Raw genomic sequence first — 57,671 nt, forward strand, 5'->3', positions numbered from 1 at the left:
GGAGCCTTACGATTCAGCAATTTTATATTAAATTTGGAGACCGGATACCACTGGACATAAACGCCAATTCCTCTGGGGCTAGCCCCAGAGGAATTGAAACATCAGACAGAGTTTAATTTACAGACCCGCACTTGATGCTTCTGAAGTAAGCGCTTCCAGAGGTAATTATAACTATTGCGTACAATACAATTTCAATAATACATAAGCTATATTAGAAGAATCTTCAAATCATTTAATTTAGCTAAAAAATTGGAAAATATTTTCTCCTTAAGGTACCTATAACACCCAAATCTGGAGTTGAAAATTTAATATTTCAATAAATTATCTATTAAACAGTTATTTATAAGATTACATTTCTCTTAACTTTTAAGTACCAAATAATTGGAAGAAATTGAGTGATAGATCAGCGAAAAGACTCTAAAACTCTGGCTTTTTTCACTAACTTTCTCCCTCAGAAAAACCTTCTATTAGTAAATTATGAAGAGATTCTTCATTTTGGTATTCATTGTGTGGAGTGTTTGCACTTTTGGACAGGACAAACACCCTGAGTCTTTGGGGCTTTTAAAAACTGGTAGTTCTAATCCATTATCCGATTTACAGAAAGGATACAATACATTTTACTTTGAAGCTGTCTCGGAATTAAAAAATAATGAAGATGGTTTTAATGAACTCTTGAGCACCCAGCGCCAGGTTCTTTTACTGTATAATCGCGACAGAGAGAAAGTACAGGATTTTTTAGAAGATTCTCTCAAAATTTCTACTAAACCGCCAGGTTCCTCTAAAGAAAATGAAATTATTGGAATTGAAACAAATCAACTAAATTATATTCCTTTTGTAAGCGATACATTATTCGAGATTGAGGTTTGCAAAGAATTTAATCTAATTTCCGTTGATAGTTTAAAAAGTAAAAAAGAAATTGATTTTTTTCTTGAAGAACTACTTTACAGGAAAGGAGTGGTTCCCGATATTATTTCTTCACCTTTTATCAAAGATATTAAGTATTTAAAAAAAGAATTTTATAAGAAGCCAATATATAAAGCCAGGATTACTTATAATAATGAAGAATTAAACAAAGTTGGTTGGAAAGAATTCCCCCATCTGGAAACTTGTGGTGTTTTTAGGACCAGTGCCTCTACCTTATCACCCCAAAAAAGAGGATTTATGTTCTCTCCTGATATCTATAATTTTACCGATGAAAACAGAAGAATTTCAGGGCCAAAAACATTTCGCGCCATAAAATATGAGATAGAGGAAAAGTTAAGGTATTCCCTGCCCCTGGATGGACAAGTGGCTAATTTAGCCAATAAAGATGATAAAAGCACCGCTACTGATGTCGAGTTTGAAAAAGATATATTTAGAGATAAACGCGTAAGTATTTTTAATGGTACCTCGAGTTATATAGACATTAGGAGTAGACCGGAGGGTAGGCTGGAGGAAATAAGTATTAGCGCCTGGATTAAACCAGATGAGGTAGATGGAAGTTTTAGTTTAATTGGAAAAGGGGAAGCCTTCTCGGCAAAAATTTATGATGGCAGGTTACAATTTACTACTACTGGAATTAAAGATCATACTACCTCAAAAGCTGTAATCAAAAAAGGAGAGTGGAGTCATGTGGCCTTCGTTTATGTGCCCACACAAAAACTCCATGTATATGTAAATGGTAGCTTGATAGAGGAAATTGCTGCCTCGGATATTCGGCAGACCGATCATGCCTTACTCATAGGAACCAATCTCTGGGGTCAATACTATTCAGGGCTAATGAGTGATTTGAAAATATGGGATAGGGCATTAAGTGATGATGAAATCAAAAATGTTTATTTGAAGAAAACGGGTAGCGATCAGCATTCTTTTTTTACCGATAATTGGATGTATTTAACTGGTCTTTTTTTGATTTTAATAATCCCGGCATTCTTTATTTTCCGAAGAAAGCCAACAGCAAAACCAGAAATCCAGCTCCCGGAGGAAAAACCCCTGGCTCCAGTTCAGCAAAGTATCCAACTAAACAGCATTAATTTATTAAATGGGTTTAAGGTGTGGAATAAAAAGGGAGAAGATATTACATCAAAATTACCTCCAAAACGAAGGGAATTATTGATCTTGATTTTACTATTTACTCTGCGCGATGGTGGGATCACTTCAAAAAAGCTAAGCGATATCTTGTGGCCGGGTTTTCCATCTGAAAACAAAAAAAATAATAGAAGTACTCAAATAAAAGAATTGAGAAAAACCCTGGAAAAGCAGCTTGGTGCTGAAATTTTATTTGAAGATAAAAAATGGAAATTTCAATTTTCAGAAATAGGTAAAGTAGACGTTTTTATCTTAAATAATGTACTACCTGATTTTTGGTCATCAGAAAAGAAAATTCATTCTGAGATTCAGGCTATTGAATTTGCCAGAATTGTTTCTAAAGGACCTTTACTTCCCCAGGTAGAGGTAGAATGGTTGGATGCTATTAAAGCCGAATACAATTCCAGGGTATTAGACTTGTTAACTCCGTTCCTGGAAAACGAGGCTTTAGATAATTCGAAAAAGATTGAAATTATTGAAGCTATTCTGGTGGTAGATCCTTTATTTGAACCTGCAGTTAGGAAAAAAGTTTCCTGTTTATTACAACAGGAAAAATATGGTTCCGCAAAGAAAACCGTTGAAAACTATAAAAAACTTTACGAAAGTTATTATAGTGAGACTATTGACCCGGAATTTATGAAATTAGTTAAATAAATCAGAAATTTTCGGGCTTATTACCCCTTTTATTACCCTTAATATTACGTCTTCCCCGGTTAGATTTACGCAGTTAAAAAATTAAATCTATCTAATAACTATGGAGAATAATAGACGTTCTTTTATAAAAAAATTGGGAGTAGCAGGAGCCACTGCTGCCATTATCCCTTCAAGCTTTGCTTCCGAAACGAAACCGGTAAATTTACTTAACCGGCAAACTAAATTTACTGGTAACAAAACCTTAAATATCGCCTTAATAGGTGCCGGGGGAATGGGAGTGGCAGATACTACTACTGCTTTAAGCCATGACAATATTAATTTACTTGCCGTTTGTGATTTATATGATGGTAGATTGGAGGAATCAAAACAGCGCTGGGGAAACAGTTTGTTTGTTACCAAAGACTACAAGGAGATTTTAAAACGTAGTGATATTGACGCAGTTATTATTGGTACTCCAGATTTCTGGCATAAAAAAATGAGTATTGACGCCTTAAATGCAGGTAAACATGTGTACTGTGAGAAACCTATGGTACACAGCGTAGAAGAAGGTAACGATATTATAAAAGCCTGGAAGAAATCAGGTAAAATTTATATGGTAGGTAGCCAGGGAATGTCTTCACTTGGTAATGAAAAGGCTAAAGAATTATTGGCGGCAGGCGCAATAGGAACTTTAAATTATGCCGAAGGTTTCTGGGCTCGTAATTCGGCATTTGGGGCCTGGCAATATCCTATTCCAGATGATGCTTCTATTCAAACCGTAGATTGGGAGAAATATATCTCCATCAGTGAAGATCGGCCTTTCGACCCTTTACGTTTTTTTAGATGGCGTAATTATCTTGACTACGGGACAGGAATGGCGGGTGATTTATTTGTGCATTTATTTTCCAGCCTGCATTTTATCACGAACTCTTATGGACCTAACAAAATTGCAGCCACCGGAGGTTTACGACATTGGGATGATGGACGGGAAGTTCCCGACGTACTTTTAGGAATGTTTGATTATCCTGATACTAAACAACATCCGGCTTTTAACCTTTCCCTGCGTTGTAATTTCGTAGACGGCACCAGTGGTAGTACGTTCTTAAAACTGGTAGGAGATAAAGGATCTATGGATATAGCCTGGGATAGTCTAACCTTAAAACGCAATGCTGGTGGTGAAAGTGATGATCCATTTTTAGCAGAAAAAGCTAAAGAAAAATCTGGAAGACCGGACCGTAAAAAATTGGTTCCGCCATTGGAGACCGTTTACAAAGCGCAAAACGGTTATAAAGGAGCGCATTACGATCATTTTGCTAATTTCTTTACCGCAATTCGTGAGAATGGTTCCGTAGCTGAAGACCCTGTATTCGGATTTCGCGCGGCAGCTCCGGCTTTGCTTTGTAATGAAAGTTATAAAAAGAACGAATTTATAAATTGGGATCCTGAAAATATGAAACTAGGCTAATCCTTAAGTTTATATAACACTTCAATCTAAAATATTTCAGATGAAAAAGATAATAGTATACACACTTTTGGCAGTTTCCACCATTGCTTGTAAAAATTCAGATAAAAAACAGGAAGCAATTGAAACCAATAACCAAAATCAGGAAAATACAGTCCAGACTCAACAAGAAGAGGGAGACTGGCAGTATTTATTTGACGGTAGTAGCCTTGAAGGCTGGCGAGGTTATGGCGAAGAAGAGATGCCACCAGGTTGGGTCATAGAAGATAATGTATTAACCTATAAAACCGATCTCGGAAAAGAAGAAGATTATACCGGAGGCCGGGATATTATCTATGGTGCTGAAGAGTTTGATAATTTTGAACTTTCCCTGGAGTGGAAACTTCCGGAAGGGGGAAATAGCGGGATTTTTTACCACGTAAAAGAGGGCTATGAAAACCCATCAAAAGTAGCTCCTGAATATCAGCTGATTGATGATGAAAATTATGAGAATATTCATGACCTTGTTAGTTACAATAAGAGTCTTGGTCATACTGAAAACCTTTCAGAATTAAAGCCATTAAACAAAACAGCTGCCGATTATGCGATGTACGCACCCGATTCTGAAAAGAAAAAATTGAATCCGGTTGGAGAGTGGAATACGAGTAAGATTGTATATACCCCAGAGAGAGTGGAACATTGGCTTAACGGGGAAATGGTAGTGTCATTCAATCCTAAATCTGAAGACTGGCAAGAGAAAAGAGATTCAGGTAAATGGAAAGGCAGTCCCGATTATGCAAAGTTTAAGTCTGGTTACATCGGTTTGCAGGACCACGCCAGCCCCATCTGGTTTAGAAATATTAAAATTAAAAGATTATAAATTCAATATCCTAAAAATTTGATAAACGGATAATTATTTTAAAAAATATAAAATGAAAAAAATTAGTTTAGTTGCGATCTTATTGAGTATTGCATTTACGGGTTGTCAATCTGGAAAAGATCTTTTTAATGGAAAAGATCTGGAAGGATGGAAAATACATGGTACTGAGAAATGGTATGTAGAAGATGGATTGTTGATCTCAGAGAGCGGTCCCGATAAAGCATATGGATATCTTGCCTCTAAAGAAAATTACAAAGATTTTGAATTGAATTTAGAATTTAAACAAGAAGCTGATGGAAATAGCGGAGTATTTATACGGTCTGAAATTGAAGGTACTAAAATAGCTGGTTGGCAGGTAGAGGTGGCACCACCAAATCTTCATACAGGTGGAATCTATGAATCTTATGGACGCGGATGGTTGATTAAGCCAACCCCAGAAAAAGAAGATGCGCTTAAGTATGGAGAATGGAATAAATTAAAGATAAGAGTTAAAGGCAATCAGGTAACCAGCTGGTTAAATGGCGTGGAAATGGTTGATTTTTCTGATGAAAAAATAGGAGCTGCTACTGGTAAAATAGCCTTGCAAATTCACGATGGGGGAGGGATTAAAGTGTACTGGAGAAATATTAAACTTAAACAAATTTAATTAAGAAGTAATTAAAGATTTCAATTACAGAAATATATAAAGTTAAGTAGTTTTTTCAATAATGTGTTTTAGTTTGAAAGCCGTCTTCAATTTTTGAAAGACGGCTTTTTAATTTTAATATAAACAGTCCCGAAAGATTTTCAGGATTTTTTTATTAGTGATAATCAGATCTTTATCCTTGAGAATATGTGGAAACGAGAGCAAGGCTGCTCGCAGGGATTATTACAAAAATCGTAATACCTCCTGTTTATTTATCTTCGTAAACCTTAATAAATTGCTTATCCAGCTCTTCTGAATCTTTGTATTTTTTACGGGTTTCTTTTAGTTTCTTAACCATCATTTCCCTTACTTCCGCATAATCTGGATCGTAAAATACATTATGCAATTCTTGCGGATCGTTTTTACGGTCGTAAAGTTCCCATTCATTTACATCATAGTAAAAGTGGATGATCTTATAATCTTTAGTAGCAATACCATAATGCCTTTTTACAGCATGCTCGGCAGGATATTCATAATAATGATAGTAAACAGCATCTCTATCCCAGGCCTCTTTTTCTCCCGTTAATAATGGTAATAAACTCTTACCTTGCATCTCATCTGGAGCATTTACACCGGCAGCATCTAAAAAGGTTTGTGCAAAATCCAGGTTTTGCACCATTTGCTCTTCGGTAATACCAGCTTTTATCTTGTTTGGCCATTTTATAAGTAAAGGAGTCCGAAAAGATTCTTCATACATGAATCTTTTATCGAACCAACCGTGCTCTCCCAGGTAAAAGCCCTGGTCTGAGGTATAAACCATAATAGTATTATCAGATAAGTTATTATCATCTAGATAGTCTAATACGCGACCTACGTTTTCATCTACTGAAGCAATAGTTCCCAGGTAATCCTGCATGTAACGTTGGTACTTCCATTTCATTAAATCCTCATCATCCATAGCTGGATATTTCTTTTCAAACTCTTTATTTATTGGATCGTAGACCTTATCCCAGGCAGCTTTTTGCTCTTTATTCATTCTACTGGTAGGATCTCCCAGGTACCGCTCTTTTATTCCCAGTTTTTGGATTGTAGTATCCTTCAATTTATTATCATTAGTTAGAATCATGTGGTCAAGAATGTTCATCTCTGCAGATTGTGCTGCTGTACTTTTACTGTTTTTTCGCCCATCTAAATTGTATGCCTTAGACACATCGGGAGAATTTGATTTAAGATCTTCGGGCTGAATACGAGTATAGTTATCGAATAGGGTTTCTGGTAGTGGGAATTCTTTTTTTGTAAATTCTTTGTAATGTCTTTCTGCTGGTAACCAGGCGCGGTGTGGAGCTTTATGTAAATACATCAATAAGAAAGGTTTTGCTTTATCGCGTTCTTCTTCCAACCAGTTAATGGTGAGATCCGTAATTATATCCGTTACATAACCATCTATTACGGTATCACCGTCCTTGGTTATAAAGCGTGGGTTATAATAACTTCCCTGGCCGGGTAAGATTTTAAATTCATCAAAACCTTTTGGATTGTTTCCAAAGTGTAATTTTCCAAACATTGCAGTCTGGTATCCGGCATCCTGTAAGATTTGCGGAAAAGTTACATTCGTCGTATCAAATTTACTGAGGTTGTCAATTTTCCCATTTAAATGACTGTGCTTTCCGGTTAAAATTACTGCACGCGAAGGCGCACAAATAGAGTTGGTTACCGAAGCATTATTGAAAAGAACACCTCCCTGCGCCAGCCTGTCTATATTTGGAGTATTAATTAGTTTATCGCTATACGCGCTTATGGCCTGATATGCGTGATCGTCAGACATCATAAAGACAATATTAGGACGTTTGTCCTGGCGTAGCTCTTTTTTCTCTGCTTCACTCTTACAAGAAAATAAAGTTGTTGCTAAACCAAGCAAGCAAAATAAAATTCGGTAATTCGGCATAGGTTCTTATTTAGATTTGGAAATTTTTTATTGATCTTCAATTAAAAGAAAATATTTATCAATTCTTTTACTCTGTTATATTCTGCAGCTGAATTATTTGTCCCCTTGTTAATTTTTAGGTTAGAACTTACAGTTTTTCATAAATCCTATCTTAATAGTAAGCTTCAGAAGTACCTCTTTAGGGAGGATTAAGTGCTATAAATAAATTTTTATAAAGATATTATAATTTTAAAAAATTATATAAATAATAAATAATAAGACGAAATTATTTTCAAAACGAAAATAAAAATAGGACTGGTAGAATTAAAATTGAGCTATCACAGCATACCGAAATGGCGGGTAATTGTTTTTTAAATAATGAATCTTACCCTGGTAGGTTTCGGAATATGTGATAATCTTAATTAATAGATAGACTGATTTTTGGAACAGGGTAATTGACCTGGCCAATAGTGTTATAAATTTTGGTAAAAACCGGGAAGAGAAAGTGATTAAATGAATATCGAAAAGAAAATAAAAGCCGAATATCTGGAAAAAAAAGAGGCTGGTTGAATTAACAACCAGCCAGTCTTTGAATTAACACCTATGAAAATTCAAAATAAAACCTATTTCGTGATGGAGTATATTGAATATCCATTCGCCGGAGCTTCAATTATTGCCATTCCGTTTTCATCGGAGGTAGGGGTGTATGTTGTGTTACCACTATAATCTAATAAGGTAACGTTATTCCAATTAGTTTGAACGTTTCTACGCTTGGTAGTACTTTCGGTGCTAATATATAGAATTAATCCGGGGTTTTCAGCATTCCCTTCCCTTTTCATTACATATTCGTTATTATCTACATGAAGTACTTCTACATCACCAAGTGCCAGACTATTATGAATCTCGATTAACTGCTTGATTTCTTCGTTGAAAGCTTCATTTTCGTAATCTGAGTAGAAAATTGTAGGATATCCGTCGTGTGTTAAAATATAGGCATAAGCCTTCATTTTATTTTCTGAAGCGATGCGATTGTCTTCATTTTCGTCTTTTTCGGTGTCGTGATTCGCTACAAAAGTCACAGCTTTGTCGGGATTAACCTTACGAAGTGTATTTCCGTCTAAATAATTTAGGTCGTCAAAACGATCAAAAGCTTCTTCCATTTTATAGAAAGCGGCAAAATCGAAAGCCGAAACTCCGGTGGCATCAACCCAGTCTACCAGAACATCTGCATTTCCATCAAAATTTTCTCCAACGGCAAATCCGCCAACTTCGTTCATCCAATCTTCAATCACCCAGGTTCCAAAACCTTTTACGTAATCAAATCGCCAGCCGTCAAAGCCCATTTCATTTTTGTAATATTTTGCGACAGAATTTTCATTTTTCCAAAACCAGTCCTGTACATAAGGAACATCGTGATCTACATCCTGTTCAGAAAAGAAAAGATCGCCCTCATCACTTTGGCTCACATCGTTTGGGTGAAAATGCTCGTAGTTTCTATTGAACATTCCTGAGGCGTTTCCATATTCTTCGTTGAATAGGGTATAGGTATCCTTTTCGCGATATGGATTGTATTCCAGGCCGCCGCCCGAATTATGGTTTAAAACGATATCTGCAATCACCTCTAAGCCCAGCTCGTGAGATTTAGAGATAAGATTTTCCAGCTCTTCGCGAGTTCCAAAACGTGTAGGAACGGTCCCGTGTTGATCGTATTCTCCAAAATCGAAATAATCTGAAGGATCGTACCCCATAGAGTAACCGCCAGATTGGCCTTTTGTAGCCACGGGAAGCCATATTCTATCTATCCCGGCATCTGCCCAGCCTTCAACTTTATCTGAAAGGTTATTCCACCATTCAAAGCGTGGTTCTACATCCCAGTAAAAAGTTTGCATCATTACTTTTTGCCCGCTGGAATATTGGGAAAGGTCTAAGGCTTCAGGATCATCAGGAATTTCTTCCGGTTCTTCGCCACCGGTAATATCATCTGTTTCATCAACAACTTCGTCATCATCTTTAGAGCAACCTGATATCACTAACAGTAAGCTAAAAAGAAAAGGAAATAAAATTTTAGTTTTTTTCATAATAAATAAGAATTAAAAAGGGCTGTCTGAAAGGTTGCATTTGCGTCAAGCTGAACTGGTTTCAGCTTCTAATATATTTTGATAATCAAAAACTTAGATTCTGAAATTAATTCAGAATGACGATTTAATAACCTTCCAGGCAGCCCTAAAATAAATCCTTTAGTTTAAAGTAAAGGAATAGGTATATTGTCTTGGATTACTAAGATCCATGGTAATTGTATAATCACCTTCTTCAGGAACGCCAATGTTTGCTCCTTGAAACTCTAGAGTTCCATCGGCATCGTTATCACCATATTCGATATCCCACGCATCGTTCGCGCGGAATTTAAATCCGTTATCTGGTGCTTCCTGAGCGGTAAGTGAAAGGTTTAGGCTCCAAGTCATTGTTTCAGGATCATAAGTCATATCTGTATCGGAATCCCATCCAGTTGGAGTAGCATTGCCGATAACCCCAAATTCAACTTTAGTTAAATTATATGTCAAATTTTCAAGATCGACTTCAACAAAATAATAACCTCCTGTACCGTCTGGAGTACCCGCATTTACTTCTCCGTCTTGTAAAAGACTTTCACTAAAATCTCCAGCTTCAGCCCCGCTATCACCATAATCGCCATCAAAATTTTCATTTGTAGGTGTAAATTTAAATTCAGGACTATCGTTATTTATAAAAACAAAACCTTCGTATTTGGTTTCATCTTCAGTAGTTGCCGCTAATGGTGCTCCATCTGCAGGAGTCCAGTCACTTCCATAACCTCCAGCAGCCTGAAAATTACCTACCATATATATTTTAGGCAGCTCTTCTTCACCTTCTTCTTCGGCTTCTGGTAGCTCTACATTAAGGCCAATAGTTTCAGAAAATTCTTCTAAAGCATTTCCTTCACCGTCACCGGCAAAAGCACGTACTTTAAAGTAAACGCTGCCAGTATTTGGCGCTTCGGTTTCAGGATCGTTATCAAGACCTGCATCTTCAGCAAGATCTCTCATTTGGCCAATGCTTACACCAAGATTATTATTATCTGTACTTCCTATTACCATAAAGTCTCCAAAAGCTTCATCTGCAGAGCCCTGAAGCTCATAGGTAATAGTAGTAGGTGCATCAAAATCTACTTCGTTCCAAACAAATCTTTCGGCAAGATTATCTGGATTTCCCGATGGTAACACATAAGTGTTTTGAAATGAATTGCTAAACTGAATTCCTTCCGGGTCTGGTTGCGCAACGAATACAATATCGTCGTCTTGTGTACACGCGCTAAAGCTTAATAGCGCGATAAATGCTAAAAATAAAATTGAAAATTTCTTCATTTTAATTCTTTTATAAAATTAATATCCTGGATTTTGTTCTAAATTGGTGTTAACTCCTAAGTCTGAAGCTGGTATAGGCATTAGGTTTCTGTAACCTTGTGTAGTTGCTCCCTGTGGAACATCTCCTTTCCATGGCCAAATTCCATTTTCAGTAAATTGGTTAAACCTTATAAGATCTGTTCTTCTATGAGCTTCCCAGTATAATTCACGGGCGCGCTCATCTAATATGAAATTTAAGCTTAGATCTGATGCGCCAACCTGGTCGGCATCAACTCGTTCCCTCAATTCGTTTACATAACCTAAAGCAGCCGCCTGGCTACCGCCACCACCTCTAAGGTGTGCTTCAGCATACATTAAATATGCATCTGCAAGTCTAAACATTGGGAAATCGGTATCCGGGAATTCCCCGGTATCATCAGATCCCCATTCGCCATCTACGGTAACATTTTTGAACTTGGTAATTGCAAAGCCATCATTAAAGCTGGAAATTTCATCTATCTCTTTAGTTTGTCCTTCTGTAAAGAAAAGTGCTCTTTCATCTTCAGAATCTGCTCCATTTGGAAACTTATCTACCAGGGCAGCGGTGGTTCTTAAACCGGCCCAGCCACTACTTACTCCAAAGTCTGCAGGATCCATATCGCCACCTACAGCAGCGTGAATAATAAATGCCATCCCGCCATAAGACCTGGTTTGCTGCCCATCAAAAGTAATAGGGAAGATCACTTCAGATTGTGCTCCATTGGAATCATTATCTGCCAGGAATAATTTTTGGTAATCATCTGCTAAACTATAATTTGCGTTAATTACTCTTTCAGAATAATCTAAAGCTTCAGTATAGTGAGCCTCACCGGTATAAACTTCAGCATTTAGATAAAGTTTAGAAAGCAGCATCCAAACTGCAGCCTGATCGGCACGCCCGTATTCATTAGAATTAGCGCTTACAATTTCGCTTTCTATGGCTAAAAGTTCACTTTCTACAAAATCGTATAATTCTGGTCTTTGAATTTGCTGCGGAAGAAAAGCTCCTACAGGGTCTTCTTCTGTTACAAAAGGTACATTACCAAATAAATCTAAAGCGTGATAATAGTGTAAAGCTCTTAAGAACCTTGCTTCAGCACGGTAAATGGCTATATTTTCTCTTTCTTCAGCTGCAATGCCTCTAGATTCTAAAAGTTCTGGAGTGCTTTGTCTTAAAAATTCATTAGTAAGAGAAACCTGGTACAAAATCCTTGAGTACATAGTTCTAATAAACTCGTTTCCTGCCGTCCAGTTTTGGGCGTGCAAGTCCTGGATTGTACCATCGTTCCAGCCAATTACAGCTTCATCTGTAGTAAGTTCCTGCATAGACCAGTATAATCTAAGATACTGAGAGAAACCTTCGTCAAGACCAATAAGGTCTGGATCTCCGGCAGGACCTTCCTGGCCACTAACCGCAAGACCGGCATAAAGTTTAGCCAAGAACTGTTTGTAAGATGCTGGATCTTCAAAAGTAGTTTCGGCCGTGAGCCTGTTATCTTCAGGCTGCAAATCTAAATCGTCTTCACAAGACCAGAAGAAACCGGCACTTATAAATAAGATTAAGAATGGTTTTAGTGTTTTTAACATAACTAATTTATTATATATTTTTTCTTAAAATGAAAGATTTAAACCAAGTACAATGGTGGTAGATCTTGGATAAAAATTATTGTCTATACCGTTAGCAATTTCTGGATCTAAACCTTCATAATCGGTTATGGTCCATACATTGGTTGCGGTTAGTGAAGTTCTAATATCAAGGTCTTCTCCCGGGAATAAATATCCTACAGAAATGTTGTCTAGCTTCACAAAATCAGCCTTTTGAATATAATAGTCTGAAAAGAACTGGTTATTGTTAAAGTTGCTTTCTAATACATTGCTGTTAAAGTTGGAATAGTAAGGCTGTGGGGTAACTGTACCAGCGCCTACAAATCCGTTACTTGACTGAGTGTTGTTGTACATGTAATTTCCGAAGTTACCTCTAAAGGTAAAGCTGAAATCAAGGTTTTTATACCTCATAGTATTTGTTAATCCCATAAAGTAATCTGGTGTGGCTTTTTTATAAGCAACCCTGTCTTCTTCAGTAATTTCGTTATCCCCGTTCACATCTACATAAGCACCTTCTATTGGTTGCCCATTTTCATTATAAACCTGGCGGAAAACATTAAAGGTAGTAGGGTCAAAGCCTTCTTTCCATAGCTGGATGTTGTTACCAACACCACCACTTATTTCTCCCTGTGGAATTTGGAAATTCGGGTTATCACCCAGGGTTAAATTGGTGATTTCTAAATCCTGGAAGGTTAAATTGTAATTTACATCCCAGTTGAAATCTTCCTGCTGAATAATAGCACCGTTAATTCCAAATTCAAGTCCTTTACTCACCGTATTACCTACATTGGTAACTAAAAGGTCGGTAAGGTTAGCACCTGCCGGTACCGGTACTGTTGCTAAAAGATCTTCAGTTTCACGGTAATAAGCTTCTATGGTACCAGAGATCCTGTTATTAAAGAAACTATAATCTATACCAACATTATAAGTTTTTAATTCCTCCCATTTAAGTTCAGAATCGTAAGCTTCAGGACGTAAAGTATTGTAGAACTGGTTACCAAACTGGTATCGCGCTCCACCTACACTTGGGTTATAAGTTCCGAAGTAACCATAATTAGGTCCAATTTCCTGGTTACCGGTTACCCCGTATCCTGCTCGAAGTTTTAATTGGTTCAATACATTAGAATCTGCAAGGAAGTTTTCGTTATGTAATTTCCAACCTACAGATAATGCAGGGAAAATACTCCATTTATTGTCTCCTCCAAATCTTGAAGAACCATCTCTACGCACGCTACCAGAAACCAAATATTTATTGGCAATATCAAAACTGGCACGACCAAAGTAAGATTCCAATGCATTTCGATTAATATCTCTTGGGAAATCCTGAATATCGTTAGAAACTGTTTCAGTTCTTTGGCTGGTAATAAAGAATTCCTGGTAAGAATGTCCTGCAGTTAAATCAATTTCAGTATCTAGGAAATCTATATCATTTTTATAATTGAAATAGAAATCCAGAAGTGTATTTCTATTGAAACCACCATAATCTTCAAAATAAGGAATATCCTGGTTGTTTGCTGCAGAAGTTAATGGTCTTCTATTATAACCATCATTCTCTGAATAATCAAAACCGGCATTTACATTAAATTTCAATTCTGGAAGGAAATGGAATTTATATTCTGCATTCAGGTTGGTGATATTTCTTTTAGTAACTCCACGGCCATCTAATTGCTCTAAAAGTGCTAATGGGTTACGTGTAGCCTGGATTTGTTGTTGTTGAGGTGAAAGTGTGTGCTCATAATATCCATCAAAGTAACTTCCCTCATTATAAACCGGTTGGGTAGGGTCAAAGCCTACGGCTGAGCCAATAGCACCCTGGTCTGCAAAACGGTTTTCATCTACAATTCCTTTAGAAGTTAAGGATAATTTTAGGTGATTATCAAACAAATCCTGGTTAAGCGCAATATTAAGCGCGTTTCTTTCATAAACATCGGTTTTTAAAACTCCTGTTTGTGAAGTGTGGTTGTAATTTATACGGTAGGTGAAATTTTCAAATCCCTGTGTTGCCGTAAAGTTGTGAATAGCTCCTACAGCAGTTTGGTAAATTTGATCCTGCCAATCGGTATTAGCATCTCCCAATAAAGAAGGGTCTGTTCCCGGGGTTTCGTTTATTAAAGTACGAAATTGATCGGCATTCAATACATCTACCTTATCTATAATTCTCCCGGCAGATACTTTAAGATCGTAAGATAAAGCCAACGGAGATTCTTTTTTACCAGTTTTGGTGGTGATTAAAATTACCCCGTTAGAAGCCCTGGAACCATAAATAGAGGTTGCAGCAGCATCTTTTAAAATTACAAAATCTTCAATTTCGTTTGGGTTAATAGAGTTTAACTGGTTTCTAACACCCTGAACTCCTCTTTGGTCTAATGGCACACCATCTACTACAATAAGTGGAGAGTTGTTACCCGATAGGGAAGAACCACCACGAATTCTAATTTCAGAACCACCGCCTGGTTCCCCGCTTCCGGGAGTAATTCTAACCCCGGCCGATTTACCTGAAATTAACTGTTCTGGTGAAACTACTGCTCCCTGGTTAAAGCTTTCAGCAGAAATCTTTTCTACAGATCCTGTTGCATCCTGTTCAGAGGTGCTACCGTAACCAATAAGAACTACCTCTTCTAAAGTAGCCTGATCTTCGTCTAACTGAACATCTAAAGTTGCCTGCCCTTCATAAGGAATTTCCTGACTGGCAAAACCAAGAAAAGAAAAGACAAGAATATCGTCTTCACTTACGTTTTGAATGGTATAATTACCATCAAAATCTGTGACTGCACCATTAGTTGTTCCTTTTACAATAACGTTTGCGCCGGGAATTGGAAGGCCGGTTGCGCTTTCGCTAACAACGCCACTCACAGTCTCCTGCGCAAAAAAGCTCATTGGTAGCATTAAGAGCAACATCAACGTGCTTTTAAATAGTGTTTTCATAAATTATTTTATTGATTTTTACTAAAAATTATGCTTATATTTTTACTTCCTGAGGTTAAAAGTATGTAAACAGAATGTAAAGAAATAGGCATTTCCTTACCAGTATTTTGCGCAAACGTTTGAGTGTTGAAAACTTTTGATTTTTGCGGGTATAGCGTAATTTTTATGGTATTTTTACGACATCTTAAAAATTATCCCTGAGTTATTTTTAAATAATAGATTTTTATGAAGCCAAAATTGACCCTAAAACAAATTGCAAGAGAATTAGACGTATCAATTTCTACTGTTTCAAAAGCTCTAAGAGACAGTTCAGAAATTGGGGAAGAAACCCGTAAAAAAATTAAGGCTTTTGCAAAATTATATAACTACCGGCCTAATAATATCGCACTCAGTCTTAAAAACCGAAAAACAAAAACTATAGGAATTATTATTCCTGAAATTGTTCATTATTTCTTTACTACAGTAATTAGTGGGGTAGAACAGGTTGCCAACGAAATGGGGTACAATGTAATTGTGTGTCTTTCTAACAATTCTTTTGATAAAGAAGTACTAAACCTTGAAATGCTGGCCAATGGCAGTACAGATGGTTTTATCCTTTCTTTGGCAAAAGAAACTATGCAAAAGGAAGATTACCATCACCTTACCGAAGTTACCAACCAGGGAATGCCCGTGGTTTTATTTGATAGGGTAGTAGATGAAATTCATTGCGATAAAGTGATTATTGATGATGTTATTGGTGCTAAAAAAGCAGTACAATATTTACTCGAAAAGGGAGCAAAGAAAATCGGGCTTGTTTCTACGGTAGATTATGTGAGCGTAGGGAAATTAAGAACCCGTGGTTATCTTGAGGTTTTAAGAGAAAATAATGTAGAAATTGATGAAAGCCTTATCCTTAAAATAGAGGATATGGATAATAGCGAAACTGAAATCAAGGACTTTATTGATAAAAATGAAGTCGATGCAGTTTTCGCAGTGAACGAGCATTTTGCCATTTACGCGATAAAAGCCATTCAGGAAAAAGGTTTAAAAGTTCCAGAAGATGTCTCTGTAATTGGTTTTACAGATGGGGAGCTTTCAAAAAGATTTATTCCCAGCCTTACCACTGTAAGTCAACACGGCGAACGTATGGGAGCTGAAGCTGCCAGGCTTTTAATAGATAAACTGGAAAGAAAACCAGAGGAAGAGGAATCTTATAGAACAGTAATTGTAGAAACCAATTTGATAGAAAGAAATTCTACCAAATTGTAAACAACTTCTAATCCAGCCAACGGCCGTGTGTGCTATTTTTTTTCAATTTTAAATACTCCCTGGAGTATTTAATTCTCGATTCTTGAGTAATTTTCGATTACCATCTTTAAAATTTTATATATATTTACCCCAGCTTAGTTAATTTATCAGAACTTATATTTTTACTTCCTACCTAAAATAAGTTTTGATAAGCCTTATGCTTATCGTAAACGTTAATTGTACGATATGCAAAAACGTAGATTAAGTTTCTGGGAGATCTGGAACATGAGTTTTGGTTTTCTTGGAATCCAGATGGGGTTTGCACTCCAAAATGCCAACGCAAGTAGAATTTTACAAATCTTTGGTGCCGATATTCACGAACTTTCGTGGTTTTGGTTGGTTGCGCCGGTTACCGGTTTAATCGTTCAGCCTATTATAGGCTACTATAGCGATAGAACCTGGACCAGCCTTGGCCGTAGGCGACCATTCTTTCTAACTGGAGCAATTTTAGCGGCAATAGGCCTTATTTTAATGCCTAATGCCGATTGGTTTATAGCTATTTTGCCTTCTCTTTGGGTAGGTGCCGGGATGCTCTTTATTATGGATGCTTCGTTTAATGTAGCAATGGAACCCTTTCGCGCTCTGGTGGCCGATAAATTACCATCAGATCAAAGAACCCTAGGCTTTAGTGTACAAACCGTTTTAATAGGAATTGGGGCCGTAATTGGTTCCTGGTTACCTTACGTATTGACCAACTGGTTTGATATTAGCAATAGAGCGGTAGTAGGCGAAGTTCCACTAAACCTGCTGCTTTCTTTTGTAATTGGAGCTGCCATTTTAGTTGGAAGTATTCTGGTAACGGTAATTACTACCAAAGAATATTCTCCCGAGGAACTGGAAAAAATGGATGACCACATTGAAGAACCGGTTGATGAAAATGAGAAATCCAGTTTGCTGGATATCTTTTCAGATTTTGCAAAAATGCCTCATACTATGCGGCAGCTTAGCTGGGTACAATTCTTTTCATGGTTTGGTCTTTTTGGAATGTGGGTTTTCTCAACTCCCGCAATTGCCCATCATATTTACGGATTACCACTTTCAGATAGTAACAGTGAAACCTATCAGGATGCCGGCGACTGGGTTGGTGTGCTGTTCGGGGTTTACAATGCTGTTTCAGCGGTTTTTGCATTTTTTCTTCCGGCTATTGCTTTAAAAATTGGAAGAAAAAGCACGCATATTATGTCGCTATTTATTGGCGCACTGGGAATGCTGTCCATTTATATAATGCCGAATGAATATTGGCTATTGCTTTCTATGTTCGCTATTGGTATTGGCTGGGCCAGTATTCTGGCAATGCCCTACGCAATTCTTGCCGGATCAATTCCACCGAAAAAAATGGGAGTTTATATGGGGATCTTCAACTTTTTTATTGTGATCCCACAAATTGTAAATGCACTTATTGGAGGATTAATGGTGAAATATCTTTACGACGGAAACCCGATCTACGCCTTAGTTACCAGCGGAATTGCTTTTCTAATCGCCGCTATACTTACTTTTAGAATAGACGATGTGGACGAACCCGTTAAAGCATAACAATATCAGTTCGGGTAGATTTGATGAAACATAATGAAATCAAAACGTATCGAGAACTGTGTCGAGAAAGAAATGCTGAAATGATAATTAAAAGAGATAATTTAAGATAATGAAGACAACAAAAGGAGTAATATTCGATTTAGACGGCGTAATTGTAGATACCGCAAAATTTCATTTTTTGGCCTGGAGAAAACTGGCTAACGATTTGGGTTTCGATTTTACCAAAGCCCAAAACGAACAACTTAAAGGTGTTAGCAGGGTAGAATCTCTTAAAAAAATACTGGAATGGGGAGAATTGGAACTTTCTAAAACAGAATTTAAACGCCAAATGGCGCTTAAAAACGAAAATTATCTCTCTTATGTTGCTAAAATGGACGATGACGAAATTCTTCCGGGAGTTCAAAAGGTGATAGATTATTTAATTGAAAATAATATTCCTTTCGCTTTGGGTTCCGCAAGTAAAAACGCACGTAATATCTTAAAAAAGATCAATTTGCTGGAAAAATTTGATGCCATTGTTGATGGCAATGATGTTAGCAAAGCAAAGCCCGATCCTGAGGTATTTCTTATCGCTGCAGAAAAGATAAATATTAATCCAGAAAACAGTATCGTTTTTGAAGATTCTGTAGCCGGAGTACAGGCTGCAAATAATGCAAATATGATGAGCATTGGAATTGGCGAAAAAGAAATATTGGGTGAAGCCGATTATGTATTCAACGATTTCACCGAAATAGATATAGATTTTATAAAGGAATTACTCAGTAATTGAGATAATTTCTTTCAATAATACAACTTAAACCTATGGGTTTGTCCCGGGTTTATCAATTAGAAATTAGACAGAAATAAAGCAATGAACCAAGATTATATACAACCTAACGAGTGGTCCATTCTGGAAGAAGGATTTGATGTAGAACGCGTAAAATCGTCTGAAAGCCTTTTTAGTATAGGTAACGGCGTTATGGGGCAGCGAGCCAATTTTGAAGAAAACTATTCAGGGCCCAGTTTCCAGGGAAGCTACATTGGTGGGGTTTACTATCCTGATAAAACCAAAGTTGGCTGGTGGAAAAACGGCTATCCAGAATATTTTGCAAAAGTACTTAACGCACCCAACTGGATTGGGGTAAACGTGTTTATAAACGATGAGGCCTTAGACCTTTTTACCTGTAAAAAAGTTGAAGATTTTAAGCGTGAACTTAATATGAAAGAAGGTTTTCACCGCCGCAGTTTTATAGCTACGCTTCCAAACGAAATCGAAATTTCGGTAAAAGCCACCCGTTTTCTTTCTATTGTTGAAGATGAACTTGGCGCGATAGATTTTGAAATTGAAGTTTTGAACAGCGATGCTGAGGTTCGTTTTGAGCCGTATCTAGATGGCGGAATCACGAATACCGATGCCAACTGGGAAGAACGTTTTTGGAAGACTTTAGAAGTGAAATCTGAAGGCAACAAAGGTTTTGTGCTTTCTAAAACTTTAAAAACTGAGTTCCACGTAAACACCTATATGCAATCTGAAGTTTTGCTGAATGCTGAAAAACAAGATGTCGATTTTACTGAAACCAAAACTGCAGATTCACTCACTTTTTCCTATTCAGTTAAAGCTGAAAAAGGACAAAAAGTAAGTCTTAGAAAATATGCCGGCTACGTAACCGATATGAACCATAAGCGTTCAGATCTCGTGGAAGCGGCTAGTAAAGTATTAGATTATGCCACTAAAGCCGGATTTTCCAAATTGCTTCAGGATCAAAAAGAAGCCTGGGAGAAAATTTGGGAAATGGCAGATATCACTATTGAAGGTGATGTAAAAGCCCAACAGGGAATTCGCTTTAATATTTTTCAGCTCAATCAAACTTATTTAGGAAAAGACGAGCGTCTAAATATTGGTCCAAAAGGCTTTACCGGCGAGAAATACGGCGGAAGTACTTATTGGGATACCGAAGCCTATTGTATTCCTTTTTATATGGCAACCAAAGATCAGCAGGTAGCCAGGAATTTATTGACCTATCGTTATAATCATTTAGACAAAGCCATAGAGAATGCCGAAAAACTTGGTTTTACCAATGGCGCGGCGCTTTATCCAATGGTTACGATGAATGGCGAAGAAAGCCATAATGAATGGGAAATTACTTTCGAGGAAATTCATAGAAATGGCGCGATGGTTTATGCCATTTATAATTATGTACGCTACACGGGCGATTTCGATTATATTCCGGAAAAAGGCCTGGAAGTAATGATCGCGATTGCAAGATTCTGGCAGCAAAGAGTCAATTTCAGCGAACACAGAAATAAATATGTAATGCTGGGTGTAACCGGGCCAAACGAGTACGAAAATAACGTGCACAATAACTGGTACACTAATTATTTGGCAAAATGGTGTATTGAATATTGCCTGGAAACTATAGAAAAAGTTAAGGATGCTTATGCCGAAGATTATAAGCGTGTAATGGGTAAAACCAGGCTTAACGAAGGCGAAATGGCGAAATGGAGGGAAGTTGCTGAAAATATGTATTTCCCATATTCTGAAAAGCACGAAGTTTTCCTTCAGCAGGACGGATTTTTAGATAAAGAGATCGTTCTAATAGCCGATTTGGACAAATCTCAACGTCCTATTAACCAAAAATGGAGTTGGGACAGGATTTTACGTTCCTGCTATATTAAACAAGCTGATGTTTTGCAAGGCTTCTACTTTTTTGAAGATCATTTTAGCAAAAAAGAACTTGAAAAACATTTTGACTATTACGAACCTATCACCGTTCACGAATCCTCGCTTTCTCCTTGCGTGCATAGCATTCAGGCTGCACTTCTGGGAAGAACAAAGCAGGCTTACGAGTTCTATTTAAGAACTTCAAGGCTGGATTTAGATGATTATAATAAAGAAGTAGAGCAGGGGTGTCATATTACAAGTATGGCCGGAACCTGGATGAGTATTGTAGAAGGTTTTGGAGGAATGCGGGTGAAAGAAGATCAACTTTCTTTTAATCCTACAATTCCGGAAGACTGGAAAACTTATTCTTTTAAAGTGAATTTTAGAGACCAGATCTTAAAAGTGAAAGTATCTGCAGATAAAACGGTTTTCTTCCTGGAAGGCGACAACGCCATTGAAATTAATGTAAATGGAGAAACTGTGGAAGTACAGCCAAACCAGGAATTAGCGGTTTAATTTATTGTGATATAAAATACCTGCAAGGTTTTCAAAACCTTGTAGGTCTAAGTAGAGACAATTTTTCTACACAATAATTTTATCCGTCATTCTGAACTCGTTTCAGAATCTAAGTTGTTGGTAATGTTCGACATCAATAGAATCCCGATAAAAATCGGGATCGCAATGACGATAGATTGAAAATTCAATTATTTAAAACAAAAAATCATGAAAAAAATACTAATCACTTTAATTCTCCTCACTGGTTTAACCGGGTTTGCGCAAATAGAGCGCGTAGAGCCGCCAAACTGGTGGACGGGTTTTGAAGAAACCGAACTCCAGTTAATGGTTTACGGTGAAAATATAGGAAATGCTACTCCGAATATCGATTATCCGGGCGTTAGCATTGAAAATGTTGAAAAAGCTGATAGCCCTAATTACCTGTTTGTCGATTTGGAAATCGGAAACGCAGAAGCCGGAACTTTTGATATTACTTTTAAACTGGAAAACGGCTCAGAAGAAGTATATGAATATGAATTGAAAAGTCGGGAAAAGCCTGCATCAGAATATGTTGGTTTTGATAATACCGATGCGATTTATTTAATCACCCCAGACCGATTTGCAAATGGAGATAAATCTAATGACAGCTTTGATTCTCTAAACGAAAAAAACAAGAACCGCGAAGATGATTATGGTCGCCACGGTGGTGATATCCGCGGAATCATCAATCATTTAGATTATATAGATGAAATGGGTTTTACCGCTATTTGGCCTTCGCCTTTAGTGATTAACGATATGAAATCGGGTTCTTATCACGGGTACGCAATGACTGATTTTTATAATGTAGATCCGCGGTTTGGAACTTTAGAAGAATATAGAGAATTAGCCGATAAAGCTGCCGATCGTGGAATAAAACTGGTTATGGACCAGGTGGCTAATCACGCCGGCGTTGAGCATTGGTGGATGGACGATCTGCCTTTTGACAATTGGATCAACTTCCAGGAGAAATTTGAAAATGAGGAAGAATTGGTGTATTCCAACCACCGTAGAACGACTAACCAGGATTTATACGCTTCAGAAACCGATAAAAAAGGAATGACTGAAGGTTGGTTTGTAGAAACCATGCCAGATCTAAACCAGGAAAATCCGTTTATGGCCAAATATCTTATTCAGAATAGTATTTGGTGGATTGAAACTCTTGGTTTAGGCGGAATTCGCCAGGATACTTATCCTTATCCCGATAAAGCATTTATGAGTGATTGGGCGGGTGCGATTATGGCCGAATATCCAAATTTCAATATTGTAGGCGAGGAGTGGAGTTTAAATCCGTTACTTATTCGTTACTGGCAGGATGGGGTGGATAACGGTTATGATTCTAACCTAAAATCTACTATGGATTTCGCGATGCAGGAAAAAATTGTAACCGGCTTAAAAGCTGAAGAAACCTGGGGCACCGGGCTCGTAGAAATTTACGAGGGTTTAGCTAACGATTTCGCGTATGCCGATCCTGAAAACATTATGATTTTCCCTGATAATCACGATAAAAGCCGAATCTACACCCAACTTGGAGAAGACGTAGCCAAAACCAAAATGACGGTAGCTTATATGGCCGTTTTACCAAGAATCTTCCAAATGTACTACGGAACTGAAATTTTAATGGACGATACCGAAAATCCAGGCGATCACGGTTTAATTAGAACCGAGTTCCCAGGTGGTTGGAACGATAGTGAAGTGAATGCTTTTACCGGTGAAGAACTTTCAGAAGAAAAAGCTGATATGCAGGAATTCGTTAAAAAAGTGATGAATTACCGTAAAAACAGCGAAGCAATTCATTCAGGAGAAACCAAACATTTCGCTCCGGAAGACAGTACTTATTTAATCACCAGAAAAGCTGGAGATGAGGTATTGGTACTTATTCTAAATAAGAATGAAGAAGCAATTACTCTGGATCTGGAACGTTTCAGCGAATTGAATTTAGAAGGAAAAACCTTTAAAAATCTTATTTCAGAAGAAACATTTCAGTGGGAAGACTCATTGGAATTATCTGAAGAAGGAGTTTATTTCTTTACTACAAAAATGGAGTAGTGAATTTCCTACGAGGTTTTCAAAACCTAGAATGTATACAAAAAAGGAAAACCTACAAGGTTTTAGAAACCTTGCAGGAGGAAAAATATAGGGCACGTCAAGCTGTCCCGAAGCATCGGGATTGTTTCAGCTTCTAGTATGATATTATATTCGAACATATTAGATCCTGAAATAAATTCAGGATGACGTTATAAAAAAAACAGAACATAAATCAAATATCATCTAAATAAATAATAATGAAAAAAACTTTAATAATGCTGCTGGCTTTAACGGCCTTATTTTCCTGTAAGGAAAATGAAAAACAAGAGCAGCCAGAACAAAAAGAAAAAGAACAGGCAATCGCACCGGTTTCTAATGACGCTTTAGAGTCGGCGGTGATTTACGAAGCAAATATTCGCCAATATTCACCCGAGGGAACCTTTAATGCCTTTACAGAAGATATTCCGCAGTTAAAAGAATTGGGTGTAAAAGTAATTTGGTTGATGCCTGTCTATCCTATTTCTATGAAAAATAGAAAGGCAACCGGTGATCTTTCAGTAGAAGATATTGAGGATCCTGAAGAAAGAGAGAAGTACCTTGGTAGTTATTATGCGATTTCAGATTATACCGATGTAAACCCTGAATTCGGGAGCTTTGAAGATTTTGAAAAATTGGTTGAAACCGCTCACGAAAACGATATGTATGTGATCCTGGATTGGGTGGCTAACCACACCGGGTGGGATCATAAATGGATAGAGGAAAAACCTGAATTTTACCATAAAAATGATAAAGGTGAAGTTACTGATCCTATAAATCCTGCAACAGGGGAATCCTGGGGCTGGACAGATGTGGCTCATTTAAATTTTGAAAACGAAGAACTTCACAAAGCTATGGGCGAAGAAATGAAGTTTTGGGTAGAAGAATATAATATTGATGGTTTTAGAGCCGATGTTGCGGGGGAAGTACCAACCGAATTCTGGGAAAACATTGTTCCGCAATTAAAAGAAATAAAACCGGTTTTTATGTTAGCCGAGTCAGAAGACAAAGATCTTTTTGAAAATGCTTTTGATATGGGTTACAACTGGGAAGGTCACCATATTATGAATGAAATAGCGCAGGGTAAGAAAACTGCCAAAGACTGGGATTCTTATATGCAGAAGATAGATTCCACTTACCAGGAAGATGATTATTTGATGAATTTTGTTACCAACCACGATGAGAATTCCTGGAACGGTACGGTAAAGGAAAGAATGGGAGATGCTTCAGAAACTATGATGGCCCTTACTTATACTTTACCTGGAATGCCATTAATTTACAGTGGGCAGGAATATGATATGGATAAAAGACTTTTATTTTTTGAAAAAGATACTATTCCGAAGAAAAAAGGGAAAGTATGGCCCTTATTGCAAAAACTCGGTGAGTTAAAAAATGAAAACAAAGCCCTGCACGGCGCAAAAGAAGCCGCTTCTTATGAAAATATAGAAACTTCAGATGAAGAAAATATTCTAGCTTTTAAAAGGCAAAAAGATGGGGCCAGGTTATTTTATATTGCCAATATGAGCGATGAAAATACCAGTTTCAGCATTCAATTAAACGGAAGTTTTGAAGATTATTTATCTGGAGAAAGCTTAGAGATTTCAGAAGATAAAAATATAGATTTGGAACCCTGGCAGTACTTTATCTTAATAAATAAGTAATAAATTTACTAAAAAACTAAAAACAGCCCTCTCGAAAGGGCTGTTTTTGTTAGTTATTAACCGAAAACGTTTTAGTTTTTTAGGAAATTAGGTTATATTGTAGAATTAAAATAGATTTGGCCTAATGGCGAAAAAAATTAATAAAATTGCAGTCTTAACTTCTGGGGGTGATGCACCCGGAATGAACGCCGCTATAAGGGCGGTTGTTAGATCCTGTTCATACTATAATCTGGAATGTGTGGGTGTTTACCGCGGGTTTCAGGGACTTATAGAAGCAGATTTTGAACCACTTAACGCAAGATCTGTTAGAAACATCATTAATAAAGGAGGTACATTTCTAAAATCTTCCCGATCTGAAGAATTTAAAACCAAAGAAGGAAGGGCAAAAGCTCATAAAAATCTTACCGATGCCGGTATAGATGCTTTGGTTGCTATTGGTGGAGATGGGACTTTTACCGGAGGCCTTTATTTTAGCAACGAGTTTAATTTTCCAATTGTGGGAATTCCCGCAACTATAGATAACGATATTAACGGTACCGATTATACACTTGGTTACGACACCGCTTTAAACACGGTAGTGGAAGCCATAGATAAAATTCGGGATACCGCGAGTTCTCATAACCGATTATTCTTAATTGAAGTTATGGGTCGGGATGCAGGTGATATTGCTTTAAATAGTGGTATTGGTGCAGGAGCCGAAGAAATATTATTGCCGGAAGAAGACCAGGGAATTCAACGAATGATGGATTCTTTGGAAAAAAGTAAAAAATCCGGAAAAACTTCCAGCATTATCGTGGTGGCTGAAGGTGAAAAGAGCGGAAAGAATATTTTTCAGTTAGCTGAATTTATTTCGCAAAGCCACGAAGAATATGACATTAAAGTCTCTGTATTGGGTCATATTCAAAGAGGAGGTTCTCCAAGTTGTTTTGATCGTGTTCTGGCCAGTAAGCTTGGTGTTGGTGCGGTTGAAGCATTAACCGATGGTAAAACCAATATCATGTTAGGCGTGCACCACCAAAAAGTGGTTCATGTGCCTTTGGAAACTGCTTTAAAAGAAGACAGGGAATTTGATCAGGAATTAAGAAGGGTGGCAAACATCACTTCAGTGTAAATTTTTAAAATTTAAATTATGAGTACAAAAATTGGAATTAATGGTTTTGGCCGAATAGGACGTATCGCGTTTAGAATTGCGGCTGAAAAAGATAATGTAGAAGTTGTAGCAATCAACGATTTACTTGATGTAGATCATTTAGCTTACTTGCTAAAATATGATTCTGTTCACGGTAGATTTAAAGGAGATGTTTCTGTTAAAGACGGAAATCTGGTTGTTAATGGAAATACCATTCGTATTACAGCAGAAAAAAATCCGGCAGACCTTAAATGGAACGATGTAGGTGTAGATGTTGTGATTGACTGTACAGGTATCTTTAAAGAAAAAGACTCTGCACAGGCGCATATTGATGCCGGTGCTAAGAAAGTAGTTATTTCTGCACCATCTAAAACCGCACCTATGTTTGTAATGGGTGTTAACCATAAGGATGTTAAGCCGGAAGATACAATTGTTTCTAACGCTTCCTGTACTACAAACTGTCTTGCTCCACTTGCAAAAGTAATAGACGATGAGTTTGGTCTTGTAGAAGGTTTAATGACAACAGTTCACGCAACTACAGCTACACAGTTAACTGTAGATGGGCCATCAGCAAAAGATTTTAGAGGTGGTAGAAGTGCTCTTATGAATATTATTCCATCTTCAACCGGTGCAGCAGTTGCTGTAGGGAAAGTAATTCCTAAACTAGACGGGAAACTTACCGGGATGGCTTTTAGAGTACCAACCGCAGATGTTTCTGTAGTAGACCTTACGGTTAAGACAGACAAGTCTGTGAGCTACGATGATGTAAAAGCTGCATTCAAAAAAGCTTCTGAAGGAGCTTACAAAGGAGTGATTTCTTATACTGACGATGCTGTGGTTTCTCAGGATTACGTATCAGACGCACACACTTGTAATTTTGATGCTGATGCAGGAATTGCACTTAACGATAATTTTTTCAAATTAATCGCATGGTATGATAACGAATATGGTTATTCTGCCAAACTTTTGGATTTAGCGGCACACGTTAATTCAATTTAATATTTTATTTTAGAGCCTGAAGAAAGCTACGCTTAGGTTATTTTTAATCTTTAGCCCTTTCCTCAGGCTTTTTAATTAAACCATATTCACACACACATGATATTAATAGCGGACGGTGGCTCTACAAAATGTGATTGGATTTTACTTAGTGCAACGGGAGAAGAATTACTTAGAACCCGCACCAAAGGATTAAATCCGGCAGTATTTCCCGAGGGAGTACTGGAACAACGTATTGAAGAAAATGCCGAATTAAAAGAAGTAAAAGATAAAGTAGAACGCGTGCATTTTTATGGCGCCGGTTGTGGTACCGAAACGCCTAAAAAATTATTGGAAGGAATTTTTACCAATTTCTTTACCAATGTAGAAGAAGTTATAATCCTGGAAGATATGGTAGCTGCGGTTTACGCCGCCACTACAGAGCCTGGAATTGTATGTATTCTTGGTACAGGTTCTAATAGTTGTTACTTTGACGGCAAGGATATTCACCAGGCCGTACACTCTCTTGGTTATATTCTTATGGATGAAGCCAGTGGAAATTACTTCGGAAAAAGACTAATTAGAGATTATTATTACAAAAGGATGCCTCCAGAACTTGCTGAAGAATTTGGTAAGTTATACAATATGGAGTCAGATGAGATTAAGAAAAACCTCTACCGCAGAGAGAACCCAAATACTTACCTCGCTTCTTTTGCGGAATTTATTTTTTCTAACGAGCGCAATGGTTATTTCTACAAATTAGTACACGAAGGAATTACAGATTTTATGCATTCCCGTGTTATGTGCTACAAACAAGCCCAAAATACACCTGTGCATTTTATTGGTACCATCGCTTACTTTAGTGAAGATATTATTCGTGCAGTAGCGCAACCTTATGGAATAGAAATTGGGAATATTGTACGAAGACCTATTGATGCGTTAATAGAATACTATAGAAAAGAAGTGCTTGCTCCTAATTAATTACAGTTTTTCATAAATTTTAGTACATTTAAGAAATTTACACTTAAATGCTTATAAAAGTTTATGGAAGTGCCGTCTTTGGGGTAGAGGCAACTACAATTACTATAGAGGTAAATGTAGCAACCGGTATTGGATATCATTTAGTTGGTCTTCCAGATAATGCTGTTAGGGAAAGCAGTTTTAGAATTGCAGCCGCGCTACAAAATAACGGCTATAAGTTTCCGGGTAAAAAGATTATTGTCAATATGGCGCCAGCCGATCTTAGAAAAGAAGGTTCGGCTTACGATCTTAGTTTAAGCCTTGGGATTCTGGCCGCTTCAGGCCAAATTAAAGCAGAAAATATTTCAGAATATATAATTATGGGTGAGCTTTCGTTAGACGGAAGCTTGCAACCCATAAAGGGCGCCTTACCCATTGCTATTAAAGCCAAAGAAGAAGGTTTTAAAGGATTTATACTTCCGAAGCAAAATGCCAAAGAAGCCGCCATTGTTAGCGGACTTGAAGTTTATGGCGTGGAAAATATCACAGAAGTAATCAACTTTTTTGATAAAGATGAAGCTTTAGAGCGAACCATAATTAATACCCGCGAAGAATTCTACAAAAACCTTGATCATCCCGAACACGATTTTGCCGATGTTAAAGGTCAGGAATCTATAAAACGCTGTATGGAAATTGCCGCAGCGGGCGGTCATAATATTATTTTAATTGGTCCGCCGGGAGCCGGTAAAACGATGCTGGCAAAACGCCTACCCAGTATTTTACCACCAATGACTTTACACGAAGCCCTGGAAACTACTAAAATTCATAGTGTGGTTGGTCGGGTAAAAGAACATGTAGGTTTAATGTCTCAAAGGCCATTTAGAAGTCCTCATCACACAATTTCAGACGTTGCACTTGTCGGCGGTGGGGCATATCCCCAACCTGGTGAGATCTCTCTTTCACATAATGGGGTTTTATTCCTGGATGAACTTCCAGAATTTAAACGCGGCGTTTTAGAAGTAATGCGTCAACCTTTAGAAGATCGGGAAGTAACGATTTCTAGAGCTAAATTTACGGTAACTTATCCTTCTAGCTTTATGCTGGTGGCGAGTATGAATCCCAGTCCAAGCGGATATTTTAACGATCCCGATGCGCCTGCAACTTCTTCGCCGGCAGAAATGCAACGCTATTTAAGTAAGATTAGCGGCCCTTTATTAGATAGGATAGACATACATATTGAAGTGACTCCCGTTCCATTTGAAAAATTAAGTGAAGAACGCCGTGGGGAAAGCAGCGTTGAAATTAGGAAAAGAGTGACTCAGGCACGCCAATTTCAAACCGAACGTTTTAAAGAATCTGATTCGGTGCACTATAATGCACAAATGAGTGTACGCCAAATTCGAAAGTTTTGTGCTTTAGATGATGCTTCAAAAGCGTTGCTAAAAACCGCAATGGAGCGTTTAAATCTTTCTGCTCGCGCTTACGATCGTATTCTTAAAGTTTCTAGAACTATAGCCGATTTAGAAAATTCAGAAAATATTAAAGGAAACCATATTAGCGAAGCTATTCAGTATAGAAGTCTGGATCGAGATGGCTGGCTTGGCTAAAATCTTCTTTTAAGTTAATTTTGATATTTTTGAAAAAAAGAAGCCATGAAATATGTCAACTTTTAAATTTATATTTACTCGCTATAAAAATTGATTAAAGTCCCGAAAATTGGTTTAGGGGTAATTTATTAGCTAAGACCAGACTACTATGAAAAAAAGTTTATTGTTGCTTATTGCCGTTTCAATATTCGCGTGTAAAGGGGAACCCGAAGTTAAAAAAGTTTCAGAAATGGAGCGAGATACTATTAAAGAAGAAAACTCTTTAACCAGCGATCTATTAGGTGAAAACCGTGTGGAATTTACCAGGGAGGAAGCCAATAGATTAGCCGAACTTCCGCTAAATTGTATTAATACCGAATATCCTAATAAACTAAATCAAACCCTGGAAAATCAAGAAGCTTTAGGAGAACCTTCTGAATTACACCCTGCATTTTACGGTTGTTTTGATTGGCATTCATCGGTTCACGCACACTGGTCCATGGTGAGTTTACTTAAGCAATTTCCAGATTTGGAGAAAGCTGAGACTATTAGAGAGAAATTAAAGGAATCTCTTTCTGAAGAAAATATTCAGGGCGAAGTGGCTTATTTTAACAGAGAACAAAGCGATTCTTTTGAGCGTACCTATGGATGGGCCTGGCTATTAAAACTTGCTGAAGAAATTGAAACCTGGAACGACCCTCTGGCCAAAGAATTAAAACAAAATTTAGATCCGCTTACAAATCTTATTGTGAATAAATACCTGGAGTTTCTTCCAAAACTGAATTACCCAATTAGAGTGGGGGAACACGCTAATACAGCTTTCGGACTTAGTTTTGCTTACGATTATGCCGTGGCTACAGAAAATACCGAATTTAAGCAATTGATCTCAAATAGGGCTAGAGATTTTTATTTGAAGGACGATAATTGCCCAATTACCTGGGAACCGGGCGGATTTGATTTTCTCTCACCTTGTTTGGAAGAAGTAAATATTATGCGCCGTGTTTTACCAAAAAATGCCTTTGAAATGTGGTTGGAAGATTTTCTTCCGCAGTTAAAATCTAAAGATTTTGAAATGGAAGTTGGAGAAGTTTCTGATAGAACCGATGGAAAGCTGGTACATCTTGACGGACTTAACTTTAGTCGTGCCTGGGTTTTCTACGGACTTATAAATCAATACCCAGAGAAATTCTCACATTTACAGGAAATTGCCGATAGACACGTGGCGTATTCTTTTCCTAATTTGGTAGGAGATAGTTACGAAGGCGGCCATTGGTTAGGTACATTTGCTATTTATGCTTTGCAGGAATCTAAAGATATGTAGTGCGAAATTTCTTGAAAAACCTTGGGCCGGGAATCCTGGTCTCGGCGGCATTTATTGGGCCGGGAACGGTTACGGTTTGTACGCTCGCCGGGGTTGAATTTGGTTACAGCCTGCTCTGGGCTTTAGTGCTTTCAATAGTTTCCTGTATAATTTTACAGGAAATGGCAGCCAGGCTGGGCGTGGTCTCACAAAAGGGTTTAAGTGATGTTATTCGGGAAGAGATTAAAAAACCGATCTTCAGGTTTTTAGCAATTATCCTTATTTTTTCAGCTATAGTTATTGGGAATGCTGCTTACGAAGCAGGTAATATTACCGGTGCTGTTCTTGGAGCTGAAGCTATCTTTGGAATTCAGAATCTGCAAATTGGCGATTTTAGGCTCAACTTATGGAGTATTTTTATTGGCGCAGTCGCGTTTATACTTTTATTCACCGGAAGCTACAAAACCCTCGAAAAGATCTTTATTGGCCTGGTTTTGCTAATGAGTATAAGTTTTGTGCTTACTGCTATTCTAACCAAACCTAATATTTTAGAAGTTTTAAGCGGACTTATGTTCACAAGTAATGCTGCCGGATTGCTTACGGTAATGGCTATTGTAGGTACTACCGTGGTTCCTTACAATTTGTTTCTGCACGCTTCTCTCGTTAGTGAAAAGTGGAAAGAAGCTTCTTATTTGCCAATTGCCAGGAAAGAACTCATAGTTTCTATAATCCTTGGTGGTACGGTTTCTATGGCAATTCTAATTAGTGCCGCTTCTTCCGGCTTAACTAATGTGAATTCTGCAGCTGATATGGCGGTAAGCCTTGAGCCGCTTTTCGGGAAATTTGCTACCTGGTTTATGTCCTTGGGGCTTTTAGCTGCCGGGATCACTTCTTCTATTACCGCTCCTTTAGCTGCCGCTTACGTGGTAAAAGGTTGCTTTGGTTGGAAAGGCGGGATGAAGTCAGCAAAATTTAAAATGGTCTGGGCCTCGGTTCTTATTTTGGGCGTTTTCTTCTCTTCCCTGCAAATTAATCCTATTGAGATTATACGCTTTGCTCAAATTGCCAATGGAATCCTATTGCCCGTAATTGCTATTTTCTTATTTTGGGTAGTCAATAAAGCCTCGGTTTTGGGTAAACACCGCAATTCTAAGCTTCAAAATGTATTGGGGATACTTGTTATTGCACTTTCTGTATTTTTAGGAATTAAAGCGATTCTAAGCGTTTTACAAGGTTTTTAATACATCTATTTTATATTCCTGCAAGGTTTCTAAAACCTTTTAGGTGTAAAGTTCCGGATGTTGTATAGAAATTTAATTAGTAGAAAGTTGCATAACTTAAAATAAAAAGATGAAAAAAATCCATATAAACTGCGATGTAGGTGAAGGCGGCGAATTTGATGCAGATCTAATGCCGCATATTTCTGCCTGCAATATTGCTTGCGGCGGTCACGCAGGAACTCTTGAAACCATGCAGCAAACGATTAAACTTGCCGTGGAGCATGGTGTAGAAATAGGGGCGCATCCTTCTTATCCCGACAAGGAAAATTTTGGAAGAAAAACTATGAAGATTTCTGCGGAAGAATTGCAGCGTTCTATTGTTGCGCAAATTTTAAGTTTAAAACAATTGGCCGAAGCAGAAGGGGTAAAACTCACCCATGTGAAACCTCATGGGGCACTTTATAATGAAGCTGCAAAAGACGAAAAAATAGCTCAAATTATCATAGATTCTTTACTGGAATTTGATCAAAATTTAGCGCTTTTTTGTTCGTTAAATTCTGTGATTTCTAAACTTGCGAAAGGGAAAATTCCAATCGTTTTTGAAGCTTTTGCCGACCGAAATTATAACCTAGATTACAGCCTGGTTTCGCGTTCAAAATCCAATGCTTTAATAAGCGAAAAAGAGGCTGTTTTTGAACATCTTTTTTCTATGTTTTCTGAAGGAAAAATCACCTGCGAAAACGGGACAAAAACTAGTTGCAGCGCCACTACTTTTTGCCTGCATAGTGACACGCCAAATTCAGTTGAAATTATAAACTTTTTACAGCAGAAATTTACTGAGCATAATATTAAAATTAAGAATGCAAAATGAATGATTTTCCTAAAATAACACCGATGGGAGAGCGGGGAATTCTAATAGAATTTGAGCCTGAGATTAGTGAAAAACTTCTCAGAAAGCTCCTTTTTTACAAAGATAAGCTAGAAGAATTTTATAATGAAGTAAATGTTGAGGTAATCAATACATATAACTCGTTATTAATTAGTTATATGTTTAGTATAGAAAACGTCTATAATGAGGTTTCAGCGATTAAGGAGCTGTTTGGAGAGGCTAAGATAGGAAAAATAAATAACCAGCAAATTTTTCATTTACCGGTTTGCTATGAGGAGGAATTCGGTTGGGATCTGGAATACATTTCCAAAGAAAAAAAACTCTCAAAAGAAGAAATTATCCAGCTACATACCAAACCATTTTATACGGTATTTTTTACAGGATTTTTACCCGGATTTTTATACCTGGGAGGCCTTGATAAAAAGCTTCAAATTTCGCGTAGAAATCAACCCCGAATGAAGATCGAAAAAGGGGCTGTGGGAATAGGTGAAAACCAGACCGGAATTTACCCGAAATCCAGTCCCGGCGGATGGCAGATTTTAGGCAATTGTCCGGTTCAATTTTTTGATAAAAATAACGATCCACCCTGTGAGATTTCGGCCGGGGATAAAGTGAAATTTTATTCGGTTTCCAAAGAAGAATTTAAAGAAATTTCGGAGCAAATTTCCGAAGGAACTTTTCAACTAAAAAAAGAAAATTATGAAGGCTGAAGTTGAAATTTTACATCCGGGATTATTTTCCACGATCCAGGATTTTGGTCGCCGCGGATTTCAAAAATATGGAGTTCCTTTAAGTGGAGTGATGGATAGGATTGCTCTAAAAACTGCCAACCTTATTTTGCAAAATCAGGCCGATGCCGCGGTGATGGAAATTACCCAAATGGGTCCAAAACTTAAATTTTCGGCAGCGACAAAAATTGCCATTAGCGGCGCACATCTTTCTCCAAAACTAAACAATACTGAAATTGACAATAATGAAGTGGTGAAAATTCACGAAGGTGATATTTTATCTTTTGGAAGGCCGGAATACGGAATGCGTTCCTATTTAGCAATCCTTGACGGATTTAAAACCGAAAAGGTTTTAGGGAGCCGTAGTTGGTACGACGATATTACGAGACACGAAAAGCTCGAGAAAGGGATGAAACTCCAATACGAAGCTTCTGAGGAGGAAAAATATGAGACTCACACTGCGATAAAGTTTGATGAGGAATATCTTAACTCGGAAGAAATAGAAGTTTTTCCCGGCCCGGAATTTGAAAAACTGCCTGAAACTTTAAAAAGTCATTTAAGACAGAGTAAGTTCAGTATTGATAAAAATAATAATAGAATGGCTATCCAGCTAAGTGAGCTCTTAGAGAACGAACTGCAGCCTATTATTACCGGCCCGGTGCTTCCCGGAACCGTTCAACTCACTCCCGGCGGAAAATTGATCGTTCTTATGCGTGATTGTCAAACCACGGGTGGTTATCCAAGGGTTTTGCAATTAAGTGAAAAAGGAATTAATATGATGGCGCAGAAAATGGCGGGAGATAAGATTAGGTTTAAAAGCCCCCCGACCCCCAAAGGGGGAGAAGCATTATCCTGAAAAAGTTGTATTATACTTTTCTTTATACTTACGTCATGCTGTCCCGATGCTTCGGGATTATTTCAGCATCTAACATGTTAGACCCTGAAACAAGTTCAGGGTGACGAGCTATTTGAAGGAGAAGATTATAGGATAAATAGAATTCCCCCATTGGAGGAAGGGTTTACCTAAGTTTTTAGATTCTGAAACAAGTTCAGAGTGACGGATGATTTAATTATCCTCAGGTAGATCCCGATGTGAAATCGGGATTAGTTCGCTCTAAGATATTCATTACGGCCAAAGGCCTTATGAATATCAAGGCTCACTAAAATAAAAAAGTGCCGCCCTGGTTACGAGAAGCCTGATTACCCTACCAATCAAACTCCTCACCGTTGACGACACTTTTTTGCCCCAAAACACTTTAGCTAACTAAAATGACTATGTCAAAAGTAGAAGATAAGTACGCTCGTCACAAGGGGAAAAATCCCCTTTCTAATAAGATCGCATTTTTAAAAGTCGTAGACGCATTAAAAATGCTGATCGAATTATCCCGACTTCAGTCGGGATCTTCAGAACGTCATGCTGAATTTATTTCAGCATCTAGGTTGAATTAACCCTTAAACACCAAATAGAGAACTCATCCAGAACAGATTGCCACGTCAGCCAACGCTTCCTCGCAATGACGAAACAAAATATTCGTGTATTCGTGGCGAAAAAACAATAAATCTCGAACAATAAACACCAGACTGCCAATACCAAACCCTTAGCCGGAATAACCAAAAACAGAAAACTCACAACTGAGAACCCACAACCGAAAAACAACTGAAAACCAAAGATTTGCCAAACAGAAAAATTCTTCTAAATTTACCTTAACAAAAAATTAAGTTTTAACCAACCAACTTAAAATGAAAAAACCAAAAAAATGCATTAGCATTGAAGAAGCGCGTAAGGAACAGGACGAATGGGTAAAAACCCGTGGAAAGGATATTAGGGAAGCCGAGGGTTATGAAGATACTCGCGAATTCTGGTATAGCCTGGACGAATTACAGGAATACCTGGATTATGTTAAGGAGAAATCTAAGGAGCAGGGAGTAGAGAAACCGGGAATTCGGTTTTATTTAGGAGCTTATCCTAAAACCAAGGAGAAAAAAAGTTATACTACCATGTTTCTGTCCCCCACCAAAGAAGCTAAGGGTGAAACGGAAACTGCACAGGAAGACTCTGACCCTAATAATTATGAAATTGAGCCATATAATACAATTGGCTCGGGCTGGCCTCCAATGGAATATTAATGCAAGATTTTAGATTCCTGGTATTTTTACTTGAGGGTATTGCGGCCATATGCTGCTTATATTTTTACCAGAAAAACCCAGCCGATAAAGCGGTTGGGTTTTTTTCGTATTTTCTGTTGCTAACATTCTTTGTTGAAAGTATAGGATTATTTCCGGCTGCAATCTACTGGAATGAAGAATTACATTTTCTAAAGCAAACTTTTTTGTACAGAACTTATTGGTTATATAATCCTTATTTGATTATAAGTTTTGTTGTTTATATACTCTTTTTTAAGTGGAATATTTCAAATAATAAAACCAGAAAATTTATTGATAAAGCTTTGCTCTTATATGTGATAATCTGTATTGCCAATTTAATATTTTCAGATGTATTTCTTCAGAGTAATTCCGTAGTTACTTATTTATTAGGTAGTTTTTTTCTGCTGGGAGTTATTTTCTATTATTATTTTGAAATTTTACTGAGTTCTAAAATTCTAAATATTAAAAGAGAAATCAGTTTCTATATTTCCTTTTCAGCACTTTTGTACTTCTTAACCACTACGCCTATTTTTATTTATTTTAAATATTTTAATGATAAAAGCCCGGAATTTGTAGAACTCAGTAGTTTGGTTATGATTGCAATGAATATATTTATGTACGGTTCCTATAGCATTGCCTTTTTATGGCTCTCGAACATGAATAAACCAACTTCTAAGAATATAAAGAATGCTTTCTAAAGAAGAAATTTTACTTATCATCTATTTTGTGGTAGTTATCCTACTGCTAACGGCTTTTGTGATCGTTTTTTTTGTGGTGTATCAAAGACGGAAAAATAAAATGCTGCAAGAGCAATTTGAAGCTAAACAGCGGTTTGAACGGGAAATTTCCCAGTCGCGTTTAGAAATGCAGGAACAAACCTTAAAAAATGTAGGATGGGAATTGCACGATAATATTGGTCAGTTACTTTCTGTTGCTAATATGCAGTTGAATATCTTTTCCAGAAACCTACCTGAAGCCGAGAAAGCTTCAGCTTTAGAAATTAAAGAAACCGTGGCAAATTCGCTTCAGGAAGTGCGTTCGCTCTCAAAGTCCTTAAACAACCAGGTAATTGGTTACGCCGGTTTGGTGGTTTCTGTAGAAAATGAACTGGCAAGGTTTCAGCGTATGGGCGTTATTGAAACCGAAATGAAAGTAACCGGAGAAAAACAGGAAATTTCGCAGCAACACAGTATAATTTTATTCAGGATACTTCAGGAATTCTTTTCTAACGTTATCAAGCACGCAAAGGCTTCAGCATTAAGTGTTCATATTAGTTTTACTTCCGAAGAAATAATTATTACCGCAAAAGATAACGGGCAGGGATTTGATATGGAGGCGGTAAAGAAGAATTCCGGATTATTCAATATGGAAAGCAGGGCAGCGCTGATACAGGCAAAGTTTGAACTGGAAACTTCTATAGGCGGTGGAACTTCCTTATCTTTACGGTATTCTTTAATGGGGCAACAAGATGAATAATACCGTAGCAATTGTAGACGATCATACTTTATTTTCACAATCTTTAAAAAACCTGGTGAATTCTTTTGAGAATTACGAGGTTAATGGCGTGCATAAAAACGGGCAGGAACTGGTGAATCAATTTAAAGCCAACCAACCTAAACCCGATTTGGTATTGTTGGATATTAGAATGCCAATAATGGATGGCCCTGAAACGATGGCCTGGCTCAAAGAGAATTATCCCGACCAAAAAGTTTTGGCGCTTACTATGGAAGACGATGAGGAAACCGTGACTTTTATGGTGAAGTTGGGTTGTCGCGGATATTTATTAAAAGATATAGATCCCGATGAGTTTAAGTTTGCCATGGATGAGGTGATAAAGGAAGGCTTTTTCTATAGCGATGCGGTTTCTGAAGCCATTAAAAATAAGGATAAAGAAAATAAACTTGTAAACCTTACTAAACGCGAACTGGAATTTCTTAGCCTGGCCTGTTCTGAAATGACCTATAAAGAAGTGGCAAACGAAATGAATCTTAGCCCGAAGACTATAGACGGATATCGTGAAAGTCTGTTTCAGAAACTAAATGTAAGAAGCCGTACCGGCTTGGTGCTATACGCCATTAAGCACAGGATTTTGTTATTGTAAGGCCCCCCAGCCCCCAAAGGGGGAGTTACGAAAATTTTAAACAGAACTAAGATTTTTTGAATCTATTTTTAATAAGTCTGATCTTACCATAGAACGTCATGCTGAACTTGTTTCAGCATCTAGGTTGAAAAGTAGTTAAGCTCTACTTAGACCCTGAAACAATCCCGAAGCGTCGGGACAGGGTGACGTCAAACTGATTGTAAAAGGTAATTAGTCACAAAACTATTCGTGAATTAAAGCCAAATCCCTTTCCTATTTTTAATAGATAACTTTCTGCTGTATCTTCGCAATCACAAAAAAATAATGTCGTGAACGAAACTCCCAAAATTGAACTTCGAAATTTAAAGCTTAAAGATTATCAGGAACTAAAAGTTTCTATGATAAAGAGCTACCAGAAAATGCCAGAGGAATACTGGAGTAAAGATGAAATTAGGAACCTGGTGAATAAATTTCCTGAAGGGCAGTTTTGTATAATTATAGATAATAAAATAGCCGGTTGCGCACTTTCTATCATCATCGATTCTAAAAAGTTTGATGAAGATCATACTTACGATGAAATAATTGGTGGTGAAAACTTTTCTACCCACACTAAGAATGGTGATATTTTATACGGAATAGATGTTTTTATTCATCCAGATTACCGCGGAATGCGCCTGGGAAGACGTTTATACGAAGCCCGAAAAGAGGTTTGTGAGCAGCTTAATCTAAAATCTATTGTGTTTGGTGGGCGAATTCCTAATTACGCGACATATTCTAAAGAACTCACCCCTAAAAAATATATTGAAAAAGTAAAATTGCAGGAAATTCATGATCCCGTGTTGTCTTTTCAGCTTTCCAACGATTTTCACGTAAAGAAAGTGATTAAAGGTTATTTGCCCGGCGATGCCGAAAGTAAAGAATACGCGGTTTTGATGGAGTGGAATAATATTTACTACACCAAAACCACCAAATTGATAGATACGCCCAAAACCGTGGTTCGGCTTGGGTTGGTACAATGGCAAATGCGACTTTTTAAAGATTATGATGCGCTGGTTTCACAAATTGAATTCTTTGTAGATGCGGTAAGTGATTACCAGAGTGATTTTATCCTTTTTCCTGAATTGTTCAATGCGCCACTTATGGCCGAATTCAATGAGCTTACGGAACCTGAAGCTATCCGCGGACTTTCTACCTATACCGAACGTTTGCTGGAAACCTTCCAGGAATTTGCGGTAAATTACAACATAAATATCATCACCGGAAGTATGCCTATGGTGATTGGTGAACACATGTATAATGTTGGTTTCTTATGCCGCCGTGACGGAAGTTATGAGCGTTATGAAAAATTACATATCACGCCGGCTGAAGAATCGGCCTGGGGAATGAAGGGCGGTAGTAAATTGCAAACCTTTGATACCGACTGTGGAAAAATTGGTGTATTAATTTGTTATGATATTGAATTCCCTGAGGTAGGCCGAATTTTAGCCGAAGAAGGAATGAATATTCTTTTTGTTCCGTTTATGACCGATACCCAAAATGGATATTCCCGCGTAAAAATATGCGCACAGGCCAGGGCGGTAGAAAATGAATGTTATGTTGCCATTGCAGGATCTGTAGGGAATTTACCTAAAGTAAATAATATGGATATCCAGTATGCTCAAAGCGCGGTATTAACGCCATCTGATTTCGCATTTCCCGTAAATGGAATTAAAGCCGAAGCCACCCCAAATACCGAAAGTACCTTATTGGTTGATGTAGACCTGGATCTGCTAAAAGAACTTCACGCCTTTGGAAGTGTAAGAAATATGAAAGACAGAAGGAAGGATTTATATTCTTTGAAGAAGAAAAAGTAGTTCTCGGCTATCAGTTATCAGTTTCTCAGTTTTCCGTAGGAAGTATTTGGAACTTGCATTGATTTGTTTACCGTCAATGCGAAGCCCCAGGCGGTGACAATCTTTTCTAAAATGTGAATTATTTCGAGAATCTGGTATAATTATCAAATTATTAGAAATTCAGCTTAAAACATTTAAAACACAAAAAATCCTTCAATAAATTAAGAATTTTTCAAAAGCCCGAAATTCTTCGAATTTCGGGCTTTTTCTTACTGTAATTTTTCTTCTGGAAAATACCTTTTCAGCTATCGTAATTAAAACACGGTTAAAACACTGTCAAACAGTTGTTTAAGTTAATTGTTTTTATTCCGAAAGTAGTGCTTTCTATACTGCAAATTACCTGTTGAATTCTTATCGGCTTACTTTTAATCTTTAAATCACACGAAGAAGAATAAGTAATGCACAATAAATTCAGTAAAGTTTTAACACAAAGCGATTCGCAACCGGCATCACAGGCAATGTTGCACGCTATAGGTCTAACCAAAGAAGATTTTAAAAAACCATTTGTGGGTATTGCCAGTACCGGTTACGAAGGCAATCCGTGTAATATGCACCTTAACGATTTGGCAAAATTGGTTAAGAAAGGCGCAAATGAAAATGAACTTGTAGGTTTAATTTTTAATACCATTGGCGTAAGCGACGGGATTTCTATGGGAACCCCGGGAATGCGTTATTCGCTGCCATCCCGTGATATTATTGCCGATTCTATGGAAACGGTAATTCACGCGATGTCTTATGATGCGTTAATCACCGTAGTAGGATGCGATAAAAATATGCCCGGTGCGCTTATGGCAATGCTGCGAATTAACCGTCCTGCGATTTTAGTGTATGGTGGTACAATTGCTTCCGGATGTCATAACGGTAAAAAACTGGACGTGGTTTCTGCTTTTGAAGCCTGGGGCGCAAAAACAGCCGGGGATATAGATAAAGAGGAATACGATAGTATTATTGAAAAAGCCTGCCCTGGTGCAGGTGCCTGCGGCGGAATGTACACCGCAAATACCATGGCTTCTGCAATTGAAGCTTTGGGAATGGCCCTGCCTTATAATTCCTCAAACCCTGCGGTAGGCGAAGAAAAGAAAACCGAAAGTGAGGAAGCCGGAAGAGCGGTGCGCTTGCTTATTGAAAAAGATATAAAGCCTCGTGATATTGTGAATCGTAAATCACTGGAAAATGCGATTCGTTTACTTACCGTTCTAGGTGGATCTACCAATGCGGTATTACACTTTTTGGCTATTGCGAAATCGGCCGAAGTTGATTTTAGCTTAACAGATTTTGAAAAAATATGTGATAGCACTCCGTTTTTAGCCGATCTAAAGCCAAGCGGAAAATATGCGATGGAAGATGTGCATAGAATTGGCGGAATTCCTGCTGTTCTAAAATATATGTTGAAAAACGATATGCTTCACGGTGATTGTTTGACGGTAACTGGAAAAACTCTTGCCGAAAACCTTGCCGATGTTCCCGATATGGAAGAAGGTCAGGATGTATTTAGACCTTTGGATAACCCGATCAAGAAAACCGGGCATATCAGGATTCTCTACGGAAATCTTGCTGAAGGCGGTTCGGTAGCCAAAATTACCGGAAAGGAAGGTTTGCAATTTACCGGTACTGCAAAAGTATTTAATAGTGAATATGATGCTAATGATGGGATTTCAGAAGGAAAAGTGAAAAAGGGAGATGTCGTCGTCATTCGGTATGAAGGGCCAAAAGGCGGTCCCGGGATGCCGGAAATGCTAAAGCCTACTTCAGCAATAATGGGAGCAAAACTCGGTAAAGACGTGGCTTTAATTACTGATGGAAGATTTTCTGGAGGAACTCACGGTTTTGTCGTTGGGCATATTACCCCAGAAGCCCAGGAAGGTGGTTTGCTGGCATTTCTAAAAGATGGAGACCAGATTACCATAAACGCTGAAACCAATAAAATTGAAGTTGCGCTTTCAGCAGAAGAAATAGAGAAGAGAAAAGAAAACTGGAAAGCCCCCGCTTTAAAATTTAATAAGGGTGTGCTTTACAAATATGCAAGAACGGTTTCTTCGGCCTCGCAAGGTTGTGTTACCGACGAATTTTAATAAGGTGAATTATGGAAGTTAAAACAGCTAGTTTCGAAAAAACGGCTTCCCCAAAAGCAACCACGGTTTCAGGAGCTGAGGCGGTGATAAAATGTTTGCTTGAGGAAGGGGTGGATACGCTTTACGGCTATCCCGGCGGAGCAATTATGCCCGTTTATGATGAATTGTATAAATACCAAACCCAAATTCACCACGTCCTCACGCGCCACGAACAAGGCGCAACACACGCGGCACAGGGTTATGCAAGAGTAAGTGGAAAAGTAGGAGTAGCGATGGCAACATCGGGTCCCGGAGCCACGAATTTGGTAACAGGAATTGCCGATGCACAAATAGATTCTACGCCAATGGTGTGTATCACCGGGCAGGTAGGTTCTCATTTACTGGGAAGTGATGCTTTTCAGGAAACCGATATTATTGGAATTTCTACGCCTATTACCAAGTGGAATTATCAAATCACAAAAGCAGAAGAAATTCCGGAAATTCTGGCAAAAGCATTTTTTATTGCCCGCTCTGGAAGACCGGGGCCTGTATTGATTGATATTACCAAAGATGCGCAGTTTGCTACCCTTGATTTTTCGTATAAAAAATGTTCAGGGATTAGAAGTTATAAACCTAAACCTGAGATCAATTTATTAGAAGTTGAGAAAGCGGCTGAAGCAATGAATAATGCTAAAAAGCCGATGATTGTTTTTGGCCAGGGTGTGATCTTAGGTGGTGCTGAAGAACTGTTCAAAAAAGTAGTAGAGAAATCGGGTATTCCGGCGGCGTGGACTATTTTAGGACTTTCGGCTATGCCAACCGATCATCCCTTAAATGTAGGAATGGTTGGAATGCATGGAAATTATGGTCCAAATGTGCTAACCAATGAATGCGATGTGTTAATTGCCATTGGGATGCGTTTTGATGATCGGGTAACCGGAAATTTGGAGAAATATGCCAAACAAGCTAAAGTGATCCATTTTGAAATAGATCCGGCTGAAATTAATAAAAACGTACACGCTGATATTCCGGTTTTAGGGAATGTAAATGAAACGCTTAAAGTTTTATTAGAACTTTTAAAACCGAATAAGCACGAAGCCTGGCATCAAAAATTCAAGGAGCATTATAAAATTGAATTTGATAAAATCATTAAAAATGATCTAAATGCCGAACGGGGAAAAATTGGAATGGCCGAGGTTATTGATGAGATTAATAAATGCTCTCAAGGAAACGCGGTAATTGTTTCAGATGTTGGCCAACATCAAATGGTGGCCTGTCGCTATTCAAAATTCAACCAAACCCGAAGTAATGTAACTTCCGGCGGACTTGGAACAATGGGTTTTGCGCTTCCGGCGGCAATTGGCGCTAAAATGGGAGCACCAGAGCGCGATGTGGTTGCAGTAATTGGAGATGGTGGTTATCAAATGACTATCCAGGAATTAGGAACTATTTTTCAAACAAAAGTTCCTGTAAAAATTGTGGTTTTAAATAACGATTTTCTTGGAATGGTGCGGCAGTGGCAGCAATTGTTTTTTGAGAAACGATATGCTTCCACAGAAATGATTAACCCCGATTTTATAACAATTGCCAAAGGTTATCATATTAAGGCGAAACAGGTTAGTAAAAGAGAAAATTTAAAAGAAGCGGTTACGGAAATGATGCAATCTAACGAGGCTTATTTCTTAGAGGTAAAAGTTGAACAGGAAGAAAATGTTTTCCCTATGGTTCCTACCGGGGCTTCAGTTTCTGATATAAGATTAGAATAATGGAAAAGAAAAATTTTACGGTTTCGGTTTATACCGAAAACAACATAGGTTTGTTGAGCCGAATTGCTGCTATTTTTCAGAAAAGGCATATCAATATAGAGAGTATTACAGCCTCCAGAAGTGAGGTGAACGGAGTGATGCGCTTTATAATCGTGGTGCAGGTTACCGAAGATCAGGTTAAGAAAATAGTTGGTCAAATAGAAAAGCAAATTGAGGTTATTAAAGCTTTTTATCATACCGATGAGGAAATGATCTACCAGGAAACTGCGCTTTACAAAATAAATTCAGCCGAGTTTGTAGATGATCTTAATATCCAGGATTTTATAAAGGAATCTAATGCAAGGATAGTGACGGTTACGCCAAAGTTTTTTGTTATTGAAAAAACCGGAAAACGCCACGAAACCGATAGCCTTTACGAGAAATTAAAACCTTATGGATTGATGCAGTTTGTACGTTCGGGCACTATTGCCGTAACCAAGAACGAAATGCCAATCTCGAACATTTTAGAACAATTTGATACAACCAATTAAATAAAAGTGATGACGAATTATTTTAACAGTCTTTCTTTACGTGAACAATTAGCCCAATTAGGAACCTGTAGGTTTATGGGTAGTGATGAATTCAGCGACGGAGTGGCTGCTTTAAAAGGAAAAAAGATAGTGATTGTGGGCTGCGGCGCTCAAGGCCTTAACCAGGGTTTGAATATGCGAGACAGCGGCCTGGATATTTCTTATGCGCTTCGTGAAGGTGCTATTAAAGAAAAACGACAGTCATTTAAAAATGCTTCAGAAAATAATTTTAAGGTGGGAACTTATGAAGAATTGATTCCTACCGCCGACCTGGTAATTAACCTAACGCCAGATAAGCAACATACTTCGGTTATAAAAGCCATTCAGCCGCATATTAAAAAAGACGCGGTGCTTTCTTATTCTCACGGCTTTAATATCGTAGAAGAAGGAATGAAGATTCGGGAAGATATTACTGTGATTATGGTGGCGCCAAAATGCCCCGGAAGCGAAGTTAGAGAAGAATATAAACGTGGTTTTGGAGTACCGACACTTATTGCGGTACATCCGGAAAACGATCCTCAGGGAATTGGTTTTGAATGGGCTAAAGCTTATGCAGTTGCTACCGGTGGCGATAAAGCCGGGGTTTTAGAGTCTTCTTTTGTGGCTGAAGTAAAATCTGATTTAATGGGAGAACAAACCATTTTATGCGGATTGCTACAAACGGGTTCTATTTTAAGTTTTGATAAGATGGTAGCCGAAGGCGTAGAACCTTCTTACGCTTCAAAACTAATTCAATATGGTTGGGAAACCATTACCGAAGCTTTAAAGCACGGTGGTATTACCAATATGATGGATAGGCTTTCGAATCCGGCGAAGATAAAGGCCGATGAGATTTCTGAAGAATTAAAACAAATAATGCGTCCGCTTTTTCAAAAACATATGGACGATATTATTTCAGGTGAATTTAGTAGCCGAATGATGCGCGACTGGGAAAATAATGATAAGGAATTATTAGAATGGCGTGCAGCAACCGGGGAAACCGCTTTTGAAAAATCTGAAGCAACTTCTGAAGAAATCAAAGAACAGGAATATTTTGATAAAGGTGTTTTATTAGTAGCCTTTGTAAAGTCCGGTGTAGAGCTGGCTTTTGAAACTATGGTAGAAGCTGGGATTGTTGCAGATTCAGCTTATTATGAATCTTTACACGAAACTCCGCTAATCGCCAATACCATAGCGAGAAAGAAATTGTTCGAGATGAACAGGATTATTTCTGATACGGCAGAATACGGTTGTTATTTATTTGATCATTCGGCAAAACCTTTAATTAAAGATTATGTGAATGGCTTACCAAAAGAAGTTATTGGCCATTCCTTTGGAACCCAATATACTGGAGTGGATAATCAGCAGTTAATAGCTGTTAATGATGAAATTAGGCAACATCCGGTAGAAAAAGTAGGAGGAAAGCTTAGAAAAGCAATGACTGCAATGAAAAAAATACAGGAATAAAATGGATACTTTGCTGGCAGATAAAAAAATATACAAACCTCAAGTTGAAGCTGTGAAAGAAGCGGCTGAACGGATTTCTAAAGTGGTGGTTAAAACACCCTTGATGCAATCTTTTACCTATAGCAAAAAGTTTTCAGCCAATGTAATGCTGAAAAGGGAAGATTTGCAACAGGTACGTTCTTACAAAATTCGTGGGGCATACAATAAAATTTCAAGCCTTCCGCAAGATCAGTTAGCAAAAGGGGTAATTTGTGCCAGCGCCGGAAATCACGCGCAAGGTGTAGCTTTTGCCTGTAATAAACTGCAGGTAAAAGGCGTGATCTATATGCCAATAACCACACCCAGGCAAAAAGTAGAACAAACCAAAATGTTTGGCGGCGATTGGGTAGAGGTGGTTTTAAAAGGAGATACTTTCGACGATTCTTTTAAAAGCTCAATGAAACACGCCGGGAAGTTCGGTTTGGTATTTATCCATCCGTTTGACGATGAAAAAGTGATTGAGGGGCAGGCCACCATTGGTTTGGAAATTCTGGAACAGGCAAGTGAACCTATAGATTACGTTTTCGCGCCACTTGGTGGTGGCGGACTTTTAGCCGGGTTGTCATCCATGTTCAAGGAACTTTCACCAAGTACTAAAATTATTGGAGTAGAGCCCGAGGGTGCAGCTTCTATGACTTCTTCTTTAAAAGAAGGAAAACTGGTAGAGTTAAAGACTATAGAGCGTTTTGTAGATGGTGCCGCGGTACAAAAAGTCGGGAGCCGTAACTTCGAGATTTGTAAAGAAAACCTGGATAAAATGATCACAGTACCGGAGGGTAAAATTTGCCAGACCATTCTGGATCTTTACAACCAGGATGCGATTGTGGTGGAACCCGCCGGTGCCATGGCTATAAGTGCACTCGACTTTTTTGCTGAAGAAATTAAAGGAAAAAACGTGGTATGTATTGTAAGCGGAAGCAATAACGATATTACCCGAACTGCCGAGATCAAGGAAAGAGCGCTATTATATGCCGGGCTAAAGCATTATTTCGTAATTAGCTTTCCACAACGAGCAGGCGCTTTAAAAGATTTCCTGGAAAAAGTTTTAGGTCCTAAAGACGATATTACCCATTTTGAATACTCAAAAAAGCATCATCGTGATAATGCCCCGGCAGTTGTTGGGATAGAATTAAACGATCCTGCCGATTTTGAGCCTTTGGTAGCCAGGATGAAAGCGAAGAATTTTTACGGGGAGTATCTCAATGATAAGCCTAATTTGTTTCAATATTTAGTATAAATATTTTGTTGGTTAAAATAATTATGTACATTTACAATATGCTTTCAATGAAACAAATAATATTTCCCATTTTTCGCTTCTTCCCGCGCCGCCGCAGGTAAGAAGTAAATTTCATTATTCTTTTTTAATATTATTTGATTTTAATTACAACTTGAGAGATCCACAAAATATACCGGCCAATTTAAATTTCAGAATAACTTCTGAAATTACACCTATTCGCCGCCGCTTCCCGCGTCGCACCTTGGTGCGTGTATAATTTAATGGAACTTAGGTGAGTCCGGTTCCCCTTTCAAAAAGAACAAATCAAATTTATTTTCACACTAATTTCTTAGCAAATGAAGATTGTCATTGCTAATAAATCTCACGCTCAATATGCTGAGATTATTTGTACAACTATAGAAGAATCTGCAAAGGTTCGAGGCACGGGTATTGCCCGCAGAACCCCTGTATATATCATTGGTAAAATGGAAAAGGGTAATGCTGTCATTGCCTTAGACGGCGAAAAATTTGCCGGTTTCTGCTATATCGAAACCTGGAGCCACGAAAGATATGTGGCAAACTCAGGCTTAATTGTACACCCAGATTTCAGGAACCAGGGATTGGCCAAAGATATTAAAGAAGTGGTTTTTAACCATTCCAGGAAAATGTATCCCAATGCTAAAATCTTCGGGATCACTACCGGTTTGGCCGTGATGAAAATAAATTACGAACTTGGATATCAACCCGTAACCTTTTCTGAACTTACCGATGATGATGCCTTTTGGAAAGGCTGCCAAACCTGTAAGAATTACGATATCTTAACCAGGACCGAACGTAATATGTGCCTTTGCACAGGAATGATGTACGATCCGGAAAGAAAAAAGGATGCAAAAAAAGGAGATAAAAAGGAAAGCTTAAATGATAAAGCTTTTAAGAGGTTGAAAAATATAAAACAGACCTTGTTTTATAAAAAAGAGAAAAACCAAAATTAGGAATCAGATTTATCGTCAAGCTGTCCCGAAGCTTCGGGATTGTTTCAGCTTCTAAACGACTTAGATCCTGAAACAAGTTCAGGATGACGTAACAATAAATAAGTCAAATGAAAAAAGTAGTTATAGCATACAGTGGGGGTTTAGACACTTCTTACTGCGCAAAATATTTATCTAAAGAAGAAAATTTTGAAGTCCACGCCGTGAGTGTAAATACCGGCGGATTTTCAGAAGAAGAAGTGAAGAAAATTGGAGAAAATGCACAAAAAATAGGAGCAAAAACCTATAAAAATATTGATGCGGTTTCTTCATTTTACCAAAGAGTGGTAAAATATTTAATTTTCGGAAATGTGTTAAAAAACAATACTTATCCGCTTTCGGTAAGTGCAGAGCGAATTGTACAGGCCATAGAGATTGTGAATTACGCAAAAAGTATTGATGCTAAATATATTGCGCACGGTAGTACGGGCGCAGGAAACGACCAGGTAAGATTTGATATGATCTTTCAAATAATCGCTCCCGAAATTGAAATTATCACCCCAATTAGAGATAAGCAACTCAGCCGCCAGGAAGAGATTGAATACCTGAAGCAGAATGGAGTGGAAATGAATTGGGAAAAGTCAAAATATTCAGTGAACAAAGGCCTTTGGGGCACTAGTGTTGGTGGAGCAGAAACGTTAACTTCAGAAAAACCTTTACCTGAAAGTGCTTATCCTTCCCAACTTCAGCAGAAAGAAGCGAAACAAATCAGTTTAAGCTTTACCAAAGGAGAACTTTCCGCGGTAGATGGAAAAGAAAATTCCCCTGAGAAGAATATCGAAATCCTAGAAGATATCGCCTCAAAATATGCGATTGGAAGAGATATTCACGTTGGAGATACGATTATAGGAATTAAAGGTAGGGTTGGTTTTGAAGCCGCAGCTGCGCTTATTACCATAAAAGCTCACCATTTACTGGAAAAGCATACGCTAAGTAAATGGCAATTACAGCATAAAGATTATTTGGCCAATTGGTACGGGACACATTTACACGAAGGCCAGTATTTGGAGCCCGTAATGAGGGATTTGGAAGCTTTTTTAGAAAGTTCACAGCAGCAGGTAAGCGGAGAAGTTTTCGTCACCTTGCATCCATACCGATTTACACTTGATGGAATTAAATCTGATAACGATTTAATGAATTCCAGTTTTGGAAATTATGGTGAAGAAAATAAAGCCTGGACGGCAGATGATGCCAAAGGATTTATAAAAATTCTATCAAACGCCGGGAAGATATACCAACACGTAAAAGAAGGGAAATGATAACAGCAGGAATAATTGGAGGTGCCGGATATACGGCCGGTGAACTTATTAGAATACTTATAAATCATCCGGAAGTTGAACTGGATTTTGTGTACAGTACCTCGCAACCGGGGAAACCTGTAGCAGGAATACACCAGGATTTACTGGGAGAAATCGATTTGCAATTTAGTGGAGAAATCAATAAAAATGTAGACGTGGTATTTCTATGTCTTGGACACGGAAATTCGGTAAAATTCCTTTCGAAAAACCAGTTTTCTGAAAACACTAAAATCGTGGATTTAAGCACCGATTATAGAATGAGTGGTGAACACTCTTTTATTTACGGCCTGCCGGAATTCAATAAAGAAAAGATAAAAGAAGCCGATTTTATAGCTAATCCCGGATGCTTTGCCACTGCTATTAGTTTAGCTATTTTGCCGCTTGCAAAAGCAGGATTGTTGCAGGATGAAGTGCACGTAAATGCAGTAACCGGCGCAACCGGAGCGGGAACTTCACTTTCTGCAACTACCCATTTTACCTGGCGGGACAATAATTTTTCCAGTTACAAAGCTTTTGAACATCAGCATTTAAATGAAATAGGGCAGAGCCTAAAACTACTTCAGAATAATAAGCTACCTGAAATTAATTTTATCCCGAATAGGGGAAATTTTTCAAGAGGAATTCACGCCACGGCTTACACGAAATTTGAAGGCAGTTTGGAGGAAGCGAAAGCGATATATACTGAGACTTATTTGGATTCCGCTTTTACGTTTGTTGTTGAAGAAGATTTGCATTTAAAACAAGTGGTAAACACTAATAAATGTCTGCTGAAATTACAGAAATTTGGCGATAAAATTTTGATTACCAGTATTATTGATAATTTACTGAAAGGTGCTTCTGGGCAGGCAGTTCAAAATATGAACTTAATGTTTGGTTTTGAAGAGACTTCAGGATTAAAATTAAAAGCGAGTTATTTTTAATGAGATATGCCACTAATTCACGAATATAATTGATCGAATAAAATTAAAGGCGTCATCCAGAACTTGTTTCAGGATCTAATTCACTTAGAAACCGAAATTAAAACCTTTAAGGTTTGACAAAAAATATTTAGTGAATTCGTGGCAAGCCTAACCAACTAAAACCAAAAAGATGAAAATAGCTATTATAGGAGCCGGAAACCTGGGACTTTCCATTGCGAAAGGCCTTATTGTAAACAATGCGTTTACCACCTTGTACCTTACCAAAAGAAAAACTGAAGAAATTCAGGAGTACGAGGAATATGCCAAAGTTAAGGTCACCAGTGATAATCGTGAAGCAGTTAAAAATTCAGATATCCTTATTTTTGCAGTACAACCCACGCAAATGCAGCGAATTCTGGAAGAAATTAAAGATGATCTTCACGAAAAGCACGTCTTAATATCCACGATTACGGGATTTAAAATTGCGGCTATTGAAGCTATTGTTGGGGAAGAACAGTTTATTGTACGTTCAATGCCCAATACGGCTATTGCTGTAGGAAAATCTATGACCTGCCTTTGCAGTAACGAAAAAGGGAAGAAACGCATCGCTATTGCCGAGGCTATTTTTAATCGTTTGGGAACAAGTATTATTATTGCTGAAAATAAAATGCAGGCCGCTACGGTAATTTGTGCCAGCGGGATCGCTTTCTGGATGCGGCTTATACGCGCTACCACCCAGGGAGCGGTACAACTTGGTTTTGATGCAAAAGACGCACAGCAACTGGCTATGCAAACCTGTTTGGGAGCTTCCAGCTTGCTTATAGAGTCTGGTAAACACCCCGAAGAAGAAATTGATAAGGTGACCACACCCCGTGGTTGTACCATTGAGGGACTAAACGAAATGGAACATAACGGCCTTAGTTCTTCTTTAATAAAAGGAATCCAGTCTTCATTTAAAAAAATAAATACAATTACAACCGAATAACTATGGACTTATTTGATGTGTATTCACTTTACGATATCACGCCGGTGAAAGGCGAGGGCGCCTATGTTTTTGATAAAGACGGAAATAAATACTTAGATCTTTACGGCGGGCACGCAGTAATTTCTATTGGCCATTCTCACCCGGCTTATGTAAATGCAATTTCCAAACAAGTAAGCAAACTGGGTTTTTATTCCAATTCGGTTAAAAATCCATTACAAGAGCAACTTGCCAATAACCTGGAAAAAATTTCTGGCGTAAAAGATTATAACCTGTTTTTGTGTAATTCGGGAGCTGAGGCAAATGAAAATGCTTTAAAAGTTGCATCTTTTCACACCGGAAAAGACAGAATTATATATTTTGAAAATGCCTTCCACGGAAGAACTTCGGGAGTAGTGGCAGTTACTGATAATGAAAATATTAAAGCACCGTTTAATCAAAATCATAAGGCTACGAAAATAGCTTTTGAAGATTCTGAAGCTGTAGAAGCTGAATTGAAAAAAGGAGATGTTGCCGCCGTTATTTTTGAAGTGATACAAGGTGTTGGCGGTTTGGACGAGGCTTCTTCCGAATTTTATCAAAAAATAGCTGAATTATGTAAAAAATATAATTCAGTTTTGATTGCAGACGAGGTACAGTCTGGTTACGGCAGAACAGGGGATTTTTTCGCCTTTCAAAAACATAATATTCGTCCTGATATTATTTCTATCGCCAAAGGTATGGGGAACGGTTTCCCAATTGGTGGTGTTTTAATAGATAAGGCTATTAAAGCTAAATCGGGAATGTTGGGAACCACTTTTGGAGGGAACCATCTGGCCTGTGCAGCAGGAATATCGGTTTTGGAAGTTATTGAGAAAGAAAATTTATTAAAGAATGCTGCTGAATTATTTGAATATGTAAAAGAAAAAGCGGTTGAAATTCCCCAGATTCAGAAAATTAAAGGTCGCGGATTGATGATTGGGTTAGAATTCGATTTTGAGATCGCGCAAATAAGAAAAGAGCTTTTATTTAAACATCAGATATTTACAGGGGCTTCAGCGAACAAAAAATTACTACGAATTCTACCTCCTTTAAATATTAAAAAACAACATTTTGATGAGTTATTTAAAGCTTTGACAATTGTTTTAGACTTAAAATAATTCCTGCAAGGTTTTTAAAACCTTGTAGGTATGTATGAAAAAAAAAACCTACAAGGTCTACGAGACCTTGTAGGAAAAAATTAATAAAATGAAGAATTACACAGAATTATCAGATATAGAAGATTTACAGCAATTAATTACTGAAGCGCTGGAACTAAAGAGAGGCACTCCTACTTTGGAAATCGGGAAAGGAAAAACCCTGGGAATGCTTTTTTTTAATCCCAGTTTACGTACGCGTTTAAGTACTGAAAAAGCGGCAAAATTATTGGGAATGGAAGTGATGGTAATGAATGCCGGCAGCGATAGCTGGAAACTGGAGTTTGAAGACGGTGCGGTTATGGACTCAGATAAAGCTGAACATATCAAAGAAGCGGCTGCGGTTTTGTCACAGTATTGCGATATCATCGCTGTACGAGCTTTTCCTGATTTACAGGATAAAGAAAAAGATGAAGCAGAAACCGTTTTAAGCAGTTTTAAAAAATACGCTTCAGTGCCCGTGGTTAACCTTGAAAGCGCTACGGGCCATCCATTACAGGCACTTACAGATGCGATTACAATTTCAGAATTAAATAAAAAAGATCGGCCAAAAGTAGTGCTTAGTTGGGCGCCACATCCAAAAACTTTACCGCAAAGCGTACCCAATTCTTTTGCTGAAATTATGCAAAATCTGGATGTAGATTTTGTGATCACAAATCCTGAAGGCTATGATTTGAATCGTGAAATCACTAAAAATATTCCTGTGATTCACAACCAGGATGAGGCTTTAAAAGATGCCGATTTTGTGTATGTAAAGAACTGGAGCAGTTATGAAACATATGGGAAAAAATTAAGCGAGGATAAAACCTGGACTTTTTCAGCAGAAAAATTAATGCAAACCAATAATGCAAAAGTGATGCATTGTTTGCCGGTAAGAAGAAATATGGTGATTGGTGATGAGGTTTTAGATTCAGAAAACTCGGTAGTAATTCAACAGGCGGGAAACAGAACCTTTGCTGCTCAGGCGGTTTTGAAAAGGATTTTAGAAGAGAAGGTAAAGCAATCCGAATTAGGTAAAAATGCTTAACCAGTATGTAGCTTGATCAAACTTGAATTGACGGAATTAAGGAATTATGAAAAACGAAGTTTTAAAAGTTGTAAAAATAGGAGGGAAGCTTATTGAAAATGAAACTAAGTTTTCAGCCTTCCTGGACGATTTTGTTGCTTTAGATGGTCCCAAAATCCTGGTCCACGGTGGGGGAAACCTCGCTACCGAAATTGCAGGAAAACTCGGTTATAAAACCCAAATGTTCGAAGGACGTAGAATCACCGATGCCGATTCAATTAAGGTGATCACTATGGTCTATGGAGGTTTCATCAATAAGAATATTGTGGCCAAACTACAGGGGCTTCAAACCAATGCAATTGGTTTAAGTGGTGCTGATGGAATGAGTATCGTCTCCAAAAAACGTCCTGTGAAGGAAGTCGATTTTGGTTTTGTAGGAGATGTGGAGAAGGTTAATTCAGAATTTATAAATTCACTTTTAGAACAAAATATTACCCCCGTTTTTTCGGCAATTTCCTGTACCGCTGAAGGATTACTTTTAAATACTAATGGCGATTCTGTTGCTGCGGAAATCGCCAAAGCGATGAGTTCAATTTATAAAACAGAACTTTATTTCTGTTTTGAGAAAAAAGGCGTACTGGCTGATGCGAAAAATGATGACTCGGTAATTGAAAAAATTGACAGGGAAAAATATAAGGAATTACTGGAAGAAAAAGTAATTAGTGACGGGATGTTGCCAAAACTACATAATTGTTTTCAGGCGTTGGAAAGTGGTGTAGAAAATATATTTCTGGGAGATTTCAGGCTATTAAAGAAAGAATCTGTTTATACTAAAATCAGTAACCAATGAAGCTCGAAGAATTACAAAAGGATGCTTTAGAATTACTAAAAAATCTTATTAAAACGCAATCCTTTTCAAAGGAAGAGGATAAAACAGCCGACTTGTTGGAAGACTGGTTTCGAGCTAAAGAAATGACCTTTTATCGGCATTTAAATAATGTTTGGGCCACCAACAAATATTTTGATCCAGACAAGCCTGGCTTGCTCCTAAATTCACATCATGATACCGTAAAGCCAAATTCAGCTTATACCCGGGACCCTTTTGAAGCCGAAATTGAAGATGAGAAATTATATGGGTTGGGTAGTAATGATGCGGGAGGTTGCCTGGTTTCCTTACTCGCTACGTTTACCTGGTTTTATGAATCCAAAGACCTGGAATATAACCTGATTTTTGCGGGCACTGCCGAAGAAGAAATAAACGGGAAAAATGGAATAGCCTGTATGTTGCCTAAAATGCCGAAAATTGATGTGGCGATTGTGGGAGAACCTACTTTAATGCAATTGGCAATTGCTGAAAAAGGCCTGGTGGTTTTTGACGCAAAAGTAAAGGGAACTCCTTCACATGCCGCTCATCCCAATGATAATAATTCAATTTATAAAACAGCAAATGTTTTAAAATGGTTTGAGGAATTTGATTTTCCGAAGGAATCGGAGGCATTGGGAAAAGTGAAACTTACAGTAACGCAAATCAATGCCGGCAGCCAGCATAACGTAGTGCCCGGCCACGTTGATATGGTAATTGATGTTCGGGTGAATGATGCGTATTCTAATGCTGAAATTGAGAAAATTTTACAGAAAAAAGCTCCGGTGGATGAAATAACTGCGCGCTCGCTTCGGTTGAACTCCTCTTCAATTCCCAAGGATCACGAATTGATTAAAGCCGGAATTTCCTTGGGAATGGAAACCTATGGTTCACCTACACTTTCCGACCAGGCGATGCTAAATTGCGCTTCCCTAAAATTAGGTCCGGGAGATTCCACAAGATCGCATTCGGCAGATGAATTTATTTATGTAAAGGAAATTGAAGAGGGAATAGAGAAGTATATAAAACTGCTCGATAAAGCTTTTAAAAAATAAAAACTATAAGTAGACTGATAGAAAAAATTTGCGTCAGGCTGTCCCGAAGCTTCGGGATTGTTTTCAGCTTCTAATGTGTTGCGGGTATAGAACAACTTAGATTCTGAGATAAATTTAGAATGACGTTTATAATTAATTTTCAGCTTAAAATAAATACTATGAAACTCTGGGATAAAGGATTAGCTATAGATAAAAAAATTGAAAATTTTACGGTTGGAAACGACCGGGAGTTAGATATGCATATCGCTGAATACGATTTAAAAGCTTCAAGAGCACATGCTAGAATGTTGGGGAAAGTTGGGATTCTGAATTCAGATGAAGTTAAAGCTATTGAAGATGAACTGGCAAAACTTCAGCAGCAGCTTGAAAATGGAACTTTCGAGATTGAGGAAGATTTTGAAGATGTGCATTCCAAGATTGAATTTGAACTTACTCAAACTTTAGGCGATACCGGAAAAAAAATACATACCGCTCGCTCCAGGAATGACCAGGTTTTGGTGGCGATGCAATTGTATTTTAAAGAAAATTTGAAGGAAATTTCAGGTAAAACCAAACAACTCATAGATGTTCTTTTAGGCCTTGCAGATAAGCATCAGGAAAAATTGCTTCCCGGTTATACGCATTTGCAAGTCGCTATGCCCTCGAGTTTTGGTTTATGGTTTTCGGCTTACGCCGAATTATTAATAGACGATCTTTATTTACTGGAAGCCGGTTTAAAAGTTGTAGATCAAAATCCGTTGGGTTCTGCCGCAGGTTATGGTTCTTCTTTTCCTATAGACCGTGAATTCACCACCCAAGAATTAGGTTTTTCAACCTTGAAATATAATGTAGTGGCCGCGCAATTGGGACGAGGAAAATGCGAACGAACCGTAACCTCCAATATCGCATCGGTTTCCAATACGCTTTCCAGGTTTGCGATGGATATTTGTTTGTATATGAGTCAGAATTTTGATTTTATCACTTTCCCCGATGAACTTACCACCGGCTCCAGCATTATGCCTCACAAAAAAAATCCCGATGTTTTTGAGTTGATTAGGGGTAAATGCAATAAACTACAGAGCATCGCCAACGAGATGATTTTAATTACCAATAATTTACCGAGCGGTTATCATAGGGATTATCAATTAATTAAAGAAAACAGCATTTATGCAGTTGAAAATATTAAAGAGATCCTTGATATTTTTATTCACTCTATCGCTTTAATTAAGGTGAAGGATATCAATTTACTGGATGAAAAATATAAATACCTCTTTACAGTAGATAGTATCAACGATTTGGTGATGCAGGGAAAATCTTTTAGAGAGGCTTATCAAATAATTGGAGGCCAGGTGCAGGAAGGAACTTATGAAGCTGCTGAAGGTAAAAAGCATTCGCATTTGGGCAGTAAAGATAATCTTGCTTTAGCCGAAATTAGGAGAAAAAAGAATGAGGCCTAGGTTTTTGAATATTTATGTGAGTTTAGAATAATAAGATCCCGACTTTTTTGTCGGGATAGTTCTACCAGCACTTTGCAGAAGCTTTATTAAGCTCTTACAAATTGGGTATCACTAAAAAAACCCCCCGCAAAACCACACGAAATGCGAAGGGTTCAAAACATAAATGAAGAAAAAATAATCTTAAATAATAGTCATTTGCCCAAGGTTCAGGTTTTCGTTGTTGATACTAATATTATCAACTTCACTGATAAGTCCCTCAAGGAAATCACCCACTTTTTCTGTGGTATAATGGTTGTCTTTGTTAATGTCTATGGTGCAAACGTTTAGTTTAATACTAAGTTCTACCGCTTTTTTCACTGCCTCAGCTTCTTCTACCAAACCGAAATGCTCTAAAAGCATCGCTGCCGATAAAATTGAAGCTACCGGGTTTGCAATACCTTTTCCGGTTGCCTGCGGATAGGAACCGTGAATAGGTTCAAACATCGCATTTTCTTTTCCTACAGAGGCTGATGCCAACAACCCAATGCTACCACCAATTACGCTGGCCTCATCTGAAAGGATATCACCAAACATATTTTCCGTAAGGATAACATCAAACTGGGTTGGGTTCAGGATCATTTGCATTGCGGCATTGTCTACAAATAGAAAATCCAGTTCTACTTCAGGATATTCTTTACCAATTGCAGTTACAGTTTTTCGCCATAATCTCGATGTTTCCAATACA

The 57,671-nt window shown here is 37.9% G+C and carries 44 protein-coding genes (1 of these 44 running past the window's edge); 38 read left to right on the forward strand and 6 right to left on the reverse strand.

The window, feature by feature from the left end; translation table 11 throughout:
* Window positions 1–477: 477 nt before the first annotated feature.
* The 4 genes from J0871_RS09665 to J0871_RS09680 all read left to right on the forward strand — a co-directional run bounded on the left by J0871_RS09665 (window position 478) and on the right by J0871_RS09680 (window position 5,667).
* Window positions 478–2,721: a LamG-like jellyroll fold domain-containing protein gene (locus J0871_RS09665; protein ID WP_208225034.1), complete on the forward strand. Its 2,244-nt coding sequence runs from the start codon at window positions 478–480 to the stop codon at window positions 2,719–2,721.
* Window positions 2,722–2,821: 100 nt separating this feature from the next.
* Window positions 2,822–4,165 carry a Gfo/Idh/MocA family oxidoreductase gene (locus J0871_RS09670; protein WP_208225035.1) on the forward strand — a complete coding sequence of 448 codons (1,344 nt, stop codon included), beginning with the start codon at window positions 2,822–2,824 and terminating at the stop codon, window positions 4,163–4,165.
* A 40-nt stretch (window positions 4,166–4,205) separates the two neighbouring features.
* Complete coding sequence (locus J0871_RS09675; protein WP_208225036.1) at window positions 4,206–5,021, forward strand: DUF1080 domain-containing protein; 816 nt, start codon at window positions 4,206–4,208, stop codon at window positions 5,019–5,021.
* A 52-nt stretch (window positions 5,022–5,073) separates the two neighbouring features.
* Window positions 5,074–5,667 (forward strand): DUF1080 domain-containing protein, encoded by a 594-nt coding sequence (locus tag J0871_RS09680; RefSeq protein ID WP_208225037.1) that lies wholly within the window; start codon window positions 5,074–5,076, stop codon window positions 5,665–5,667.
* Between the two features lie 247 nt (window positions 5,668–5,914).
* Here the strand turns inward: J0871_RS09680 and J0871_RS09685 are convergent, their stop codons facing one another.
* The 5 genes from J0871_RS09685 to J0871_RS09705 all read right to left on the reverse strand — a co-directional run bounded on the left by J0871_RS09685 (window position 5,915) and on the right by J0871_RS09705 (window position 15,498).
* Window positions 5,915–7,591 (reverse strand): sulfatase, encoded by a 1,677-nt coding sequence (locus J0871_RS09685; protein ID WP_208225038.1) that lies wholly within the window; start codon window positions 7,589–7,591, stop codon window positions 5,915–5,917.
* Window positions 7,592–8,193: 602 nt separating this feature from the next.
* Window positions 8,194–9,648 carry an alpha-amylase gene (locus tag J0871_RS09690; protein ID WP_208225039.1) on the reverse strand — a complete coding sequence of 485 codons (1,455 nt, stop codon included), beginning with the start codon at window positions 9,646–9,648 and terminating at the stop codon, window positions 8,194–8,196.
* Between the two features lie 159 nt (window positions 9,649–9,807).
* Window positions 9,808–10,950 (reverse strand): SusE domain-containing protein, encoded by a 1,143-nt coding sequence (locus J0871_RS09695; RefSeq protein WP_208225040.1) that lies wholly within the window; start codon window positions 10,948–10,950, stop codon window positions 9,808–9,810.
* Window positions 10,951–10,968: 18 nt separating this feature from the next.
* Window positions 10,969–12,555 carry a RagB/SusD family nutrient uptake outer membrane protein gene (locus tag J0871_RS09700; protein WP_208225041.1) on the reverse strand — a complete coding sequence of 529 codons (1,587 nt, stop codon included), beginning with the start codon at window positions 12,553–12,555 and terminating at the stop codon, window positions 10,969–10,971.
* A 24-nt stretch (window positions 12,556–12,579) separates the two neighbouring features.
* Window positions 12,580–15,498 (reverse strand): SusC/RagA family TonB-linked outer membrane protein, encoded by a 2,919-nt coding sequence (locus J0871_RS09705; RefSeq protein WP_208225042.1) that lies wholly within the window; start codon window positions 15,496–15,498, stop codon window positions 12,580–12,582.
* A 225-nt stretch (window positions 15,499–15,723) separates the two neighbouring features.
* On the opposite strand from J0871_RS09705, the gene J0871_RS09710 reads away from it, so the two are divergent.
* The 34 genes from J0871_RS09710 to argH all read left to right on the forward strand — a co-directional run bounded on the left by J0871_RS09710 (window position 15,724) and on the right by argH (window position 56,947).
* Window positions 15,724–16,746 carry a LacI family DNA-binding transcriptional regulator gene (locus J0871_RS09710; RefSeq protein WP_208225043.1) on the forward strand — a complete coding sequence of 341 codons (1,023 nt, stop codon included), beginning with the start codon at window positions 15,724–15,726 and terminating at the stop codon, window positions 16,744–16,746.
* Window positions 16,747–16,971: 225 nt separating this feature from the next.
* Window positions 16,972–18,318 carry an MFS transporter gene (locus tag J0871_RS09715; protein WP_208225044.1) on the forward strand — a complete coding sequence of 449 codons (1,347 nt, stop codon included), beginning with the start codon at window positions 16,972–16,974 and terminating at the stop codon, window positions 18,316–18,318.
* 109 nt (window positions 18,319–18,427) lie between these two features.
* Window positions 18,428–19,087, forward strand: coding sequence for a beta-phosphoglucomutase (gene pgmB / locus J0871_RS09720; protein ID WP_208225045.1), 660 nt, complete (start codon window positions 18,428–18,430; stop codon window positions 19,085–19,087).
* Window positions 19,088–19,168: 81 nt separating this feature from the next.
* The gene (locus J0871_RS09725; protein WP_208225046.1) at window positions 19,169–21,475 is read left to right on the forward strand and encodes a glycoside hydrolase family 65 protein; all 2,307 of its coding nucleotides are present in this window, start codon (window positions 19,169–19,171) and stop codon (window positions 21,473–21,475) included.
* Between the two features lie 207 nt (window positions 21,476–21,682).
* Entirely contained in the window at window positions 21,683–23,539 is a 1,857-nt protein-coding gene (locus J0871_RS09730; RefSeq protein ID WP_208225047.1) for a glycoside hydrolase family 13 protein, read from the forward strand.
* Window positions 23,540–23,775: 236 nt separating this feature from the next.
* Window positions 23,776–25,215, forward strand: coding sequence for an alpha-amylase family glycosyl hydrolase (locus J0871_RS09735; RefSeq protein WP_208225048.1), 1,440 nt, complete (start codon window positions 23,776–23,778; stop codon window positions 25,213–25,215).
* A 124-nt stretch (window positions 25,216–25,339) separates the two neighbouring features.
* The gene (pfkA, locus tag J0871_RS09740) at window positions 25,340–26,326 is read left to right on the forward strand and encodes a 6-phosphofructokinase (RefSeq protein ID WP_075326385.1); all 987 of its coding nucleotides are present in this window, start codon (window positions 25,340–25,342) and stop codon (window positions 26,324–26,326) included.
* 18 nt (window positions 26,327–26,344) lie between these two features.
* Entirely contained in the window at window positions 26,345–27,343 is a 999-nt protein-coding gene (gene gap, locus J0871_RS09745) for a type I glyceraldehyde-3-phosphate dehydrogenase (protein ID WP_208225049.1), read from the forward strand.
* 96 nt (window positions 27,344–27,439) lie between these two features.
* Window positions 27,440–28,300, forward strand: a complete 861-nt coding sequence (locus tag J0871_RS09750; RefSeq protein WP_075326388.1) for an N-acetylglucosamine kinase — start codon at window positions 27,440–27,442, stop codon at window positions 28,298–28,300.
* 47 nt (window positions 28,301–28,347) lie between these two features.
* On the forward strand, window positions 28,348–29,886 hold the full coding sequence (locus tag J0871_RS09755; RefSeq protein WP_208225050.1) for a YifB family Mg chelatase-like AAA ATPase: 1,539 nt from the start codon (window positions 28,348–28,350) through the stop codon (window positions 29,884–29,886).
* A gap of 148 nt (window positions 29,887–30,034) precedes the next feature.
* Window positions 30,035–31,186: a DUF2891 domain-containing protein gene (locus tag J0871_RS09760; RefSeq protein WP_208225051.1), complete on the forward strand. Its 1,152-nt coding sequence runs from the start codon at window positions 30,035–30,037 to the stop codon at window positions 31,184–31,186.
* On the forward strand, window positions 31,186–32,406 hold the full coding sequence (locus tag J0871_RS09765) for an Nramp family divalent metal transporter (protein WP_208225052.1): 1,221 nt from the start codon (window positions 31,186–31,188) through the stop codon (window positions 32,404–32,406). Before J0871_RS09760 ends, J0871_RS09765 begins: the two co-directional genes overlap by 1 nt.
* Window positions 32,407–32,515: 109 nt before the next feature.
* Complete coding sequence (gene pxpA / locus J0871_RS09770) at window positions 32,516–33,256, forward strand: 5-oxoprolinase subunit PxpA (RefSeq protein WP_208225053.1); 741 nt, start codon at window positions 32,516–32,518, stop codon at window positions 33,254–33,256.
* A gap of 23 nt (window positions 33,257–33,279) precedes the next feature.
* Window positions 33,280–33,984, forward strand: a complete 705-nt coding sequence (gene pxpB, locus J0871_RS09775) for a 5-oxoprolinase subunit PxpB (protein ID WP_243870452.1) — start codon at window positions 33,280–33,282, stop codon at window positions 33,982–33,984.
* Window positions 33,974–34,858, forward strand: a complete 885-nt coding sequence (locus tag J0871_RS09780; RefSeq protein WP_208225055.1) for a biotin-dependent carboxyltransferase family protein — start codon at window positions 33,974–33,976, stop codon at window positions 34,856–34,858. The genes pxpB and J0871_RS09780 overlap by 11 nt, the downstream gene beginning before the upstream one ends.
* An 884-nt stretch (window positions 34,859–35,742) precedes the next feature.
* Complete coding sequence (locus tag J0871_RS09785) at window positions 35,743–36,129, forward strand: hypothetical protein (protein ID WP_208225056.1); 387 nt, start codon at window positions 35,743–35,745, stop codon at window positions 36,127–36,129.
* Window positions 36,129–36,845: a hypothetical protein gene (locus J0871_RS09790; RefSeq protein WP_208225057.1), complete on the forward strand. Its 717-nt coding sequence runs from the start codon at window positions 36,129–36,131 to the stop codon at window positions 36,843–36,845. The genes J0871_RS09785 and J0871_RS09790 overlap by 1 nt, the downstream gene beginning before the upstream one ends.
* Window positions 36,835–37,623: a histidine kinase gene (locus J0871_RS09795; protein WP_208225058.1), complete on the forward strand. Its 789-nt coding sequence runs from the start codon at window positions 36,835–36,837 to the stop codon at window positions 37,621–37,623. Before J0871_RS09790 ends, J0871_RS09795 begins: the two co-directional genes overlap by 11 nt.
* The gene (locus J0871_RS09800; RefSeq protein WP_208225059.1) at window positions 37,616–38,248 is read left to right on the forward strand and encodes a response regulator transcription factor; all 633 of its coding nucleotides are present in this window, start codon (window positions 37,616–37,618) and stop codon (window positions 38,246–38,248) included. The genes J0871_RS09795 and J0871_RS09800 overlap by 8 nt, the downstream gene beginning before the upstream one ends.
* A gap of 308 nt (window positions 38,249–38,556) precedes the next feature.
* The gene (locus J0871_RS09805; protein WP_037320845.1) at window positions 38,557–40,080 is read left to right on the forward strand and encodes a bifunctional GNAT family N-acetyltransferase/carbon-nitrogen hydrolase family protein; all 1,524 of its coding nucleotides are present in this window, start codon (window positions 38,557–38,559) and stop codon (window positions 40,078–40,080) included.
* Between the two features lie 437 nt (window positions 40,081–40,517).
* Window positions 40,518–42,191, forward strand: coding sequence for a dihydroxy-acid dehydratase (gene ilvD, locus J0871_RS09810; protein ID WP_208225060.1), 1,674 nt, complete (start codon window positions 40,518–40,520; stop codon window positions 42,189–42,191).
* Window positions 42,192–42,202: 11 nt separating this feature from the next.
* Window positions 42,203–43,936, forward strand: coding sequence for a biosynthetic-type acetolactate synthase large subunit (gene ilvB, locus J0871_RS09815; RefSeq protein WP_208225061.1), 1,734 nt, complete (start codon window positions 42,203–42,205; stop codon window positions 43,934–43,936).
* Window positions 43,936–44,466, forward strand: a complete 531-nt coding sequence (gene ilvN, locus J0871_RS09820) for an acetolactate synthase small subunit (protein WP_075326411.1) — start codon at window positions 43,936–43,938, stop codon at window positions 44,464–44,466. The genes ilvB and ilvN overlap by 1 nt, the downstream gene beginning before the upstream one ends.
* Window positions 44,467–44,475: 9 nt before the next feature.
* Window positions 44,476–45,951 (forward strand): ketol-acid reductoisomerase, encoded by a 1,476-nt coding sequence (ilvC, locus tag J0871_RS09825; protein WP_208225062.1) that lies wholly within the window; start codon window positions 44,476–44,478, stop codon window positions 45,949–45,951.
* Between the two features lies 1 nt (window position 45,952).
* Window positions 45,953–47,227: a threonine ammonia-lyase IlvA gene (gene ilvA, locus J0871_RS09830; protein ID WP_208225063.1), complete on the forward strand. Its 1,275-nt coding sequence runs from the start codon at window positions 45,953–45,955 to the stop codon at window positions 47,225–47,227.
* Window positions 47,228–47,562: 335 nt separating this feature from the next.
* Entirely contained in the window at window positions 47,563–48,198 is a 636-nt protein-coding gene (locus J0871_RS09835; protein ID WP_208225064.1) for a GNAT family N-acetyltransferase, read from the forward strand.
* A gap of 107 nt (window positions 48,199–48,305) precedes the next feature.
* On the forward strand, window positions 48,306–49,493 hold the full coding sequence (locus J0871_RS09840; protein WP_208225065.1) for an argininosuccinate synthase domain-containing protein: 1,188 nt from the start codon (window positions 48,306–48,308) through the stop codon (window positions 49,491–49,493).
* Window positions 49,490–50,452, forward strand: coding sequence for an N-acetyl-gamma-glutamyl-phosphate reductase (gene argC / locus J0871_RS09845; protein WP_208225066.1), 963 nt, complete (start codon window positions 49,490–49,492; stop codon window positions 50,450–50,452). Before J0871_RS09840 ends, argC begins: the two co-directional genes overlap by 4 nt.
* Before the next feature lie 169 nt (window positions 50,453–50,621).
* The gene (proC, locus tag J0871_RS09850) at window positions 50,622–51,416 is read left to right on the forward strand and encodes a pyrroline-5-carboxylate reductase (protein ID WP_093302180.1); all 795 of its coding nucleotides are present in this window, start codon (window positions 50,622–50,624) and stop codon (window positions 51,414–51,416) included.
* Window positions 51,417–51,418: 2 nt separating this feature from the next.
* Complete coding sequence (locus J0871_RS09855) at window positions 51,419–52,552, forward strand: aminotransferase class III-fold pyridoxal phosphate-dependent enzyme (RefSeq protein WP_208225067.1); 1,134 nt, start codon at window positions 51,419–51,421, stop codon at window positions 52,550–52,552.
* 88 nt (window positions 52,553–52,640) lie between these two features.
* A complete protein-coding gene (locus tag J0871_RS09860; RefSeq protein ID WP_208225068.1) occupies window positions 52,641–53,615 on the forward strand; it encodes an N-acetylornithine carbamoyltransferase in 975 nt (324 codons plus the stop codon).
* Window positions 53,616–53,661: 46 nt separating this feature from the next.
* Entirely contained in the window at window positions 53,662–54,444 is a 783-nt protein-coding gene (argB, locus tag J0871_RS09865; RefSeq protein WP_208225069.1) for an acetylglutamate kinase, read from the forward strand.
* A complete protein-coding gene (locus tag J0871_RS09870) occupies window positions 54,441–55,511 on the forward strand; it encodes a M20 family metallo-hydrolase (RefSeq protein ID WP_208225070.1) in 1,071 nt (356 codons plus the stop codon). Before argB ends, J0871_RS09870 begins: the two co-directional genes overlap by 4 nt.
* Before the next feature lie 158 nt (window positions 55,512–55,669).
* Entirely contained in the window at window positions 55,670–56,947 is a 1,278-nt protein-coding gene (argH, locus tag J0871_RS09875) for an argininosuccinate lyase (protein ID WP_208225071.1), read from the forward strand.
* 180 nt (window positions 56,948–57,127) lie between these two features.
* Here the strand turns inward: argH and leuB are convergent, their stop codons facing one another.
* Window positions 57,128–57,671 carry the 3' end of a 3-isopropylmalate dehydrogenase gene (gene leuB, locus J0871_RS09880; RefSeq protein ID WP_208225072.1) on the reverse strand. The gene runs 572 nt beyond the window's last position, so 544 of the gene's 1,116 nt are visible here — the last part of the coding sequence; the start codon falls outside the window, past its right edge; the stop codon is at window positions 57,128–57,130.

Origin of the sequence: Salegentibacter sp. BDJ18 (genome assembly GCF_017579965.1) — a bacterium.
In the GTDB taxonomy this organism is placed as follows: domain Bacteria; phylum Bacteroidota; class Bacteroidia; order Flavobacteriales; family Flavobacteriaceae; genus Salegentibacter.

What these genes read in the sequence shown, in the direction of transcription:
- pgmB (WP_208225045.1), top strand. Translation starts at nt 18,428, where the DNA reads ATGAAGACAACAAAAGGAGTAATATTCGATTTAGACGGCGTAATTGTA.
- J0871_RS09700 (WP_208225041.1), bottom strand. Translation starts at nt 12,555, where the DNA reads ATGTTAAAAACACTAAAACCATTCTTAATCTTATTTATAAGTGCCGGT.
- J0871_RS09730 (WP_208225047.1), top strand. Translation starts at nt 21,683, where the DNA reads ATGAAAAAAATACTAATCACTTTAATTCTCCTCACTGGTTTAACCGGG.
- J0871_RS09840 (WP_208225065.1), top strand. Translation starts at nt 48,306, where the DNA reads ATGAAAAAAGTAGTTATAGCATACAGTGGGGGTTTAGACACTTCTTAC.
- ilvC (WP_208225062.1), top strand. Translation starts at nt 44,476, where the DNA reads ATGACGAATTATTTTAACAGTCTTTCTTTACGTGAACAATTAGCCCAA.
- argB (WP_208225069.1), top strand. Translation starts at nt 53,662, where the DNA reads ATGAAAAACGAAGTTTTAAAAGTTGTAAAAATAGGAGGGAAGCTTATT.
- J0871_RS09790 (WP_208225057.1), top strand. Translation starts at nt 36,129, where the DNA reads ATGCAAGATTTTAGATTCCTGGTATTTTTACTTGAGGGTATTGCGGCC.
- J0871_RS09785 (WP_208225056.1), top strand. Translation starts at nt 35,743, where the DNA reads ATGAAAAAACCAAAAAAATGCATTAGCATTGAAGAAGCGCGTAAGGAA.
- J0871_RS09685 (WP_208225038.1), bottom strand. Translation starts at nt 7,591, where the DNA reads ATGCCGAATTACCGAATTTTATTTTGCTTGCTTGGTTTAGCAACAACT.
- J0871_RS09690 (WP_208225039.1), bottom strand. Translation starts at nt 9,648, where the DNA reads ATGAAAAAAACTAAAATTTTATTTCCTTTTCTTTTTAGCTTACTGTTA.
- J0871_RS09710 (WP_208225043.1), top strand. Translation starts at nt 15,724, where the DNA reads ATGAAGCCAAAATTGACCCTAAAACAAATTGCAAGAGAATTAGACGTA.
- J0871_RS09870 (WP_208225070.1), top strand. Translation starts at nt 54,441, where the DNA reads ATGAAGCTCGAAGAATTACAAAAGGATGCTTTAGAATTACTAAAAAAT.
- J0871_RS09695 (WP_208225040.1), bottom strand. Translation starts at nt 10,950, where the DNA reads ATGAAGAAATTTTCAATTTTATTTTTAGCATTTATCGCGCTATTAAGC.
- J0871_RS09725 (WP_208225046.1), top strand. Translation starts at nt 19,169, where the DNA reads ATGAACCAAGATTATATACAACCTAACGAGTGGTCCATTCTGGAAGAA.
- J0871_RS09795 (WP_208225058.1), top strand. Translation starts at nt 36,835, where the DNA reads ATGCTTTCTAAAGAAGAAATTTTACTTATCATCTATTTTGTGGTAGTT.
- pxpB (WP_243870452.1), top strand. Translation starts at nt 33,280, where the DNA reads ATGGGAGAGCGGGGAATTCTAATAGAATTTGAGCCTGAGATTAGTGAA.
- J0871_RS09670 (WP_208225035.1), top strand. Translation starts at nt 2,822, where the DNA reads ATGGAGAATAATAGACGTTCTTTTATAAAAAAATTGGGAGTAGCAGGA.
- J0871_RS09680 (WP_208225037.1), top strand. Translation starts at nt 5,074, where the DNA reads ATGAAAAAAATTAGTTTAGTTGCGATCTTATTGAGTATTGCATTTACG.
- pfkA (WP_075326385.1), top strand. Translation starts at nt 25,340, where the DNA reads ATGGCGAAAAAAATTAATAAAATTGCAGTCTTAACTTCTGGGGGTGAT.
- J0871_RS09780 (WP_208225055.1), top strand. Translation starts at nt 33,974, where the DNA reads ATGAAGGCTGAAGTTGAAATTTTACATCCGGGATTATTTTCCACGATC.
- J0871_RS09755 (WP_208225050.1), top strand. Translation starts at nt 28,348, where the DNA reads ATGCTTATAAAAGTTTATGGAAGTGCCGTCTTTGGGGTAGAGGCAACT.
- ilvB (WP_208225061.1), top strand. Translation starts at nt 42,203, where the DNA reads ATGGAAGTTAAAACAGCTAGTTTCGAAAAAACGGCTTCCCCAAAAGCA.
- argH (WP_208225071.1), top strand. Translation starts at nt 55,670, where the DNA reads ATGAAACTCTGGGATAAAGGATTAGCTATAGATAAAAAAATTGAAAAT.
- J0871_RS09835 (WP_208225064.1), top strand. Translation starts at nt 47,563, where the DNA reads ATGAAGATTGTCATTGCTAATAAATCTCACGCTCAATATGCTGAGATT.
- argC (WP_208225066.1), top strand. Translation starts at nt 49,490, where the DNA reads ATGATAACAGCAGGAATAATTGGAGGTGCCGGATATACGGCCGGTGAA.
- J0871_RS09760 (WP_208225051.1), top strand. Translation starts at nt 30,035, where the DNA reads ATGAAAAAAAGTTTATTGTTGCTTATTGCCGTTTCAATATTCGCGTGT.
- ilvD (WP_208225060.1), top strand. Translation starts at nt 40,518, where the DNA reads ATGCACAATAAATTCAGTAAAGTTTTAACACAAAGCGATTCGCAACCG.
- ilvA (WP_208225063.1), top strand. Translation starts at nt 45,953, where the DNA reads ATGGATACTTTGCTGGCAGATAAAAAAATATACAAACCTCAAGTTGAA.
- J0871_RS09735 (WP_208225048.1), top strand. Translation starts at nt 23,776, where the DNA reads ATGAAAAAAACTTTAATAATGCTGCTGGCTTTAACGGCCTTATTTTCC.
- J0871_RS09855 (WP_208225067.1), top strand. Translation starts at nt 51,419, where the DNA reads ATGGACTTATTTGATGTGTATTCACTTTACGATATCACGCCGGTGAAA.
- J0871_RS09705 (WP_208225042.1), bottom strand. Translation starts at nt 15,498, where the DNA reads ATGAAAACACTATTTAAAAGCACGTTGATGTTGCTCTTAATGCTACCA.
- J0871_RS09750 (WP_075326388.1), top strand. Translation starts at nt 27,440, where the DNA reads ATGATATTAATAGCGGACGGTGGCTCTACAAAATGTGATTGGATTTTA.
- proC (WP_093302180.1), top strand. Translation starts at nt 50,622, where the DNA reads ATGAAAATAGCTATTATAGGAGCCGGAAACCTGGGACTTTCCATTGCG.
- J0871_RS09715 (WP_208225044.1), top strand. Translation starts at nt 16,972, where the DNA reads ATGCAAAAACGTAGATTAAGTTTCTGGGAGATCTGGAACATGAGTTTT.
- pxpA (WP_208225053.1), top strand. Translation starts at nt 32,516, where the DNA reads ATGAAAAAAATCCATATAAACTGCGATGTAGGTGAAGGCGGCGAATTT.
- gap (WP_208225049.1), top strand. Translation starts at nt 26,345, where the DNA reads ATGAGTACAAAAATTGGAATTAATGGTTTTGGCCGAATAGGACGTATC.
- J0871_RS09800 (WP_208225059.1), top strand. Translation starts at nt 37,616, where the DNA reads ATGAATAATACCGTAGCAATTGTAGACGATCATACTTTATTTTCACAA.
- J0871_RS09675 (WP_208225036.1), top strand. Translation starts at nt 4,206, where the DNA reads ATGAAAAAGATAATAGTATACACACTTTTGGCAGTTTCCACCATTGCT.
- J0871_RS09860 (WP_208225068.1), top strand. Translation starts at nt 52,641, where the DNA reads ATGAAGAATTACACAGAATTATCAGATATAGAAGATTTACAGCAATTA.
- ilvN (WP_075326411.1), top strand. Translation starts at nt 43,936, where the DNA reads ATGGAAAAGAAAAATTTTACGGTTTCGGTTTATACCGAAAACAACATA.
- J0871_RS09665 (WP_208225034.1), top strand. Translation starts at nt 478, where the DNA reads ATGAAGAGATTCTTCATTTTGGTATTCATTGTGTGGAGTGTTTGCACT.